Source organism: uncultured Endozoicomonas sp. (assembly GCF_947495845.1).
Classification (GTDB): Bacteria; Pseudomonadota; Gammaproteobacteria; order Pseudomonadales; family Endozoicomonadaceae; genus Endozoicomonas.
This window is the reverse complement of record NZ_CANMAO010000006.1, coordinates 115,344-163,666: the sequence shown is the minus strand read 5'-3', so window position 1 is coordinate 163,666 and position 48,323 is coordinate 115,344. Positions and strand designations below refer to the sequence as shown.

Genomic DNA, 48,323 nt, shown 5'->3' with positions numbered 1-48,323 from the left:
AATCTATCAGAAATTGATCGCTGGTGCTTTTTTCTTCAAATCAGTTCATTTTTACCCACAGATATCCCTGAAGAGCCTAAGTTTTAAATTCAGGAGAGACGACAACTATGCTGACACAGGGGGCTAAACAAGAAGCTCGGCAAGCTAAACGAGTTTTTTATGTTAAATGAGGCACTCGATAGTCTTGAACTGTCTCTGGCAACACCCGATAACTCTCTTAAAAACGCCACTCACCTGAGAAATTTGAGCGAAAGCAATCCAGAACAGGCTGAACAAGCATTGTATGCATGGATATATGCAAACTTTGATGAAAAAAACCAAGAACATCTAGCCATCGCAGAGCTGCTGAAAGACCACGATTATCTAGATGTGCGGGGAAAAATTGATGGCCTGCTACTCACAGATGCTCTGAATAAACAGAACGCCAGAGAAGAGTTAGAGGATAAGTTCGACGACATAGCACGTAAACTTCGAGTGCTTAGCAAAGCACTGAATATAAAATAATGCCACTGTTTGGCTACTCAATGAGCAGCCATTTTCCTCGGCTCCATCCAGCGACAGAATAAACCACACCTTCTTTGCGGTTTTCACATATAACCATTACTATGTGTCTCCTACCGGGAAACTGCATCGAAGTAATATGTATATCTACCGCCTCGTCCTGCTTCTGGTGATCGGCATCTACCTGTTTTCCCCGGCTATTATGGGCTGGTGGATTACCTTTGGTGAGCATTGGTATCAGCCTTGGGTTCTCTGGCTTATCCTGATTATTGCGGCTTTTGCTCTACAGATTCGGGGTAACAGTGATGAACTTTGAGCTGGAACATATCCTTCTCGTCAGCTTTCTCTACCTGCTCCTTCTCTTTTTATGCGCCTGGGCCACCGACAAAGGCTTTATTCCCAAACGCATTGTTAACCATCCAGCGACGTATGTTTTATCGCTGGGCGTCTATGCCAGCAGCTGGGCATATTATGGCAGTATTGGCGTTGCCCACGACGATGGCTATGTGTTCCTGAGTTTTTATTTTGGCCTAAGCGGCGCATTTCTTCTGGCACCGGTATTACTGATCCCCATTCTTAAAATCACCTCAACCTATCAACTCAGCTCACTGCCCGATCTATTCGCTTTTCGCTTCAGAAGTCCATTGGCTGGCACCCTGACCACACTACTTCTGTTGTGCATCACCTTCCCACTCCTTGCCTTACAGATTCAGGCAGTATCCGACAGTATCTCCTTGCTGACCAATGAACGCATGTCCGATCAGCTGGCCTTTGGTTTTTGCCTGCTGGTAGCCGTATTAACCATTCTTCTTGGTACTCGGCACCTTGCCGGCCGCCATCAGAATGATGGCCTTGTGGTGGCGATTGCCTTCGAATCACTGCTCAAACTGTTGATTATTGCGCTGCTGGGCGGGGTGGTGATCTATCAAATTTTTGGCGGATTTCCAGAACTGAATCAGTGGTTGGAGTCCAACTCTCAGGTCATTATTGGCATGAACTCCCATCTAGAAGATGGTCCATGGCGCACAACACTGTTGATGTTCTTTGCTTCTGCCGTGGTTATGCCTCATGTATTCCATATGACCTTTGCAGAAAACCGGGATATCCGACGACTATTCACTGCCAGTTGGGGGCTGCCATTTTTCCTGCTCTTACTGAGTATTTCAACGCCACTGATTCTCTGGGCAGGCTTGAAAATTAACAGTAACTACCCACCGGAATACTTCCCTCTGGCTATCGGTGCAGCGCTGGATAATCGATTACTGACCATGATCGCCTATATTGGCGGTCTCTCTGCTGCCAGTGGCTTGTTTATTGTGACCTCTTTAGCCCTGTCATCCATGCTGATGAATCATGTCATTCTTCCGGTTTACCAAAGCCGTGAACCCTCAGCGCCTGCTCATATCAACATCTATCGCTGGCTAACCAATGTAAAGCGCCTGGTGATTATCGGCCTTATCCTCTCGTCTTATGGCTTCTATCGCCTGCTTCACAACGAAGTGGATATGTACAGCCTGAGCATTGTCGCCTATGTCGGTGCTTTGCAGCTTCTACCCGGGACACTCGCAACCCTGTATTGGGGCAGTGCCAATCATAAAGGACTCATTGCCGGTCTTCTGACGGGTAGTGCCGTCTGGTTCTTTACCTTGATGATGCCGCTGACCATGGGGATGGAAGTGTTCCCGATTCGCAGTGTGCATTTTGGCACCATTACGAATGACGGGTGGTATTTGGCGGCCATGTCATCATTGGCAGTCAATCTACTGGTGTTTTTCCTGATGTCTAAATTAACCGGCATGTCTGATGAAGAACGCAGTGCCGCGGCAGCCTGCCTGGTTAAAGAAGTTGGTCAACAGCCCCATAAAATCCCCCAGGCTCGATCATCCTATGAGTTCCAGGAAATGCTCAGTGCCCCACTTGGCCCAGTTGCAGCACAAAAGGAAATCAGTAAAGCGCTGAGCGACCTGAACATGCGAGCAGACGACAATCGTCCACATTCTCTCAGGCGCTTAAGAGATCGCATTGAAACCAATCTTTCCGGCTTAATGGGCCCCACCATTGCCCATGATATTGTTGACTCCTTTCTACCACTGGATGCTGAAAGCAATTACGTGCCAAGGGATATTCATTTCATGGAATCCCGGATGGAGGATTACCATACCCGGCTCACAGGGCTTGCCGGTGAACTGGACAGCCTGCGCCGTTATCATCGAGACACATTGAACTCGTTGCCCATGGCCGTCTGTGCCATCGACTCTATCAGCAACACCAGTAATGGGCTGATCAGTGACCGTGATGTGATGTTCTGGAATCCAGCCATGGCTGAACTTACCGGCATCGAAACAGAAGCCGTGCTGGGTATGCCGTTGAGGGATATTCCAGAGCCATGGAAAACGGTACTCAATGAGTTTCTTCGCCTCGAAGGCAAACACCTGACCAAACACCGCATTGAGCTTGATGGTGGCGTTCGATACCTCAACCTGCATAAATCCACAATTCATGCACCCGCCTCCGGCACTGGCGGTAACCAGGTTATCCTGATGGAAGATCAAACAGAAACCCAGCTTCTGGAAGAACAGTTATTCCACAGCGAACGTTTGGCGTCTATTGGACAACTGGCGGCAGGTGTCGCTCATGAAATTGGTAACCCAATCACGGGGATTGATTGTCTCGCACAGGAGATGAGTGCGCTCTCCAGTGATCCGGATATTAAAGAAAGTTCCCAGCAAATTCTTGAACAGACAAAACGGGTCAGCCGCATTGTTCAAACTCTGGTCTCTTATGCACATTCAGGGCAGAAAGGAGCCAGACAACAACTGTCTAATGAATCAATCTCCTCAGAACCTGTTGAAATATGCAGCACGATTCAGGAAGCAGTTAGCTTGTTGCAATTAAGTCATAAGCACAGCAATATCGAGTTCCGTAATCTGTGCTCAGCGGGACTCTGCGTCTCTGGCAACAGCCAGAAACTGCAACAAGTGTTCATTAACCTGTTAAAAAATGCAGCGGACGCTTCTGATTCTGACCCAGAGATCACCAGCTTGATTTCAGTCACGACCAGCGCTAACCAGCATACGGTCACCATTCGAGTTGAAGACCAGGGACACGGTATTCCAAAAGAGATTCAGGAAAAGCTCTTTGAACCATTTTTTACCACCAAAGAAGCAGGAAAGGGCACGGGTCTTGGCCTTGCCCTTACCTGGAATATCATTGAAGAGCACTTCGGCAGCATTCAGGTGATAAGCCCATTAGATGCAAATACCGGACGAGGGACGTGTTTTATGATTTCCCTTCCACGCTACGAAGCAGAGCCAATTACAACAGAATCAGTCTATGAGCTGCAGGGGGAAACGGCATGAGTCAGAGCACTACGGTTCAGGGCAAGGTTCAAGACAAGGTCCAAGACAAAGCTCAGGGCAAGATTCTCATTGTCGAAGACGAAGAAATAATCCGTTCATCTCTGCGCAGACTTCTGGAGCGTCAGGGCTATAGCGTCACAGAAACTGGCTCCGTTTATGAGGCCGAAGATAGCCTGCTTAAAGATGATTCTTATGATTTGATCATCAGCGACTTACGTCTTCCGGGCAAACCGGGCACCGAGATGATTAATCTCGCGGGCAGCATCCCAGTGTTAATCATGACCAGCTATGCCAGTCTCAACTCTGCCGTTTCTACCATGAAACAAGGTGCGGTAGATTATATTGCCAAGCCCTTTGATCATGCCGAGATGCTGGAAAGAGTGGCTGAGGCCATCAAAAAGAAAGACACCCTCGCCCAGGACACCTCTGAAAATCAAAATGGTACAACAGATATTAAACAGGCCGCCCTGTCGTCTGATGCTGGCTTCAGCGGCATTCTAGGGCAGTGTGACGGCATGAATTTGCTCTTCCGACAGATTCAGAAAGTCGCACCTACCGATGCCACCGTTCTGATCCAGGGAGAATCAGGCACCGGCAAGGAACTGGTTGCCCGTGCCCTTCATGAAAACAGTCGTCGCGCCAAAGGTCCGATGATTTCGGTTAACTGCGCCGCCATTCCGGAAACACTGATTGAGTCCGAACTTTTTGGTCATGAAAAAGGGTCTTTTACTGGAGCAAACGCCGCCAGAACCGGTCTCATTGAAGCAGCGAATGGCGGCACTCTGTTTCTGGATGAGATTGGTGAACTACCTCTTGAAGCTCAAGCTCGATTGTTGCGGGTTCTACAGGAAGGAGAAATCCGTCGTGTAGGTTCGGTTCAGTCTCAATCCGTGGACGTACGACTAATCGCAGCTACTCATAGAAACTTGAAACAGTTGTCATCACAAAATGAGTTTCGGGAAGATCTCTATTACCGCCTTAAAGTGGTTGAGCTCCGCATTCCGCCGTTACGTGAGCGGGGCAGCGACATCTTAATGCTGGCGGAGCGGCTGCTGGAAAAGACCTGTGAAAAAATGGGCTTGGAGGTTTTCTCACTGGCGCCAGAAACCATGGCCGCCATGTCTCAGTACCAATGGCCGGGTAATGTCAGAGAAATGGAACACGCCATCGAGCGGGCAGTCATTCTTTCGGAAGACAATATTATCACCCCTGAACACTTGGATATTGAGGTGCGGGTTAAACAGGTGCTGTTCCGAGCCGACGCTGAAGAATCTCAGGATGGGCTGACCCTTGAAGATTATTTCCAACGCTTTGTTCTTGAGCATCAGGATCAGATGACAGAAACGGAGCTGGCACAAAAGCTCGGAATCAGTCGTAAGACGCTTTGGGAAAGACGACAAAGACTTGGCATACCCAGAAAGAAAACAACCACTTAGGAGCTTCCCCGAAACAAGATCCACATTTACTGAGGCCTTGAAGCATCGTTGAGACCGTTGACCGCTATCCGTAGGCCGTAGTCCGAAAAAGCGCGAGTGCCCCAGCTTTTTCAGAAACGGAAACGTGTAAATTATTTCATGTCAAATCCCTAATGTTTTGACATGATTAGCACACGACTATAACAGTCCATGGTGCACTCACCACAGCCTGTACAGCGTTCAAGATCAATCACTGGCTTTTTACTCGCATTAAATTCGATAGCCTGCTCATTGCAGGCTTCGGCACACAGATGACAGTACATCCCAAGCTCAGCCTGACAGCTCCCTGTTAATAAAGGGATAACCTGTCGTTTTTTCCCACGGTCCTTATCTAATGCACCGGACGGACAAGCATCAACACACTGACCACAGAAATCACAGCTGCCATAAGCAAGATCCAGAATCGGGCGACCGTGCAGAATTTCTTCTTTCTCATCCGATTTACCCAGCACTCGCATCGGGCATTGACTGATGCATGCATCGCATTGAGTGCAAAGCGCCAGAAACAAAGCATTTTCAACGGCCCAGGGAGGCCGGGGATAGTGGCTGTCGGGAACAACAGTCGGTTGCTCCGGCGCAAACCGACGAAACAACGCCCGTCGTGCAGGCGACTCTAGCTGTTCATCATCTGTTTTGTTGATATCTGACATTGCTTCACTGGGAAACCGGTAACAGGAAGACAGACTTTAGCCAAACACTGGCTGACTTTTAAGCAGTAGTTCTACCGTTTCCTGAACGCAATAACCACCAACAATAAAACGTCTCATCACGGTGCTGTACTTTATCCTAACTGGATATGCAGACCCAGAAAGAGGTCGTCATCAAAGCTCCACCCACGGAGCACTGAGAAAACCAACCATTTCTGGAAACCCTGCTAATGGAAGAGTGGCTCAGTGGATGATTGATAACCCGAGGCCTGATCTGACAATCGTCAGAGATATCATTAGTCATGACTGGCAAAGGTCTTCAGGCGCTGCATCGTAAAGAAGTGATTCATCAAGATCTCAGGCCTGCCAATATTATCTTTATGAGCCTGATCCGAATTACGTCATTAAACGGCATCAAACCCTTTTAGATAGAGATCCTGTTCGCTTCTGGCAGGTAACCTCTCTGGTGCTTGCCATTATTGCTCTGGCTCAGCACTTTTAATCCGCTGGGTTCTGGCTGATAACCAACTTTAGCCGTAAATAGCCAAACGTCTTATTTCTTATTAATCCCTGCTATGGGAATGTTTCCTCATTCGTTCAAAGTCTATTTTTTTGCGAGGGGCAAATACAAGGATTTATTATGTCTACTGCACTAGGATCAAAAACAATAGTACAACCAAAAATTTCTGCCTTTTATCAAAAGCCAGTAGAGCAAGGCAATGTCCAAGAAAAGGCGCGTATATTTGAAAGCCGAATCATTGCCAGTCAGCCAATCCGGCCTGTTCTTGCTCATGCTAAGAAAGTAATCGATAAAAGCAGGTTAAATGCTGAACCTAAAAAAAATGTATTCACCAAAACAACATGTGCTGAAAGATCAGTAAAAAATATCCCTATTATCTCTCTAAAACCCACTAATAATCCATATCAACCCAGCACAGATATAACAAAGGCTCATAACAATAACGCGCCCCAAAAATTAAGCGCTGAAGAATTAGTAGCAAACCTGAGAAAAAACAAACCTACTTATCAAAAGCAAGGTATTCAATCATTAATCAGTTTTCACGAATCAGCCATTAAGAAAGCAAGTGGAGAGCCTGCCGCCAGAAAAAGGCCTGCCTCACCCACCAAGCAGTCGATCTCAAACCAAACTTTACCGGCAAAAAAATCGCCACCACCGGTAAAACCAAGAACGATGTATGCAAACAGAATAGATAAAAAAACCAGTAAAAAAGCTTTCACTGAGATTATTATCAGAAATCAAAACGGGCAATATTCAGCAAAGGCAAAATTGCTTAATAGCTTACCCTACGAAGCACTGATTAAATTTGGCTGGACTGATGATGATATTTTAAGCCTCGTCACAAAGGAAGATAAAAAACCACTGACAGAGCTCGCAGCTACAAAGCTGGGCATCAATGCTTCGGATATCAAATCACCCAACATTGGCTACTACCTCGGTAGTGGAGCAGCTGGCATGGTTAAATTCGCTCTCATTACAGAACCAACCACCAATAAATCTCACCTGTGTGTCGCAAAAAAAATAAAACCCAAAAAACCCAATAATAAGGAAGAAATCGATAAGTTACGAACCGAACTCAAAAAAGAGGTTAGCCTACAAAAAGCATTAGGTGATAGTGCTCCTAAAATTCATGGCGTTTCTGAAACCAAGGACCAATCCGGGAATAAAGAATTTATTATTTTCATGGATAAAGCTGATGGCATTGACGGCTATACGTATACAGAAAAGTATATTCCAGACTCAAAAGCAAAGAAAAAAATAATTCAGAATATGATTAAAAATATTAAGGATATGCATAAACTTGATATAGGGCATAGGGACTTTAAGTTGGATAACCTGACAATCAACCCAGATACCTTTAGAACCCAAATACTCGATCTTGGGGATGCAGAACAAGGTGAAGATAAAGCATATGGAAAAACGGGTGTGCCGATCTATCGAGCTCCTGAACTGGTTATTCAGAAAACTCATAACCCAAAGACTTGTGACATTTTTTCTCTGGCCGTTGCGATCATCGATATGGTGATCGACCCGGAAGTCGAGGATAATCCATTCATGCTTGGACTTGATGACCCCGAAATCCTAGGCTGGGTTAACAAAATGACAGAAAGAAAAGTGTCGTCTATCATTTCCAGAAAACTAAATACCGTTAAATTCCAGAATAAAGAATTGAAGCAACTGGTAGAAGGAATGATGCAGGTAAATCCAGTGGAAAGACCAACACTTGATCAGGTATCACAAGTTATCGAAAATATTGATTTCGATAAGTAAGGGCAGATTATCGAAATATTAAAGTTTAATAAGAGCCGCTCAAGTCAAACAAGCATTAACATGAAACACATGTAGCCTGACTTGAAAGCTTTGCCGGAACTGAGCAAGTAATATTTCGTGAACTTCTACCAGCGGCCAAAAGCAGGCTGAAGGCAGTCATCCCCCAGAAATAAAACCAGGGGATGATGCCTTCATAAATCACATACCGCTGGCAAACATATGCAGGTCGTAAAAGAAAATACGACCACAGAGTTCAGCCATCAGCACCATAATTGTACTAAAGGCTGTCAGGCCAACCACGGCATTACTGCCACGGGTTGCAGAAATCACCCACAAACCCATGCCAACAAACAGCAGTGCCAATCGAGCCAACATTAAACTACCGTGGTATTCAAACAGTCCCAGAGGGTTGGCAGGCAAATCAACCTGCCCCAACCAGAACAGGTACAGTGGATAACCCACCAGCACCACCCCCATCACCAGAAAGCCCAAGGTTGCCAGTGCACGGTCAGCATTCTTTTGATATGCACCCAACAATACCGATTGAGTTCGCAGCATCAGCGCTGCTGCCGGAATGCCAACGACAAATGCCGTCATCACAAACTGGAAAACCGTCCAGCCGCTATTCCAGGCGGGCACTGTCGCCAGCGTATACACATTGGCAATGGCCAGCAGTAACAATACGCCCAGCCCCATGGCACCAGCCAGCACCAGCTTCTGCAATTTTGGCAGAATGCCGAAGTGGGTCATGGCCACGTAAGTGAAGACAGCACCACCAAACAGTGAGGTACTCATAATCTCCACACTCAGTGCAGACAAGTGTTCTAGACCAAACACCACATTGATAGCACGCAGCGGCTGACCAAGGTGTGTCATGGCTGCAGCACCGGAAATACCCAGCAGTACCAAAACCACCATCAGCATTTTGTTCAACAGCTGCTGACGACTGTTGTCACTATTTACCATTAACAGGCAGGCCAGTACCAGAAACAGACCCACGGTTCCCTGTGCCAGAACCGTAAAGAAAACCAGTGGCAACTCGTGCATGGTTACACCTCCCGTGTGTTGATAATGCGTCCGGTACGGTCACCGGAAGGCTTGGCATAACGACTGGCTTTCATCACCAGAGAAGGCAGAGTCAGAGATGAGTCTGGCAGCGGAGCAATGTCGGCTTCAGTGCCGTATTTCGCCCGCAGCTCATCAATCGGTCCGAATTCCAAAGCACGCAGTGGGCAGGATTCGATACAGATCGGCATCTTGCCTTGTTCAACACGGTCATAACAGCCATCACACTTGGTCATGACTTTCTTTTCTGCATCAAACTGCGGTGCGCCGTATGGGCATGCCATTTCGCAATAACGACAACCCACACAAACATCGCCGTCTACTACCACCAAACCATCTTTCTCACGCTTGTGCATGGCGCCGGTTGGACAAGCCTTTGTACAGGCTGGCTGTGCACAGTGGTTACAGCTGATGGAGGTATAATAGGCAAATACGTTTTGTTCGTAGGTGCCGTCTGCGTTTTGCATCCAGTCACCGCCGCCGTATTCATACACACGACGCCAGTTCACACCAACCTTCAGGTTGTTTTCGTCTTTGCACGACAATTGACAGGTTTTACAGCCTGTACACTTGGCCGTGTCTACATAGAATCCAAGTTGTGTCATTTGTTTCTACCTGTCATGCCTTGGCGATTTCAACAAGGTTGGTGTGCATTGGGTTGCCTTTGGACAGCGGCGTACTGCGATGTGTGGTCAACACGTTGAAAGAGCCACCACGGTCGACTCCGTCTTTACCCGGCGTGTACCAGGCACCTTCAGCGAGTGCGGCAACACCCGGCATAATACGCGGGCTGACTTTCGCAGGAATACGGGTTTCTCCACGGTCATTCCAGACTTTCAACATATCGCCATCTTTAATGCCACGAGCGTCTGCATCTGCCGGATTCATCCATACCGCATCCGTGACGGCTTCACGGAGAAGAGCCACGTTGTGATAAGTAGAGTGCACACGACCTTTGGTGTGGAAACCAATCAGCTGCAGCGGATACTTTTCTGTCAGTGGGTCCAGATGACTTTCCCACGTGGTGACGTACTGAGGAATCGGCGTAACCACATCACCTTCCGGTAATTCCCATTCAGCGGCAATCGTCGCCAACTTCTCGGAATAGATTTCAATTTTTCCAGAGGGTGTGCCCAACGGATGCTTATTCGGATTGCTGCGGAAATCTTTCAGAGCAATGCGAATACTTTCCGGTGCTGGTTGCGTATACGGCCCATCTCGACGCAGATCTTCCAGAGTCGGAACCTGAGGCTGCTCCTTGCGCATCAGCTCATACAGTTCTGCTACCCATTCTTCATGGGTTTTTCCTTCGGTGTACTGCTCTTCCAGACCAAAACGTTGGGCGATACCCGAACAGATGTCGTATGCACTGCGGCACTCATACATTGGCTCAATGGCAGGCACCAGCGGAATAACAGCACCAAGGCTTCCGGATGAATAACCGTTACTCGCCACTTCGTAATTTTCGATGGTGGTGATATCCGGCAACAGAATGTCAGCAAAACGTGCGGTAGGTGTCATGTGGTTTTCAAACACCAAAATAAACTCGCATTTGCTTTCATCCGAGAGAATTTCTTTCGTCCGGTTGATATCGGAATGCTGGTTAATGGTGATGTTGCCTGCATATTGCCAGATAAACTTAATCGGGTTCTTCAGGTGTGTTCCGCCCTGCAAACCATCCGTCTTATCCGTCATTTCATGGTGACGGTGAATGGCGTCGGTCCACTTAAAGAATGGAATCGCTGTTTTGATCGGGTTATTACCAACCGGCAGGGTTTTCACCGGGAAGCCATAGTTACCCGGCATTTCACCGGTATTGGTTCCAGCCAAACCGATATTGCCAGTCAGAATTGGCAACATGCAGATCGCACGACTGGCCTGCTCACCATTTGCCTGACGCTGAATGCCCGTACCCTGAATAATGTAAGCCGGTTTGGCACTGCCAATTTCACGGGCCAGCTGGATGATTTTCTTCGCTGGAATACCGGTGATGGTGGCAGCCCATTCGGGTGTTTTTTCGATGCCGTCCGGCCCCTGCCCTAGAATGTGCGCTTTGTAGTGACCATTCTTTGGTGCGCTGGCTGGCAGTGTTTTTTCATCGTAGCCAACGCAGAACCTCTCAAGGAAAGCCTCGTCCACCATATTCTCTTTGATCAGCACCCAAGCCATGGCTTCAACCATGGCAGCATCGGTACCCGGGCGAATAGGAATCCACTCAGACTCTTTGCCCAGCATGGTGTCGGTATAACGAGGATCAATAATGATGGTGCGAACATTTTTGCTGTTCACAGCATTGGTGTGTTCGTAAATTTCACCGCCACCACTCATACGAGTTTCAGCAGGGTTGTAACCAAACATCACCAGCAGTTCTGCATTGGCAATTTCACTGGTGAAACTGCCATAAGCCGCTGGACGACCGCCGCCGTAAGTAAATGGCAGCGCAAACTGAATTTGTCCCCAACTGTAGTTGCCGTAGTAAGGCAGATAACCACCGATCAGGTTCAATAAACGTTTACCAGCAAAAGGTCCATCGGTCTTATAGCCTTGGGTGCCAGAGCCATACTGGTAATAAATCGCATCATTTCCGTAGGTGTCGATAGTGTATTTCAGCTGTTTGGCAATGGTATCCAGCGCTTCATCCCAGCTAATGCGCTCAAAGCGACCTTCGCCACGCTTGCCTACCCGCTTCATCGGGTATTTCAGACGATCAGGGTTGTATACACGCTGTTTGATGGAGCGGCCACGGAGACAGGCGCGGATTTGATGATCGCCATACACGTCATCGCCACGGTTATCGGATTCAACATGGGTAATCACACCATCTTTGGTGTGAACCTGAAGTGGGCATCGGCTGCCACAGTTCACCATACAGGCAGTCCAGGTCACCTTCTCTTCAGATTTTTTTTCAGAAGATGATTCAGCAGCAATGGCTTTCAGTGGAAGCGCATTACCTGCGACAACAGCAGCGCCGCCAGCGGCAGTACCCCATTTCATAAAGGTTCTTCGCTTGACGATGGACGACAGCGCACTATCAAGTAGTTTCTTCATTTATTTTACCGTTATCACTAAGCCAGTCCGTAAACCAGGTCGCCAAAGCATCCATGACAAGCAACACGGCAAGGGAGAGTGTACAAATAATGAACTGACAAAAGGGCGATGATGATAATCGGTGATCAAGAAACAACCGCTTGATCTAAATCAATTTTTTGCGCGTTTTGAGACAATTACACAAAGAGTGGTGGGATCACAAATTGTACTAATGATGATCCCTTAACAAACGTGTAATTACACCATATATGATCATTTATCCTGAATCTTTAGCCAGGCGCTTCAAAGTCAAGTATGCGGGTATGATTAAAAATGAAGCATAATGGTTGCTGAAAAACTCCGGGCATGAGTTAGCATACCCGGAGTTGCTCATTTACATACCGCTGGCAAACATATGTAGATCGTAAAAGAAAATACGCCCGCACAGTTCAGCGATTAGCACCAGCACAGTGCTGATTGCTGTTAAACCAGCCGCAGTATTACTTCCACGGGTTGCAGAAATCACCCACAAGCCCATGCCAACAAACAACAGCGCCAATCGAGCAAGCATTAAACTACCGTGGTATTCAAACAGCCCCAGAGGGTTTACCGGCAGATCCACCTGCCCCAGCCAGAACAAGTACAGCGGATAACCCACCAGCACGATGCCCATCACTAGGAAACCCAGAGTTGCCAAAGCGCGATCAGCATTTTTCTGATAAGCACCCAACAGCGTGGACTGGCTTCTCAGCAACAGCGCAGCAGCTGGAATACCAACGACAAATGCCGTCATAACAAACTGGAAAATAGTCCAACCACTGTTCCAGGCTGGAACCGTTGCCAGTGTATACACATTGGCAATGGCCAGCAGTAACAGTACGCCCAGCGCCATAGCACCTGCCAAAACCAGCTTCTGCAGCTTAGGCAGGATGCCGAAGTGAACCATTGCTCCGAACGTGAATACTGCACCGCCAAACAAAGAGGTAGCCAGAATTTCAACACTCAGTGCAGAGAAATGCTCAAGGCCAAACACCACATTGATCGCACGCAGTGGGTGTCCGAGGTGAGTCATGGCTGCAACACCGGCGATACCAAGCATGACTAGAACAGCACCCAGCCCTCGACTCAAAATCCGCTGCCGGCTGACATCCTGATTAACCATTAACATGGCAGCCAGAATCAGAAACATTCCGACTGTGCTCTGAGCAAGTACCGTAAAGAAAACTAACGACAACTCATGCATGGTTACACCTCCCGTGTGTTGATGATGCGTCCGGTACGGTCACCGGAAGGTTTGGCATGACGACTCGCCTTCATCACCAGAGAAGGTTGAGTCAGGGAAGAATCCGGCAGTGGTGCGATATCCGCCTCCGTACCGTACTTCGCACGCAGCTCATCGATCGGTCCGAATTCCAACGCACGCAGTGGACAGGAGTCAATACAGATCGGCATCTTGCCCTGTTCAACCCGGTCATAACAGCCATCACACTTGGTCATGACTTTCTTTTCAGCATCAAACTGCGGTGCGCCGTATGGGCAGGCCATTTCACAATAGCGACAACCAACACAAACATCGCCGTCTACTACCACTAAACCATCCTGCTCACGTTTGTGCATCGCACCGGTTGGGCAAGCTTTAGTACAGGCTGGTTGGGCACAATGGTTACAGCTGATGGATGTGTAATAAGCAAATACGTTTTGCTCGTAGGTGCCGTCAGCATTCTGGAACCAGTCACCACCGCCGTATTCATATACCCGACGCCAGTTCACACCAACCTGTAGGTCGTTTTCATCTTTGCACGACAATTGACAGGTTTTACAGCCCGTACACTTAGACGTGTCTACATAAAATCCAAGTTGAGTCATTTACTTCTACCTGTTATGCCTTGGCAATTTCAACAAGGTTGGTGTGCTGTGGATTTGCTTTTGCCAGTGGCGATGGACGCAATGTCGTCAGCGTGTTCAAGCAGGCACCCATATCCACACCATTACGGTCCGGCGCATACCAGCTGCCCTGTCCCATGGCTGTGACACCCGGAATAATTCGTTCTGTAATCTTGGCGACCACACGAATTTCACCACGATCATTCCACACCTTCAGCATGTCACCGTCTTTGATATCACGCTTAGCAGCATCAATCGGGTTGACCCAGATTTCCTGACGACAGGCGTCTTTAATGACATCTACGTTGCCATAGGTAGAGTGAGTGCGGGATTTGTAATGGAAACCAAAAAGCTGCAGTGGATAATCTTCTACGGTTGGTGACTCGTGGCCTTCCCAAGAAGAAACGTATTCCGGCAGAGGGCGGATGGCCTCATCGTCTTTCAACGTCCAGGTCGCGGCAATTTGAGCAAGGCGCTCAGAATAAATTTCGATTTTACCGGAAGGCGTGTTCAAAGGATTGGCTTCTGGGTTCTCACGGAAGGCCTTGTAAGCGACAGATGGCTCACCTGGGTTCTTCTGCTTCACGATACCCTGTTGACGGAAGGTATCGAAATCCGGCAAACCGGCGTTCTTTTTCTGAGCCTGTGCGTAGATATGTCGTAACCAGGCTTCCTGATCACGCCCTTCTGTGAAGGCTTCTTCAACGCCCAGTCGTTTAGCCACTTCAGAACACATGTCGTATACAGAACGGCACTCATACAGCGGTTCTACGGCTGTATCACAGAAAATGGCATACCCCATATTTCCGCAGCTGCCGTTTGGTGCAAAGTCCGGCTGCTCTGCAGCAGTCAAGTCTGGCAGAAGAATATCCGCATAACGGGCACTGGACGTCATGTGGTTTTCAATGACCACAATCATTTCGCACCGGGATTCGTCCTGAAGAATTTCATGAGTACGATTGATATCGGAGTGCTGGTTGATAATGCAGTTGCCCGCATAGTTCCAGATAAACTTGATAGGCTGACTCAGTCGTTCAGCGCCACGAATACCATCGGTTTTATCCGTCATTTCAGAATGGCGATAAATCGCATCCGTCCACAGGAACATCGGGATTGCCGTTTTGATTGGGTTTGTCAGCGTTGGGAAAGCTGCGAATGGCATAGAATAGCTGCCTTCACGGGCACCACTACCTCCACCAGCGACACCTACGTTTCCGGTCATAACCGCCAGCATCGCAACAGCACGACAGGCTTGTTCACCATTGGCTGTACGCTGAAGCCCCCAGCCCTGCATTACATTACACGGCTTTGTCATGGCAATTTCACGAGCCAGACGAATAATGGTTTTGGCAGGGACAGACGTAATTTTTGCTGCCCAATCCGGTGTTTTTACAACACCGTCCGGACCTTCACCCAGAATGTAAGATTTCCAGGAAGAGCCTTTTGGTGCACTTTCTGGCAAAGAATCTTCGTCATAACCCACGGTATAACGACTGAGGAAATCATTATCCACCAGATTTTCAGTCATCATTACCCACGCCATACCCGCCACAAGCGCAGCGTCGGTTCCCGGGCGTAATGGCACCCATTCATCATTTGGCCCAAGCGCGGTATCCGTCAAGCGAGGATCAAACATGATCATTCGTGCATTACTGCGCTTTCTGGCTTCCGACAGATGATAAATAACACCACCACCGCTCATGCGGGTTTCTGCAGGGTTATTACCGAAGTTAACGATCAGTTTGGTGTTGACCAGATCAGAAATACAGTTGTTGCTGTTGGCTCCAAACAGGTATGGCATACCAATGGCAATCTGAGCCGTACTGTACGTGCCGTAGTGATTCAGGTAACCGCCCCAGCAGTTCATCAGACGGGCAATCGGGCTGGAAGCTGGCGGCCAGGATTTGGCAATGGTGCCACCCAGGGTACCTGTCGCATAGTTGAGGTAGATCGCCTCGTTGCCGTACTCTTTCTTAATGCGCTTCAGGTTGTCAGCAACAATATCAAACGCTTCTTCCCAACTGATGCGTTCAAAACGACCTTCACCCCGTTTGCCTACCCGCTTCATTGGGTATTTCAAACGATCCGGGTTGTATACGCGCTTGCGGAATGAACGACCACGCAGACAAGCACGAACCTGGTGATCGCCATAAACGTCATCGCCCGTATTATCGGTTTCAGTGTGAATAATCACGCCGTTTTTTACCTGATGGCGCAAGGCACAACGAGAACCGCAGTTGACTGTGCAGGAAGACCAAACTGATTTAACATCATCATTGGATGCCGCTTTCTTTTCAGAAGCCACTGCCTTCATTGGCAGAGGACTGCCGCCTACCATCGCAGCACTGCTTGCTGCTGCGCCCCACTTCATGAACGTTCTCCGCTTCACATTGGAAGCTAACGCCTGATCAACTATTTCTTTCATCAACTACGCCGTCGCAAAATCATCATCGTAAATTTCATACTTCTGCAAAAAACGACCATGATGATTCGTTAGCTTGCAGGGTCATAAAATCGAAGGGGATAGTAATTGCACAGCGGTATATCGGTGTATGATCCAGAGCAAATTTTAAACAGATTGTATAATCGAGCGCTAAGACTCAATTGCCATCCTTATCAGATCGAGAACATGACCTGATGCTCCTTTGGTCTATATTTGGCTCACCGATGTTCCAATACGGGATGCACGATGGAGTTCAAAGACTACTACAAGATTTTGGGTGTCGATCCTGATGCGGATAAAAAAACGATCAAAGCCGCCTATCGCAAGCTCGCCAGAAAGTATCACCCGGATGTCAGTGAGCATCATGATGCTGAAAACCAGTTCAAGGCGGTTGCCGAAGCCTATGAAGTGCTCAAAGACGATGCCCGACGGGCGGAGTACGATGAACTTCGACAGTATGGCGGCTCTCAACAGAGCTTTCGTCCACCACCGGGTTGGCAATCGTCAGGCTCGCAGGATGGGAATGACGATTATTTTCAGGGCGATTTTTCAGATTTTTTCTCATCCATTTTTGGCTCTTCCGGTGGTTCGCGATCCAGAGGTTTTGAAGGACGTCCATCATTTAGTCAACGCGGGCAAGATCTGGAAAAAGAGATGCCAGTATTTCTTGAAGATACGATGTCCCAAGAATCGAAAACGATCTCTTACAGCATTCCCCAATACGATGATAACGGTCGTATAACGGAGAAGAACAAAACCCTGAAGGTCAAAATTCCAGCCGGTGTTACTGATGGAGAGCATATCCGTTTGAAAGGACAGGGGGCACCAGGGGTCGGAGGAGGAGAAAATGGCGATTTGTATTTGCGTATCCGGTTAGTCCCTCATCCTCTGTTTGACGTCGAGGGGCATAATTTGATCATCACGCTTCCTATCGCTCCGTGGGAAGCCGCTTTAGGTGCAAAAATCACGGTACCTACACTCTCCGGAAAAATCAGTTTAACCATTCCGGAAAACAGTCAGAGTGGCCAACGATTGAGAGTGAAAGGCAAAGGCCTTCCAGGAAAAAAAGTGCACGGTGATTTTTATGCATTACTGAAAGTGGTCATGCCAGAGAACAATGAACCCATAAAGGAGCATTGGCAGAAAATAGCTGGGCTGGCGCCGTTCAATCCAAGAGCCGAGTGGAGTGAAGCATCATGAGTGAGACACAAACAACCCACTTCAGCTTCACCGAAGTCTGCCTGCGAACCGGTGCAACCAAAGAAACCGTTATTGAAATTATTGAGCAGGGCATTGTAGAGCCGTCAGGCACTTCCGCCGAGGAATGGCAGTTCAGCCCGACTATGCTGCTGATAACCAATAAGGCTGTGCGCTTACACCGCGAACTTGATGTGGACTGGCCAGGCATTGCTCTGGCGATGGATTTGTTGAGGAAGCTCGATCAACTGAAACACGAAAATCGTCATCTGAAACGACGGCTTAGTCGCTTCACTCCGGGTATTCTGCCCCCGTAACTAAACAGTTCAAGAGGTTGTTGCGAAACCCTCCAACCCTGATGTTTGGGGTATGCATTCCCACGCGGAGCATGGGAACGAGGTGTTTTGAGTTTTGCAACAACCTCGGAGCATGGGAACAAGGTGCCGAAGAAAGCCCCATTTTTTAATGGGGCCGATCCATCATCATTAAGCCGACAATTGACGTACTTCTTCCGCCAGAGACAGAGTCAGTGCTTCACGGGCAATGTGCTGGCACTGTTCATAGTTCAGGCTGCGAACACGGGCTTTGACCACCGGAATGGCCGGCACACTCACCGACAATTCCTGAACACCCAGACCTACCAGCACAGGAACCGCTGCCGGATCACTGGCCAGGCTACCGCAGATACCCGTCCACTTGCCTTCTTTGTTGGCCGCTTTTACGGTCATATCAATCAGGCGCAGAACCGCAGGATGCAGACCATCCACACGAGCCGCCAGTTTTGGATGACCACGGTCAACTGCCAGGGTGTACTGGGTCAGGTCGTTGGTACCGATTGAGAAGAAATCCACTTCCTTGGCAAAGTGATCCGCCAACAGTGCAGCAGAAGGCACTTCGATCATAATGCCTACTTCTACCTTCACGCCGGAGTTTTCCTGCTCTTCCAAAACCAGCTTTTTCACCGCCCGGAATTCATCAATGGAGCTCACCATTGGGAACATGATGCGAGCATAGCCGGCATGTGCCGCCTGAAGGATCGCACGAACCTGTTTGCGCAACATGGTCGGACGATTGATACCGATACGCACGCCACGCTCACCCAGGAATGGGTTTTCTTCTCTTGGCAGTGGCAGATAAGCCAAAGGCTTATCACCGCCTACGTCGAGGGTACGAATAATCACCGGACGATCTTTGCCCATCGTCGTCAAAATGGCTTCATAGGCTTTCACCTGCTCATCCATCGACGGCTCAACCGCACGCTCCATATAAAGAAATTCTGAACGCAACAGACCCACCGCTTCAGCGCCCATTTTCACTGCTTTTTCTGCATCATCGTTGTTAGCGATGTTGGCAGCAATCTCAACATGATGTCCATCCTGAGTCACCGCAGGCTGATCCGCGACTTTCAGAGCTTCTTCATGTTCCGTCGCAGCACGTTCCTGACGGGCAACGGTTCTCCCGATTTCTTCCTGCGTCGGGTTAACCAGAACATAACCCTTGTTGGTATTCAGGATAACGTCGGTGCCATTGTCGTAGTCACGTACGCTGGCAGGCACGTTCACCAGGTATGGAATACCCAGAGAACCGGCCAAAATGGCTGCGTGGGAAGTCGCGCCACCATGCAGAGTGACGATACCAATCACACGACTGCGGTCCAGCGTGACCACTTCAGACGGCGTAATGTCTTCCAGACACAGAATGGTATTTTCCGGCATTTGTTCGTTGGCATCGTCAATGCCCATGAGCACACGCAGCACTCGAAGACCAACGTCTTCTACATCGATAGCGCGAGCCGCCAGCATAGGGTTATCCAGCTTGCGCATATCGTCGGCTTCTGCCAGAAAGCTTTTGTGCCAGGCCCACATGGCGCTTTTGCCGCTCTCAATCAGCTTGTGAGCGCGCTCACTGATGGCTGGGTCGTCAAGTAGCTGCTGATGGGCAACAAACACTTCAGCATGACCGCCAACGTGTTCAGCTTCCATTTTGGAAACCAGCTTTTGCAATGCTTCGCGGGCTTGCTGGATACCGTAATCTAACTGCCCGAGCTCATCTGCAACGCCAACACCTGCTTCCGGGTAGCTTGGCAGTTCGTGCTCCAGATGACGCAGTTTACCAATCGCCATGCCCGGCGCTGCTTTAACGCCCGGTAAACGACCATCCTCGCCTTCTACTGGCCCCAGCAGTGGTGCTTCTTCTGGCTCGGCTTCTGCCGCCGTTGGTGCAACAAAGCCGGAAACATCTTCTCCCAGACCGCTCTCGAACCCTTCAAGCACCGCAGCCATGGCATCTTGTGCATCAGGGCCTGTCACTGTGATTTCGAGATTAGAGCCCATCACCGTCGACAAGCCCATCATGGCTGTCAGACTGTTGGCTTTACACTCTTTACTGTTATCCCGGTTCAGAATGGTTACATCAGAGTTAAAACGCTTGATAATCTGAATGAGTGTGGCTGACGGGCGAGCGTGCAGACCAACCGGATTTTTCAGTACAAAAGGCTCCACCAAAGTGATGGATTCCTGCTGAACTGCCGGGACGGCTTCAGATACCAAACTCGCCGCTTCTTGCTCAGCGTTATCACCGATGGCAAATACTTTGCTCTGGCCAGCGGTCACTTTGCTGCCCTGGTTAATGACGACACCGGTTTCACCGGTGGTGATCATGATAGCGGTCTGAAGACTGGCAGCTTTGGCACCCACCACCTCGGCGTCGAAAGACAGCAACTTCTGACCAACAGTGACTTTGTCGCCTATGCTGACAAAGGCTTCGAAACCTTCACCCTTCAAAACAACCGTATCAACACCAACGTGAATCAGTATCTCCAAGCCCGCGTCGGTTTTAATAGCGACCGCATGCTTAGCGTCGTGTAACTGGCTGATCGTGCCTTCACAGGGTGCAAGGACTACAGAATCTTCGGGATCAATGGCAACACCATCACCAATCAGTCGACCAGCAAAAACCGGATCAACAGACTCATCAATGGAACGTAACGTACCTGAGAGAGGAGCCACCAGAGAGAGAGTTACAGTAGAAGTCATGCAGGAACCTCAATTTTGGACAGATCCTCCGTAACAGGGATCTTTTTCATTTCTTCAGCGATGTCCTGAGCCATTGGTCCAACCACTACCTGCAGATTTTTATCACCTACACGCACGACAGCTGCCGCACCGATGGCTTTCAGCTGGGCGTCGGTGACTACAGTGTTGTCTTTCAGGGTCAGACGTATACGGGTGACACAGGCGTCAATCCGGGTAGCATTACCATACCCACCCACCAGTTTCAGACACTGCTTTGCAAACAGTGAAGCATTGATTTCAACCGCTTTTCTGGTTTCAGAAGCGGTTGTGACAGGAGTGCTGGCGGACACGGGTGGTTCGCTGACAGGCGCTGATGGTTTTGATGAAACGGCATCATCACCGGATAAATTCAGGGCTTTTTTCAGCCGCTGGAAGAAACCTAAACTACTCATGATTCATCAACCACCAGTTACTACTCATACATTCGCAGAAATGCTCCAATAAAAATGCCGCAAACGCGGCACTCTTATCACAGTCCTTCTGTGACCTGCCCGAGAAATTAGAAAGTGCTTCACTCCACATGCACAGAGTTTGGCAATCTCACTAAACATGAATGCCAGCCAGTTAAGTAGTATTCACTATTATGGCCGGCACATCATTCCTGGCAGGTCAGGACTTTGAACTAATTACCCTTTTTAAGGGAGGCGTATACTACCCAGATCTTCATCTGCAGCAATCTTTTTCATCTCTCCGGCAATAATTTCTGCCTTTGGACCAAGAATAATCTGCAGATTTTTCTCACCGACTCGGATCATGCCACTGGCGCCCAGCGCCTTAACTACACGCTCGTCTGCCACTGCTGGATCGTTCAGCGACAATCTCAGGCGGGTAATACAGGCATCAATACTGGTGACGTTACCAAGACCACCAATAGCTTTTAAATACTGGCGTGCCTCGTAAGCATTATCACTCATGCCCTGCTTGTCTTCTGTTGATACTGCAGCGCCAGCAGTTTCATCTTCATCTTCACGACCCGGCGTTTTCAGGTTGAAGATTTTAATGGCGAAGTAGAAAACACAGAAGTAGATAACCGCAAATACAAGACCAATGACGACCAGTGTCCATGGATTAGTTGCCAATCCCCAGTTTAGCACCATGTCAAACAGACCGGCGGAGAAACCGAAGCCATGCAGGGTGCCCATGGCGTTAGTCACGACCAGAGAGAGACCGGTTAATACGGCGTGTGCCGCATAAAGCGCTGGCGCCATAAACATGAACAGGAATTCCAGAGGCTCAGTAATACCGGTCAGAAACGCCGTCAGGCCTACTGAGAACAGCACACCGCCAACCTGCGCACGACGACTTTTATCAGCAGTCAGATACATAGCCAATGCAGCAGAAGGAAGACCAAACATCATTACCGGGAAGAAGCCGGTCATGAAGACACCTGCGGTTGGATCGCCAGCAAAGAAGCGATGCAGGTCACCGTTAACAATATCGCCGGCAACGTTAGTGAAATCACCCAGACCAAACCAGAAGTAGGAGTTCAGTACGTGATGCAAACCGAAAGGAATCAAACCGCGGTTCAGCGTGCCGTACACGAACTGGCCGATGGCACCCGAATCGGCAACTGCGTGACCAAAGGCATCGATACCACTTTGAATGCCAGGCCATACATACCCACTGATCCAGCCAATCAACAGCATGAACAGACCGGTCATGATCGGCACCAGTCGTTTACCGCCAAAGAAAGCAAGGTAGTCTGGTAAAGAAGCCGCATGGAAACGATTATAAGAATGTCCGGCGACAATACCGCTGATGATGCCGCCAAAGAACGACATATCAATATCCGGATTAATGGTAGCGGTGGTTGCTTTTAAAATGAAAAAGCCAACAGCACCAGCGATGGCAGCAGCACCTGCGCCATCAATAGACAGACCAACGGCAATACCCATGGCAAACAGTAATGCAAGATTACTGAATACGGCGTTACCCGCCTCTGCCATAAATGGAATGCCAAGCAAGTCTGGCTGCCCCAGGCGAAGCAAGAGCGCCGCCACGGGTAAAACGGCAATGGGCAGCATCAGCGCCTTGCCGAGTTTCTGTAAGTAACCCAAAACGTTCATGATTGATCAACCGTTATATAGTTTTAGTGAGAAGGTACATTTGTGCGTATGACCACTACAGCTTACCTATTTATTTTTCGGAAAAAAATATAAACCCTCAAAACTTTGATAGAGATCAACAAAAACCAGCTGTTTTACACTTTTTCAGACAAATTTAATGCCATTTATTTTCCATCGAAAAATAAATAATCTATGATGAAACTAACTAGACAACTTTCCACCAGATATAAAATTCGAGTACTGATACATGCGATTCATCCCTCTCAAGAACAAACCTTCTGTTGGTCAATGGGCTGCCCGCTACATTGTTCAGCGCATCAACGCTTTTAACCCAACAGCGGAACGCCCGTTTGTACTCGGCCTCCCTACGGGCGGCACCCCAATTCCAACTTATCAGGAACTGGTTCGCCTCCATCAGGCGGGTGAGGTTAGCTTTGCTCATGTTGTCACGTTCAATATGGATGAATATGTTGGACTTCCGGCGGATCACCCTGAGTGTTACCGGGTATTCATGCATCGAAACTTCTTTGATCATGTGGACATCCCGGCTGCCAACATCAACTTTCTGGATGGCAACACCAGTGATCTGGAAGCAGAATGTCAGCGTTACGAAGAAGTCATCAAAAGCTATGGCGGTATTGAACTGTTCATGGGCGGCGTGGGACATGATGGTCACATTGCTTTTAACGAACCGGGCTCTTCACTGGCATCCCGTACTCGCATCAAAACCCTGACTACTGAAACCCGTCAGGCAAACGCCCGTTTTTTTGATCAAGACATCAGCCTGGTACCCAAGCTGGCCCTGACTGTCGGCGTCGGTACGGTTCTGGATGCCCGTGAATTAATGATCCTGGCCACTGGTGCTGATAAATCACGCGCCGTACAGGCGACAGTGGAAGGTTCTGTCAACCATATGTGGACCATCTCTGCCCTGCAGCTGCACCCAAAATCCATCATGGTTTGTGACGATCCTGCCACGCTGGATCTGAAAGTTCGTACCCTGCGTTATTTCCAGGATATTGAACACGACAACATCAAAGATTTTGCCTGAACGGAGTGATTCAACATGCCTGCAGAGTCGCCTTTCAGCCCGGAGCAAACTTATGCACTGGTTAATTTCAAACCATTGACCGGTCAACCGGAGCAGCCTGACTTCAACGCTATCATTATAGATAATGGTCGTATTTCAGCCACTTGCTCCGTTCAGGATATCCCTGAAAACGTTGAGAAGATCGATCTTCACGGCCTTACCGTTAGCCCGGGATTCATTGATCTCCAATTAAACGGCTGCGGTGGTGTGTTGTTTAATGCCGATATATCCGCCGACACTCTGGATACCATGCACGAAGCAAACCTTCGATCCGGTTGCACAGCGTTTCTTCCCACACTGATCACCAGCGTGGATGAGGACATGCGCCGTGCTATTCAGGTCACCCGTGAGTACATGGCAAAGCACCCGGATCGTATTCCCGGTGCTCACCTTGAAGGCCCATACCTGAATAAAGAGCGCAAAGGCATTCACGACCCGGAGATTATCCGCACGCCCTCTGCCGAAATGATCGATTACATCTGCGACAATGCCGATGTGGTTGCCATGATGACACTGGCACCGGAATCCTGTCCGGAAGGCACCATTGAAAAGCTCAGCAAGGCGGGCATTGTCGTTTCTCTTGGTCATACCAATGCGACCTGTGCTCAGGCCAAAATAGCAGAACAGGCCGGCGCCTCCTTTGCCACGCATCTACACAATGCGATGAGTCCGTTAGGCAGTCGTGAACCCGGCGTTGTCGGTGCTGTTTTTGATAGCCAGCGTCTTGGTGCCGGCATTATTGCGGACGGCCATCATCTGGCCTTTGAAAACCTGCGCATTGCTCATCGCATAATGGGCGATCGTCTGGTATTGGTCACTGATGCTACAACGCCTGCCGGCACTGAAATGGAAACGTTCCTCTTCGCTGGTCAGACCATTTACCACAAAGATGGAAAGTGCACTAACGCCGATGGTACGCTTGCCGGCTCAGCGCTGACCATGATTGAAGCGGTTGCCAATAGCATTGACGCCGGAATCGATGCGAATGCAGTGATTCGTATGGCAACCATCAATGCAGCAAGAGCCATCCATCAAGCGAAAAATATGGGAAGCATCGCTATTGGGCAGTATGCCAATCTGGCGATCTTTAACGACAGTTTCCAGATGCGTGGAACGGTCAGTGGCGGAACATTAAAGTTGAATCAACAGTGATAGGGATATCATGACATCTGTAATTGCCAATCTGGATTTTGTCAAAGAGCGCAATGTTTCAGCCGTCTATAAGGCGATTGTTGAACATGGCTCTATATCCAGAATTCAGATTGCCAGACAGTGTCGTCTGGCTGCCGGCAGTGTCACCCGCATCACCCGGCAGTTAATGGATGCAGGCCTGATTGTTGAACAGGAACAGCAAACCTCCGAGCGCGGGCGCCGTGCTACCTCTCTGGCGCCAGCTCCAGGGCAGTTGCAGATTCTTGCAGCCCGAGCCGGTAGAACACGGCTTCATATTGGTCTTTGTGATATCTCCGGTAAGCTGCTTGCTAAATATTCAGAACCACTGCACCCCCACAGTGAAAATGAATTTACCGAACAGCTATTATCCGCTCTGAAAACTTTTCTCCGGAAAAAGAAAAAACATATCCGTTGTCTGGCGGGCGTTGGTATTACGACGCCCGGTCTGGTGAACTCTGCCACCGGCATCGTGACCTTTATGCCACACCTGTCGGTGCATAACCTGCCACTGGCTGAGCACGTTTCCAATGCCCTTGGCATTCCCTGCTATATCAACAACTTTATAGCCTCCATGGCGTTGGCTGAACATCACTTTGGAGTGACCCGTGATGTGAAAAACAGCCTGCTGGTCAGCGTCCACAATGGTGTTGGTGCCGGCATGATTCTGGATGGCAAACTCTATGAAGGCAGCACGTTAGCCGTCGGTGAAATCGGCCATATCCAGATCGAACCACTGGGCGCCCGCTGTTATTGTGGAAATTTTGGTTGCCTGGAAACACTGGTCAGCAATTCAGCCATTGAAGAGCGGTGCCATAAACTACTGGCGTCTGGTGTTCCCAGCACGCTTAAAGCCAGAGCGGACATGACTGCCATCTGTAAAGCGGCCAATAAAGGTGACAAATTAGCCACCGATCTGTTGAAAGAGGCTGCTGGCAATCTTGGTAGAGCCATTGCCATGGGAGTAAATCTATTACGCCCAGACAAGGTCGTTTTGGCTGGAGAAATGTGTCAGGCATTCGATGTAATTCATCCAGTCATCAAACACTGCCTTAATACCCAGACCGTATCAGTAAACCCAAATCTTGAGACCAAAGTCGTATACTCTTCCCTCTATGACAGCCCGTGGTATGGTGGTTTTACTCTGGTTAGAAGAGCGCTATTGGAAAAGGGCCTGATTCTTCAGCACATTAAGTAGTCGTGCCACATATTCTGACATTTAAAGATTTGTGTAAGATTTCTTTACTCTTGCATGACAATCACGTACAGATTATCCGAGCTAATAATTTCCCCGGTGTTATCAGAAAACACCTGACCAATATAATAAGATATTGATACGGACTGTTACCGTGGCAAAAAAATTCGTACCTCGTCAGTTAACCTTATCCGTTGGCATTCTGGTTATCTGCATTCTCATTGCCGTTGCCCTTTCCAGCTGGAAGGAAACACCTGAAAAAGAGCGTGAGCCTGATCCGGTTCCTCTGGTCGATATCATGATACTGGAACCCCAATCACTTCAGTTGACCATCAACAGTCAAGGTGTCGTGTCCCCATCCATAGAAACGACAATGGTTTCTGAAGTATCTGGTGTTGTTAAATCAGTTTCTCCCACGTTTGTCAGTGGTGGAGTCTTCAAGCAAGGCGATGTGCTGGCGCGCATTGACGACAGTGACTATCAAGTTTCGCTAAGCCAGGCTGAAGCCTCATTAGCTGCCAGTACCGCACGTTTACAGGAAGAAAGCGCCCGCGCCGAAGCGGAAAAGAAAAGTTGGCTGAAAAGCGGTAAAAAACTGGATGCGGCTCCAGCACTCTTGTTAAGAACACCGTACGTTGCCGAAGCTCGCGCCAATGTAAAGGCGGCAGAAGCTCAATTGCGCAAAGCTCAAAGAGATCTCGAGCGCACCCAGATTAAAGCCCCTTATGATGGCATGGTCAAAGAGCGCACCCTCAACCTTGGGCAATTTGTTATGGCTGGCAGTCAGGCTGGTTCCATTTTCTCTGTAGATAAAGCTGAAATTCGTTTACCGGTTAAATCGTCGGATCTGGCTTTTATTGCTATGCCGGCACCGGTGAAACTCACCCAGCGCTTTGGTCTTCAGGAGGTAAAATGGAACGCCGAACTGACGAGAGCGGAAGGTGTCGTCGACGATCGAAGTCGGATGCACTATGTGGTGGCAGAAGTTACCGACCCTTATGATTTGAACGCGACAATACCACAAACACCCTTAAAATCTGGCAGTTTTGTACAAGCAGACATCACCGGTAAATCCCTTGATGGTTTATTCCGTTTACCCAGAAATGCGATCTACGGTGATGGTAAAGTGTTGATCATTGATGAAAACAGCACTGTTCAGTTCCGCTCTATCAACCTGATCTACAGCGATAATACGGCGGTTTTCGTAAATGGCGGCCTGAAATCGGGCGACAGAGTTTGTTTAACTCCGCTTTCACTTCCTATTGAGGGCATGAAAGTACGCATCAAAGGCGAAGCCCAAACTACAGACACCGTCGACCGCTCTGACGCGGCTTAAAGGAGGAAATTTATGAGCACTTCGTCCTCCGATAGCACGCAAAGCAATAAGGGCATTGTCGCCTGGTTTGCCAACAACCCGGTGGCTGCAAACCTGCTGATGATTCTGATCATTGCAGCGGGTCTGATGTCTGCCTTCACCATTAAAAAACGGATGTTTCCCGACTTTGCCACCAATACGGTACAGGTTGCTGTTGTCTATCCTGGTGCAGGCACGCTGGATATTGAACAAAGTGTTCTTCTGAAGATTGAAGAGTCTTTGCGGGATATTCAGGGTATTAAAGAAGTAAAGTCTCTAGCCTGGGAAGGTTATGGACAAGTTCAGGCTGAATTGGACTCTGGCTACGATATTGACCAGCTGTACGACGATGTCAAAACAGCAGTGGATGGTATTACCAATCTCCCCGGCGATGCAGAAGACCCGGTAGTTTCCAAGCTGGAGCCCAATGAGCAGGTTTTGTTTGTAGGCCTATACGGTGATATAGACAAACTCTCCCTGCAAAGAACGGCGCAAAACCTTCAGGATCAACTGTTAACGCTCCCGGAAGTATTGAACACTAATCTGATCGGCGATGATGAGCTGGAAATCTCCATTCAAATCTCTGAATCCTCATTGCGAGAGTATGGTTTAACCTTTGATGAAGTGGCTAACGCCCTGAGAAGAGGTTCCGTTGATGTTGCCGGCGGATCCATCAAAACCAGCGAGGGCGATATTGCGGTTAAAACCCGAGGGCAGGCGTATAAAGGCATCGACTTTTCTGATTTTGTCATTCGAACCAACCCAGACGGCAGTCGACTTTTACTGTCGGACATTGCGTCCATTTATGATGGCTTTGAAGAAGAAAGCGGATTGTTCCGGTTTAATGGTCAAAATACTATTTCCATTGAAATCGTTTCCGAGACTCAAAGTAATGACCTGAAAACGTCAGCAGCCGTCAAAGAGTTCCTCAAAGAGTACGAGAATAAGCTGCCTCAGGGCGTTTCTGTAAAGATCTGGGGGGATATCTCTTACTACCTGGAGGGCCGCATCGATATGATGATGGAGAACATGTTCTTCGGGGCGATTCTGGTTTTCCTGCTGCTCAGTTTGTTTTTGCGTATACGGGTGGCGATCTGGGTTATTGTGGGTATTCCGGTCTGTTTTTTAGGCGCTATCTGGTTGATGCCTAATGGACTGTTACCCGTCTCCATCAACATGCTCAGCCTGTTTGCTTTTATATTGGTGCTGGGGATTGTGGTGGATGACGCCATTATCATTGGCGAGAGTGTTTACACACGGATTTCCCGTCATGGACACACTACGGATAACGTCATCATCGGCGTTAACAAAGTTATTGTGCCTGCCACCTTTGGCGTATTAACGACCATGGCTGCCTTCATGCCTTTATTGTTTATTGAAGGCCGGGGAGCGCCCTTTTTTGAATCCATAACCATCGTTGTTATTTTCTGCCTGTTCTTTTCTCTGGTGGAATCAAAAATCATTCTGCCAGCTCATCTGGCTCACATGAAAAAGCTGGATCAGAATCAGGGGCCAAAAAGCAGAATCACCAAGCTTCAGGATCGATTCGCTCTCTGGTTTGAAGGGGTGATTGAACGCTATTATCTGCCGTTGATTCAATGGGTCACTATTAACCGCTACATCACTATTTTTGGTTTTGTTGGGTTGATGATTGTTCTGGGTGGCGTTATTAACAGTCCGCTGGTTCGCTTCTCCTTTTTCCCGGAAGTGCCCAGTGAATACGTCAGGGTTAATCTATCGATGACGTCTGGCAGCACCATCGAGCAACGAAATAACGCATTGACCCGTCTTGAGCAGGCGATGCTGGAGCTGGATCAGGAGTACCGCGACACACATCCTGACAGTAAAGGTGTGTACGAAAGCATCAATATCTGGTCCATGGGTGATAATGAAGGCTCAGCATTTGTTGAGCTGATTAAAAATGAATCCCGTAGCCTCAGCCCTCAAGAAGTGGAAGAGCAATGGCGGGAGAAAACCGGTGAGATTCCAGGTATTCAACAGCTGACGTTTTCTGCTGCACAGAATGCCGGTGGCAGTAAGCCCGTATTCTTCAAGCTACTGGGCAAAAACAGCGAACATTTGAATCAAGCCGCGGATGAGCTGGAAGCCTATCTAAACAGTTATGAAGGTCTGTTCGATGTAGAAAACTCGGCGGAAAGCGCCTCTGAAGAAGTGATTCTGGACATTCTGCCCAGCGGGCAAGCATTAGGCCTCACACTTGCAGAACTAGGCAACCAAGTCAGGCAGGGTTTCTACGGCGAAGAGGTTCAGCGCATTCAACGTGGTCGTGAAGAAGTTAAGGTTATGCTTCGTTATCCAACAGAGGAACGTAACGATCTGAAAGATTTGGAAAGCGTCCGAATCCGAACGGCTGATGGCAGTCAGGTGCCGTTTTTTGAGGTTGCCAGCGTAGAAGCTTCTGAAGGTACGCCATTCATTCGCCGTACTGATGGTAAACGTTCACTGTCGGTCAGTGCGGATTTGGATACCAGCAAACTGGAAGCCAGCACGGTAGTCAAAGAAGTCATGAAGGAGTTGGTGCCAGAGCTTAAAGGAAAATATCCGACAGTGGATATTCAAACCGGTGGTGCAACTCAAGAAGAGCAAAGCTCAATGCAGCAGCTGGCACTATTAACAATGGTGGCCTTGCTGGGTATTTATGCACTGATTGCTATTCCGCTGAAGTCCTATCTGCAGCCAATCATCATCATGGGTATCATTCCTTTTGGTTTGGTGGGTGCAGTGATTGGTCATATGCTTTTGGATCTGCAATTAAGCATGATGTCGATCTTTGGTTTGATTGCCCTCGCCGGTGTATTGGTAAACGACAGTTTAATTTTGGTGGATTTTATCAACAAAGCCAGAGAGCAGGGCATGCAGTTAACCGATGCGGTGATGAATGCTGGCCGTGAGCGTTTCCGGGCGATTGTACTGACGTCATTGACCACGTTCCTCGGCCTTGTGCCCATCACGTTGGAACAAAGCCTTCAGGCACAGTTTGTCATTCCCATGGCGGTATCACTGGGTTTCGGCATTCTGTTTGGTACAGTCATTACTCTGATGCTGACGCCAGCGCTTTACCTGATGGTGGAAGATATCAAACAATTTTTCCGTTCTCTGTTTGGTAACCAAAATCTAGCATCCCCTTAAATCAAATAATGCGGGTTATGGTTGATAGCGATCATATAGCCTTAGCCCGTGTTGCTCTTTAAGTTGGCTCAGCACTTTTGGATATCGAAGGCTGCCAGGGGGGTAGCAGGTACTGAACCCGATAGGGGGCTTGGAGTGATAGGAAACAAATCTTCAGCCTGAAGCTTTAGAAGGTCGAGCGCATACAAAATTATCGTTTCCAGAGCAGCATCGTTTATAGCGTCTGGCATATGGCGGTAGTGCCTCATTTTAGCAACTTCTAAAGCAATTTTTTCAATTATGTTTTCAGCACTCAGTAACTCCTTTTGCAAGTAGAGCTGATACATAACAATAGCGGCAGGGCTTCTGTTTTTTCCTTCTTCACAGTGAATCTGTACATTCCCACAGTCCAACCTATTCACTATTTGTTTAGAAAACTCAGGCTTCAACGAACCTGCATCATCCCAACCATAAATCTGATCAACGTATACATTGTACTCGTCAGCTACAGACTTATTTATGTCTGAGACTTTTAGTTCAACAATCACTTCCCTTGCATTTGTGGTTGATGAAGGCAATTCCCGCAATGTTTCAAGAGAGTTAATTTCCTTGACTGTTACCTCTACATCCTCATCAAAAGACCGACTGTCTCCAACATTGAGATCATCTGGAACAAATATACAACCACCTTTGTTGCTTGCAGGCGGCATGTACTTTGGCTTGAACGGTGGATCTGCCAGAGCCACGATTCTCTGTACTTTGCTATCAGCTATCTGAAGCCAAAAATCCTTACCGAACTGATCATAATCGTCATTTAGTCTTTTAACCTCAGAGCGCAATGAATGTACATATATATTCTGCTCATCATGCCCCTTTACTCGATAAAATTTAATTTCTTCATGTCTGGATACAACCGTGTTTGTGCACTTTTCATTAAACCCATAACTTAAAGCCTTTATCTTAATGGCGTTAATGATACGACCCAGAGCTAAAGACGATTTATTTCCCACTGAATGCAACTCTGGTAAAGAAATACCCGTTGCTATTCTTCGCCTTTCAAATAGCGATAACTTGTTTGGACGACGACTAGCATCCGAATTCACCCTACCACGGTTGCTTTGACCCTCTATTTGAGCCTCTAAATGCATAGACTGCTCAGGTTTTTTTCTTGCTACTGCAGCAAGTCCAGCAGCGCTTCCAACGTGCATGCCATTTTCCTACCCAAAAACATTTAATTTAGTCTCGTGGATGCAACACAAGTTCAACATAAATATTTTTTTCTCCCCACAACCATGTTAGAAATAGCCTCATAACAATAAAAAAAACAGGCTCAGTTTCATGAATCCCATTGTTTATGCCATCCCGGTTTTCTTTTTGATGATTCTTATCGAAATCATCACCACGGTGGTTAGAAAGAAAGATTATTACCGGGTTAACGATGCCCTCAGTAGCCTGAGCACCGGCATGTTGAGCATAACCACCGGCGTTATCCTCAAACTGGGTATGTATACCCTGATCTATAATCACACTGCATTTATTTCATTTACTGGCGATGCTCTTTGGGTATGGGTACTGAGCTTTATACTGCAGGACTTTTTTTATTACTGGCATCATCGAAAAGGGCATGAGATGAACATTCTCTGGGCAGCCCATTCGGTTCATCATCAAAGTGAAGAGTACAATTTGACCACTGCCCTACGGCAAACCAGTACCAGTTTTTTCTCCGGCTGGGTCTTTTACGTGCCAATGGCAGTGCTGGGCATTCCTCCTCATATCTTCTTAACGGTCAGCTTGATTAACCTACTTTACCAATACTGGGTACACACCCGTCATATTCCAAAACTTGGATGGTTTGAATGGTTCTTTGTCACCCCCTCAAACCATCGGGTTCATCATGCAAAAAACCGGAAGTATCTGGATAAAAACTACGGTGGCGTTTTTATTCTCTGGGATCGCCTGTTCGGCACGTTTATGGAAGAAGATGAGAACTACGAGCCCATTCGCTACGGCACTCTGAAACCCCTGCGCAGCTGGAACCCCTTATGGGCCAACGTGCACCTCTATATCGACATGGGTAAAGACGCATGGCAAACCAAAAACTGGAAAGATAAGTTCACGCTCTGGTTTAGAAGAACCGGGTACCGCCCATCAGACGTCGCCAGCCCAATGAAAATGCCAGACATTCACGCTTATCAGGATTACAACCCTACAGCGAGCCTTACTCTGCAGATTTATGCTATTGCTCAGTTTTCTATACTGGTGCTGGCAACCATCGCCCTGATGGCTATCAATCACACGACACCTTATGGCTTCAACATACTCTGGACAGGAATACTGACACTGAACCTGATCAGTGTTGGCTGGTTACTGGAAAAGCCCTCCGGGTTACTCTGGGTGGAAATCACCAGATTCACTTTGTCGAGCGCTTCAGTATTCCTATCTAACCACTTTTGGCCCGGCTATCTTGATGCATGGACATGGCAGTTTATTTTAGCCTCAGGATCGCTATCCATTCTCTTGTTGAGCAAAATTTCTAAAGCTGAGAATTCCCTTAATCAAAAAACAGCAGGCAATACGACATAACTACTTAGAATCTGCTGCAACCATCTGGTTGAAATAACACTTTTCAATCAGGCGACACATCTCTAAGCTTTTTAATACCAATGGCGTTTTTTAATTTTGGAACGAGCAAGTTATTTTGGGCGACTGGGCAAGGCGAAGAGACGAGTCATAGCCGTAGCTATGGCGAGGAACTTCAACGCAGATCCAGTCGGTCAAAATAGCTGCGCAGCCCATAATTTAAAAACAGAATTGGTATAACACCCTCCAGACCCTACAATAATCATAAACAGGTGGCACTCTTGGGATTTCTTAAACGTTGTTGTTTGGCAGTTATCATTACTTTGCCCGTTGCTTACTTTGTCGCATGGATGACCTACCCATCGCTGCCTGATTTATTGCCTTTTCAAACAGCTGCAAAGAAATACGATGTTGAGATTTTGCGCGATGAATACGGCGTTCCCCATATCTACGGAAAAAACGACACCGATACTGTATTTGGCCTTGCCTACGCCCATGCTGAAGATGACTTTGCCACTATTCAGGATGTGATTCTGGCAACCCGTGGCAACATTGCTGCTGAAAAAGGGTTTGATGCGGCAAAAACCGACTTCCTTATCAACTTTATGGGTGTCAGTGAGGCCATTACCGCAAAGTACAGCTCTCTGCCTGAAGATACCCGACAGATTGCAGAAGCCTATGCTGACGGGCTTAACCTTTATGCAGCAAAGCATCCGGATGTTATTTCTCCATGGCTACTGCCGGTGAAAGGGCAGGATATTATTGCGGGTTTCACTTTTAAAACCCCTTTGTTTTATGGCTTTGATCAAGTAATGGGTGAGCTATTTTCTGGTGAGCTAGTCAAAGAGCACCGGGAGCAAATGAGCAACTCCGGTCAAACGGCATTTTTATGGGGGCAGGAAGATGCGCTGCCTACCGGCAGTCAGGGAATTGCGGTTGCCCCCCATCGCAGCGATGACGGGCACACGCGACTTTTGGTGAATTCTCATCAACCACTAACTGGCCCGGTCGCCTGGTATGAAGCTCGTTTAAAATCGGAGAATGGCCTGGATATTGCCGGCTCTACATTCCCCGGCGCGCCGTTGATTATCCATGGTCATAACCAAAACGTTGGCTGGTCAAACACCGTCAACAAACCCGACCTTGTGGATGTTTATGAGCTGGCGGTTGATGACTTGGAAAATCCAACGAAGTACCTGCTGGACGGAGAATGGCTGGATTTTGATATCCGCACTGCACCCATTGTCGTGAAAGTCTTTGGCCACTTCAGGCTGTCAGTCAATAAAGAAATACTGATATCCAAACATGGTCCAGCACTGCAAACAGACGACGGGGTATTTGCGGTGCGCTGGGCGGGTATGGGCGAAGTGCGAACGCTGGATTTTCTGTATCGAATCAATCAAGCAGAGAACTTGGATGAATTCATTTCAGCCTTCGACATAATGGCCATGCCATCGATCAACTACGTCTATGCTGACTCCAAAGGCAATATTGGCCATTTGTACAATGCCATGATGCCAAAACGAGAAGTAACGACAGACTGGCAAGGTATTCTACCTGGTGATGACAGCACTCTGATTTGGAGCGATTACTGGCCAGTCAGTAAGATTCCTCACACACAAAACCCGCCTTCTGGCATGGTGTACAACGCCAACAACTCACCTTTCAACGCCTCCGAAGGGGATGGTGAGCCTGATATCAAAAACTTTCCCGCTTCAATGGGATTGGAAATGCAATGGACTAACAGAGCACGTCGTATAGAAGAACTCTTTAAAAGTGATCCGAGCATCAGTGCTCAGGATTTTCATCAGTATAAATTCGATACTCGATACAGCGAGCATTCTGACGTGATCGTCAAACTTAAGCAGTTCTTAGAACAGGGTTTACCTGAAGGTTTACAACAAGAGCCTTATATCTCTGCCTTTGACCACCTTCAACAATGGAATCTGGATACTGATAAAAACAACCGGCAGGCAGCACTAGCCATTCTGACGTTGCAGGAGTCTCTAAAGTACGGAAAAAAAGGCAATGAGGCTGTCAATATTGCCACCGAATTTGTAAAAGCTGTCGACCTACTGCTTGAAACACACGCAACTGTTGATATTCCATACGGGCAGATTAACCGTCATGTACGCGGCAACAAAAGCCTGCCGATTTCCGGAGGGCCTGACGTGCTTCGTGCTGTTTACGGGGATTTACAAGAAGACAGTGGCATTCTGAAAAATCGCGCTGGAGACAGTTATGTCATGTTTGTGGAGTGGGATGAGCATGGGAAAGTCAATTCATCTTCTGTTCATAATTTTGGCAGTGCCACACTGGATCAGGCGTCAGCTCACTATGATGATCAGATGGAGCTATTTACCGACCACGATCTAAAGCCGGTAAGGCTGTCAAAAGCAGACATTGAGAACCACCTATCCCGTCGTTATCGCCCTCAGGATTAGTAGCAAATATTGATTATGGCGTCGTCTTTGAACTGCATTCTCCAAAGCTGTCGCCATAACAAATAATTATCAAAATAAGAAAAAATGATAATTATTTAATGCCTCGCCAAATCTTTATTATTGTCTCATTTTCTGGCTGCAGAATCGTTTTTTCTTATCGCGTTCTACCACATTGAATAACAGGCAATATCGCAATGACCAATACATTATTTCAGCCTTTGCAGCTGGGTCGCCATACTCTGAACAACCGAATTGTCATGCCTCCGATGACTCGCTCCCGTGCCACACAGCCAGGTAATGAAGCGAATGAGATAATGGCAACTTACTATGCTCAGCGAGCATCGGCCGGATTGATTGTTGCCGAAGGCACTCAGATCTCGCCAATGGGTCAGGGTTACGCCTGGACACCGGGTATTTATACACAAGCGCAGATTGATGGCTGGAGAAAAACGACAGCGGCTGTTCATGAAAAAGGCGGTGTGATTTTTGCCCAGCTTTGGCACGTTGGTCGAGTCACGCATCCAGACAATATTGGTGGTGAGCAACCGATCTCTTCTTCAGCGCTTAAAGCTGAAGGCGTGAAAGTTTTTATCGACAATGGCACCCAGGAGCCTGGCTTTGTGGACGTAGTCGAACCCCGTGAAATGACCAAAGCAGATATCCAAATGGTGATTGCTCAGTACCGTCAGGCGTCTTTGAACGCAATTGACGCTGGCTTTGATGGCATCGAGCTTCATGCTGCCAATGGATATCTGGTCAATCAGTTTATTGATTCTGAAGCTAACAACCGTACTGATGAATATGGCGGCAGCATTGAAAACCGTCTGCGCTTTCTGAATGAAGTCGTTTCTGCTCTGGTTGAAGCTATTGGCGAAGATCGAGTTGGCGTACGTCTTGCGCCGTTTACTTCTCTGAACGGTACTGTGGATGCAACGCCTGCAGAGACCTATACCGCTGCGGCGGCATTGTTGAATAAGCACAATATTGTGTACTTGCACATTGCCGAAGTGGATTGGGATGATGCTCCGGAAACTCCGAATTCATTTAAACACGCGGTGCGTAAAGCATTTTCTGGCGTTTTGATTTATGCGGGTAAGTATGACGCAGAAAAAGCACAAAAAACTGTTGCTGATGGTCTTGCGGATATGATTGGTTTTGGGCGCCCCTATGTAGCAAACCCTGATCTGCCAGAGCGCATCAGACATGGCTACGCTTTAGCGGATCACGATCCTGCAACGTTGTTTGGTGGAGCTGAGCAAGGGTTGACGGATTATTGTGAATATCAGGCAGCCATGTAAAGGTTGCATGAACTGATTAGCGATATTGCCCTTATCTTAAAGGGTGGTGTCGCTATTTTTATTTGTCAGCAGTTGACTACTGCAACATATTTCACTTTAGACTAAGGTCACCATTCTATTTTCAGCACCGGTAACACTCCTACTATTTGTTAAGCATTTTGGGCATGCCGGAGGGTTACTTTGCAAATATTTTATTACACCCTTCTGATGCAAGCAGTCTCTATATAGCTCATTGATATAATCTGAAGCACTTTCAAGTAGGTTGACTTGAAAACTATTTTCGCTTTTTTGACTTTCGACGATTTCAGAAAGTTGTCGATTCCTATCTTTAAGTCTAAGGTTATCAATTTTAAGCGAGTCAATTTTAAATAATAGACGACTATGATCACATAAGGTGTAAAACCGGAAATCCTCCTCAGGTGTTGACTGCTCATCACGTAAAGATTCGTCTTTTTTTGAATCATGAGCACCCATGAAACCGATCCCTGAATCAACAGAGTTTCTTTTCGAAGATGAAGTATCAATTTCTGATTCGGAAATTTTTCCCGACACACTGAATATGTTCACCGGCCCTCTCAAAACTGATTGCTCAGATGTCTTACGACTATAAATTCCATTTTTTGCTTTGTCTTCAGGAGGATGCCTATCCTGATTACCACGGATCAGTTTCAGGCCTCTATTTGAATGCATTGAGACACCCCTATCCTTATGGCGATGCTCTGCCTCTCTACTGGCTTCAGTCTGAGCTTCTTTTTTATTGTCTGCGCCATCAGAAAAAATTGATCGGAAAAATGATGTAATTACACTGAATGGCATATGACCCCTATAGAAAAACCAATGATCGGCGTAGATCATTATTACAGCAGTATTCGACAGAGCATGTATCGATTAGACATAACAATCACATGACTACAAACTCTATTCAATTATCTGATTTTAAGTTCATCTATAGACTATTTTGACCCATAACGACGATAAGCTTCGAGTGCCGACGCCTCATCAATTAACATTTTCTCGAACTCTTTCAATTCATCATCAGAAGCTGCTTTCATGGCCTGCAATTCACCTTTAAGGTCGGTTTCATGAGCGGTCGATATTTTCATTTCATGCACCGCCTGATGAAAAGCGACATCAGCCTGCTGAAATTCATCGTCTGTTTCGGCCAACACGCAGGCTTTCAGGTTTTCCACAACCTGCGAACGATCTGCGGTTACCTGTGAAGCACCTCTTCCTTCCAAGAGATCCAGCCAGAGCTGTGTCTGTTCACATTCCAGCTGCAAACTGCGCAGGCTCTTTTCGCCAACACCTTCGGCACGAGCCTCACCTAATTTCTGCCAGGCTGCCTGATTTTTCTCCTCAAAAAGCGCAATCATGGAACCCAGCTTTTTCTGGTCATGAATCGGTTTCTGTCGGCTAAAAAACTTATATAGCGAAAGAGGGAGAAGGCTTCTGATCTTTGTTCGAAGGGTATGATTACTTGATTGAACGCTCTCTTTTAATGTTGCAGAGCTGCTGTCCAGAATACCGTGACAGCTTTTCAGGATATCCTTTAATTCTGCGAGTATTTTCTTCTCGTCGTCATGGTTTGAATCATTATAGACGGAAGGTTTAAGGGCAGGTTTTTGTTCTGAAGATTGCTCGATTATCGAACCGTTGCCTGACGGGTCGGGGTCGTTCATTCAACATCCCTTTGCTGATATAGACCCCTTAAGCTTAGGCATTGCTGGCCGGTATCGCCAGCAACTGCTTCACACTTTTCAGCGCCGCATCCAGCGGTGATATTTCCCCACCCATTCCAGCACCTTTTCAGGGGCATGAGCCCTCTTCCATTCACCGGCAGCAAACTTGTTCGCTTCGCTGAGTGTTGGGTAAATATGGATGGTTCCAAGGATTTTGTTCATGCCCAGGCCATGTTTCATAGCGCTGATGTATTCTGTGATCAGCTCTCCGGCATGATAACCAACAATGGTGACACCAAGAATTTTATCCTTACCTGGCACGGTGAGAACTTTCACAAACCCTCGAGCTTCTTCATCAGCAATGGCACGATCAAGGTCATCAATTCCATATTTGGTCACTTCGTAGGCAATGCCCTGCTCTTGCGCTTCCTGTTCATTTAAGCCGACTCTCGCCACTTCAGGGTCAGTAAAGGTGCACCATGGGATCACCGAATAATCCACTTTGAATTTTTTAAAGCGCCCAAATAGCGCATTAACAGCACAGAACCAGGCTTGGTGAGCGGCGGTGTGGGTAAACTGATAAGGCCCTGCAACGTCACCACAGGCGTATATATTGGGGAAGCGGGTTTGCAGATAATCGTTCACCGCGATGGTGCCACGGGCAGTTAGCTCTATGCCCAGATTCTCAAGCCCAAGGTTGCTGGTATTGGCTTGCCGCCCGGTGGCAAATAGCACAACATCGAAATCAATTTCTACGATTTGTCCTTGAACACTGGCTTCCAGATACTGTCGGCCATTGTCATTTCTGAAGGCCTGCGCTTCATGACCGAGCCGTAAATCCACACCATCATGGATGAACTGCTCCATCACCAGCTCGGAAACATCTTCATCTTCACGGTGTAACAGGCGACTGCCGTGGTCAACCTGAGTAACCTGAACCCCTAAACGGTTGAACGCTTGAGCCAACTCACAGCCAATAGGACCACCACCCACCACCAGCATACGACCGGGGTTTTCACGGAGTTCCCAGATGGTATCCGACGTGTAGTAGTGAATATGCTCAAGACCCTCTAACTGAGGAACAAAAGGCCTGCCGCCACTGGCAATAATAATATTTTTGGTTCGAACCCGTTGACCATCGACTTCTACCTCCCAAGGGCTAATAACCTTGGCAGTACCAGTAACACAATCAACACCCAAACCTGAATAACGCTCGATGGAGTCGTGGGGCTCTACCTGTTTAATAACATCCTGAACCCGTTCCATAACTTTTCGAAAATTCACATCACCAGCAACCTGTTCGAGACCGAACTCGTCGGCACGCTTAAGGTAGTGAGCCATTTTGGCCGATCGAATCAACGCTTTGCTGGGTACACAACCGGTGTTGAGGCAGTCGCCGCCCATTTTGTGTTTTTCAATCAGAGAAACTTTGGCTTTTACGGCAGCCGCAATGTAACTGCTGACCAGCCCGGCGGAACCAGCGCCAATCACCGTCAGATTATTATCAAAGGTTTTGGGTTTCTGGAAAGCGCTGTAAACACGACGACGGCGCAAAGTTTCCATCACGGCTTTGGCTATCCAGGGGAAAATACCCAGCAGTACAAAAGAGGCAATCAAACCCGGCGTTAAAATGCCTTTGAACGATAACTCTTCAACCAAACCAAGCTGAACGCCAGCATTCACGAAAACCGCAGTGCCTGGCAACATCCCTAATTGACTGACCCAGGCAAAAGTCCAGGCTCGCATAGCGGTCAGTCCCATAACGAGATTGATCACGAAAAAGGGAACGGCGGGAATCAGTCTTAGCGTCGCCAGATAAAAGGCGCCGTCTTTCTCGACACCTTTATTAATGGTGCCAAGGTAGCCAGAAAACTTGCTCTCTACCCAGTCTCTCAGCAAGGTTCTCGAGAAGATGAATGCCAACGTAGCGCCCAACGTGCTGGCGAACGACACCAGCAGCAGCCCTGGCAGCAAGCCAAAAATAGCACCGCCAACCAGCGTAAGAATGGCTGCACCGGGCAAAGAAAGCCCTGTCACCGCCACATAGAGCGCAAAGAAAATTCCGGCGGTCAGTGCTGGGTTATCCTGATACAACCCCTGAAAGAAATCTCGATTCAGATACTGCTGGCCATCCAGCCCATAAAATGCAGCAATGGCAATCACCAGCACTGCAAGCAGGATCCATTTTTTCTGATTCATAGTGCTTTCCAATTCGAGGGAATTTGTACGTTATTTCACTTATAATGCCAGCGATCTTGATGAATGAAAAACCGCCGCTATACCAAAGCGGTATAAAAGGATAACGAACATGATTCACCGTCCATTCCCTTCTGCACGTCCTCGTCGGATGAGATATAACGATTTCTCCCGCCGGCTGATGCGGGAAAATCAATTGTCTGTGGATAATTTGATTTACCCCATGTTCATTGTCGAAGGTTCTGGGCAACGTCAGGCCGTCGCATCTATGCCCGGCGTTGAGCGCCTGAGCATCGATTTGCTGTTGGAAGAAGCAGCAGAGTTGGTTGAACTGGACATTCCAGCCATTGCTCTTTTTCCGGTAACACCGGCAGACAAAAAATCAGACCTTGCCGAAGAAGCCTGGAATCCGGAAGGCCTCGCTCAACGTGCCGTTCGCGCATTAAAAGCGAATTTTCCTGAGCTGGGTGTGATTACTGATGTGGCGTTAGACCCGTTTACCTCTCATGGTCTCGATGGCCTGACCAATGAGCAAGGCTACGTGGTGAATGACGAAACCGTTGAAGTGCTGGTTAAACAGGCGCTGTCTCACGCGGAAGCTGGTGCGGATATTGTTGCCCCTTCCGACATGATGGACGGTCGTATTGGCGCTATTCGCCAAAAGCTAGAGGCAGAAGGTTATATCAACACTCAGATCCTCGCCTACTCCGCCAAGTACGCATCCAGCTATTACGGTCCTTTCCGTGATGCGGTGGATTCTGCCAGCAACCTGGGCAAGAGTAACAAGTTCAGCTTCCAGATGGATTTTGCCAACAGCGATGAAGCCCTGCACGAAGTGGCAGCAGATTTGGCAGAAGGCGCTGATATGGTGATGGTAAAACCGGGCATGCCTTATCTGGATGTGGTTCGTCGGGTGAAAGATGAGTTTAAAGTGCCCGTGTTTGCTTATCAGGTCAGTGGTGAGTATGCGATGCACAAAGCAGCAGCCGCCAATGGCTGGTTGAATGAAGAGGCTGTGATGATGGAGTCGCTGATGTGCTTTAGAAGAGCTGGCGCTGATGCGATTTTGACGTATTACGCGAAAGAAGCTGCGAAATTCCTGAAACAGAAATAGTGATAGCGGTGATCAGGTCAAAGGGCTCCCGCTGTGCTCAAACTTCTGCTTTCTGTCATTGATCACCGCAGTAGCCACACCTTTAAGTTCTTTCCAGAGAGGATTCACATCGACTCTGAAACCTGCATTTTCCATCGTTAAATAGAATTTTTTTAGCTCCTCTTTGGTTTTAATAAGCAAAGGGGACTGCTGGTAAATGCCCATGGCACTTTGCCACTGTTTTGCAATAAAAATGGTCGCGGGTAAATCAGCATCCAGCTCAGTTGCCGGGTTTTCCGTATCGGCGCCATGATGGAACATATTTTTCCCTTCCCCTCGATCCAATTTCTGATTCAATGCCTGAATAACTCTTTTCTTCCTTAGAGACACAACGCCCATTTCATCATCCGCTGCCAGTACTTTATCTTCTTTAGAGAAATCCACGTCATCATAATGGGCATGAATGAACAGAATATCGAAATCTGCTATCACATTAATGACGTCGAGTTTGTGCCGAGATTCTCCGCTACCGGAATAGACAACCCAGTTTCCCTCACTGTTCTGAAACGCCTCAAAGGTAACCTGCTCTCCAGCGGGAGAACGTGAATTAAATTTCAGTCCTTTCTTGAAATTTGGAATCGCATCAATCTCAACAATATCTATTAAGAAACCAAGACGACTTAACTCTTCTCGCCGCTGATCGGATATTTCCAACTGCTCTACTTTAACAATACCTGAGTTGACTAGCTGCTTACTGAGTGCATTAAATGCTGTAACTTTTGTAACATTACCTGCCAACTTGCTGAAGTTCTGATCAACGGGAATAAGTCCAGCCATAGGCCCCCAATTGGAGCTTTTAGTTTTTATGTTTAAACCCTTGGAGGCAAACCCCTCAAAAAGAAGTGGCTTGCATATGCTTTCGAAGGGGCGAAGACCCAGGATAATGTTCAGTTCATCAACTTCTTCCTGTATTTTTTCCAGATAGTTTCTTGGAATGCCCTGATTTTCATACCTTGCTACTGCATCCAGACCAAACAGAATGTGTTTAACAAGAAGGGATGATTCGTGCTTCAACAGTTTGATGAAATGGTTAGCGCTCACAACTGTTGTAACGGCTTTCTTAAAAAAATGATGGCCTGTCACAACCGGAGGAGAGGGTACATGATGCATATGTCTTTCATCTTGTACTACAAACACATTACTGTCCAAATCAGGAAGTTCGCGCAGACTGGGTCGCCTTGGTTTTGTTTCGGGTGGTTTTTTAATATTGCGTTTCTTGTCATCCTGTCTAGCTGACTTATATGAAGACAAGTCAAGTTCAAATTCTTCCTTCACTGTAGGTAGTGAAGAGCCAGACTTACTAACTGATCGAAACAAATATTTTGGTAGCTTCTTTGGAGGAAGCAACAGAGAGTGGCTTGTATTGGCACAATCAGAAAATACAGAAACGTTATTCATGTTACGATCACCTCATTTAAGTCTCTGAGTCAGGTTTAATCATCAAGAGCCTATTGGGCTTAATCAATATCGTATTGAAATACTCCGTTTTTTGCCAAGCAACAGAAGTATAGAGCAAAGCCCTCTGCCATCTGGATGAATTCTAACTAGAGCCTCAAGACCACCAAACTATTCGATCTTTACGTCAGTAATCAGCCACTAGAGAAAATGTCGTCATTAAAGGTTCACATTGAAATATTCTCAACAGAAATCTGTTAGAATAAAATAGATAGTACGCGATCAGCATATTGTCCCGTTTGTTTTGTCACAAGCAGTGTTTGTTACAACATAGGGTTTGTGCTCAGAGGTTTCTTGCTCAGTAAATCGCTTGTTAACCGGACAAGGCTGCATTCACTGAAAGCCCGGTTTCACCATCTTGCTATCGGCTTTTTTCGTTACACAGAGGTCACATGGATAATCCCCAACAATCGGATGTTCAGGACAACCAGACCCAGCCATCGGGCCTGACAGAACCCGTAGCCACCAAAACACCCGCTCCAAAACTCACTGACTATCAAAACCCGGATTACTACATTAACCGTGAACTCAGCCATCTGGCTTTTAACTTCCGGGTTCTGCAACAGGCACTGAATGATGACTACCCGCTGCTTGAGCGATTCCGCTTTCTGCTGATTTTCAGTTCCAATATTGATGAATTCTTTGAGATCCGGGTTGCCGGACTGATGCAGCAGGTTGACTTCTCCCGTGAACAGGTTGGTCTGGACGGTATGGGGCCACAGCAGGTTCTCAAAGAAATCAGCAAGAAAGCCAAAGAATATGTCGAGCTGCAATACCAGATTCTAAATGAAAGTCTTCTGCCAAGCCTAAGAGAGGAAGGCATCCGCTTTCTGCGCCGGAATGAACTTTCTGAAAAACAGCAAGCATGGATCAAGCGCTTCTTCTATCACGAAGTCATGCCCATCATCAGCCCAATCGGACTGGATCCTGCTCATCCATTTCCACGACTCACCAACAAGCTGCTTTGCTTCATTGTTTCTCTGGAAGGAAAGGATGCCTTTGGCCGTAATACCGGTATGGCGATCATCCCTGCTCCTCGCTCACTGCCGCGTATTGTTAAAATGCCAGCGGACGTTTGTGAGGGCCGCGAGAATGAATACGTTTTCCTCTCTTCCATCATTCACCGTCATGCGGCAGATCTGTTTCCGGGCATGGATATCAAAGGCTGCTACCAGTTTCGTCTGACCCGAAACAGTGACCTTGATCTGGAAGATGAAGTGGAAGATCTTGCTAAAGCGCTGCAGGGTGAATTGCTATCGCGCCGTTATGGTAAAGCCGTACGTCTCGAAGTGGTGGATAACTGTCCACAGCCTCTGGTGGATTTTCTGCTGGATGAGTTCGGTCTGAAGGAAGAAGAACTGTATCGAGTGAATGGGCCGGTAAACCTGACTCGAATGATGTCCATCTGTGATACCAACGATAAACCAGAGCTGACGTTTCCTCCATTCACGCCGGGTTATCCAAAAGGTCTGCACAGCAAACGCAAACATGGCAACAACGTAATGGATTTGGTGGGCAAGCAAGATATTCTGCTGCATCACCCTTTTGAGTCGTTTACGCCGGTTGTGGATATGTTGCGTCAAGCCGCCAAAGATCCGGATGTCTTGGCTATTCGCCAGACGCTGTATCGTACCGGCGCTCATTCCGAAATGGTGGACGCTCTCGTAGAAGCTGCCCGCCAGGGTAAAGAAGTGACGGTTGTCGTAGAAATCCGTGCCCGCTTTGACGAAGAAGAAAACCTGGCGCTGGCCCGTCGTTTACAGGAAGCAGGCGCCGTTGTCGTGTACGGTGTGGTTGGTTATAAAACCCACGCTAAAATGATGTTGATTGTTCGCCGGGAAGGACGACAGATACAACGTTACGCCCACCTTGGTACCGGAAACTATCACGCCGGTAACGCTCGACTTTACACCGATTACAGCTTGCTCACCTGTGACAAGATCCTGACCAACGACGTTCATAAGATCTTCCACCAGTTGACGGGAATGGGCCGTGCGGTTCGTGTTCGCAAGCTGTTCCATGCGCCATTTACCTTGAAGAAAAACCTGATCGATCTGATCAATCAGGAAACCAATAGAGCGAAAGAAGGCAAAGCGGCTCGTATCATCATCAAAATCAATTCGCTGACGGAATCCAATATTATCCGAGCCCTCTACAAAGCCTCTCAGGCCGGAGTTGAGGTGGATATGATCGTGCGCGGTATTTGTTGTCTCCGGCCCGGCATTGAAGGGCTGTCGGATAATATTCGTGTCAGATCCATTGTTGGGCGGTTCCTTGAGCACACCCGCATCTACTACTTTGAAAATGGTGAAGACGATGCGTTGGTTTATTGCTCCAGTGCTGACGCCATGATCCGTAATCTGGATATGCGGATTGAAACCTGCTTCCCGGTTGAAGATCCAAAACTGGCGGCACGGGTAAAAAAAGAGCTGGACTATTATCTCACCGACAATACCCGCAGCTGGCAATTACAAAGCGATGGCGAGTATGAAAAGAACAAACCGGTACGCAACCAGCGTCGCCGGAATGCTCAGGAGCGCTTGATGGAAACGCTCGCTATCATCGCCAACAAACCTGCCGCTACCGAGTAATATTGAGTTGCTGATGGCTGAGACACGGCATCTGTTGCCTGATATCAGCCAGCCTTTCTAAATCCAACTCAGCCGTTATTACAGCGACGCCTTCTTCAGGTGCTTCTGCCAAGATCTCTCCCCAAGGTGAAATAATCATACTGCGACCATAAGTTTGCCGGCCATCCGGGTGCGTGCCAGCCTGGTTAGCTGCCAACACATAACATTGATTTTCAATGGCTCTGGCTCTTAATAGAGCTTCCCAGTGGGCTTTACCGGTCACTTTGGTAAACGCAGAAGGCACCGTGAGGATGGATGCACCCTGATTAACCAGATAACGGTATAACTCTGGAAATCGCAGGTCATAACAAATAGACAGGCCAATCCTGGCTTTCCCTATATCCACCAAAACAGGCTCTTTACCCGGTTCAAAATCATCAGACTCCCGATACCTTCCTTTATTATCCGATACGTCGACATCGAACAGATGCATCTTGTTATACACTGCGACTTCTTTTCCTTCCGGGCTGTATACACGACAGGACGCATAAGATTTGTCACTGCCCTGAACGGGAACAGGCAAAGCCCCACCAATCAACCAACACCTCATTCTTTTGGCCGTTTGTGACATCCACTCCATGACTGCAAATAAATGCTTTGAAAATACTCTCTGGGAAGATCCCATCATTGCAAAACATTCTGGCAACAAAACGACTTCAAACTGCTGTTCCTTATCACTTAGCTGCTCCCTAATAACGCTCAGATTTTCCTGTACGTTTATTCCAGAACAGACCTGAACAACCGCTACATTCAAGGTGTCAGGCATTATTATCTATCCTGTTTTCTCAGTTATTGTCATTTTCCTGCCCGCCGGTATCACTTTAGGAATTGATAAACTATCCAGCCTCCAGCACAGATCATACACACTGCTTGCCGGAAGAGTTCTGTGTTTATTTGCTCTATTTTCTTTTATGTGGGCTCCCATAGCAATAATTCTTATTTGTTGATTTTCATTATAAAAAAACAGAGTACATGTATTTGCCCCTCCTTTCTCCCCTTTTGAAATCTTAAATACTGGTATTTCTTTACCACTTACAACCAATGTAATTTTAGTTTGATAATGAAACAGTCCGCTCCCCGACCAATGGAATTTATCTTCAAGCTCAGACAGACATTTATTCAAGGCTGAAGTCGCTGCCGATAGACGTTCAGTCATGATCTGCTGAAAATAAGCACGCCCTCCGAATATTTGATTCATTTTCCGAGCCTCAGAATGAACGTCCGCTGTCTTTTTTGACTTGGATAAATTCTTAAACTGAGAAGCCGGTGGATAATTCACATTGTTCAACCAGTTTGTAAAAAAATTCTGGCACAGAATTTCTTCCTGACCAGCGGTTTGTTTTTTATTGAATTGCGTTGATGAAGAGGGTGGCTTTGTAGTTTTCTCGTCAACCTCATAAGAGTTAGCTAGTAATTCATCAAGGGATAGAGCTGCCATTTTTCCGGATAATTGTAATGCCCAGATTTTAATCTGCACCCTTTCTACACCTAAATCTTTGATAGCATAACCAAGTTTTTTTGATATGGAACTTGCCGCCTTTCTGTAGGGCTCTTTTTTATCTTCCTCTGGAATATTTTTAAAGGCATCTACAATCATCTGGTCACTGACAAACTGCTGATCACTTATCGAGCTAAAGTCTTCTATAAGCATGTTTACTGCTTTAACAAAGCTATTTGACAATCTCATATTATCAACAACAATCTGACTAAAGTTATCAATATGCTTTACCTGCTTTTTTTGTTTTCGCCACTCAGAAAGTGTTAACTGATTATTAATAAGAGCATCAAGGGATACTGACAATTTAGTCAGTTCCGAAATACTGACATCGGAAGAAGGCTGACGTTCTGATAGATAGAGAGAATCATTGCAAGAACTGGGGGGTGATTTCAATGATGTATCATTAGATGGAATGGGCTCAAGC

General features: G+C 47.6%; 35 protein-coding genes (1 of these 35 only partly in view). 18 read left to right on the top strand and 17 right to left on the bottom strand.

Features of this window, described 5'->3' with window-relative positions:
* The first annotated feature begins 159 nt into the window (after positions 1–159).
* The 4 genes from Q1B11_RS06980 to Q1B11_RS06965 all read left to right on the top strand — a co-directional run bounded on the left by Q1B11_RS06980 (position 160) and on the right by Q1B11_RS06965 (position 5,296).
* The gene (locus tag Q1B11_RS06980; RefSeq protein ID WP_299729685.1) at positions 160–504 is read left to right on the top strand and encodes a hypothetical protein; all 345 of its coding nucleotides are present in this window, start codon (positions 160–162) and stop codon (positions 502–504) included.
* A 136-nt stretch (positions 505–640) separates the two neighbouring features.
* The gene (locus Q1B11_RS06975; protein ID WP_299729682.1) at positions 641–817 is read left to right on the top strand and encodes a hypothetical protein; all 177 of its coding nucleotides are present in this window, start codon (positions 641–643) and stop codon (positions 815–817) included.
* Positions 807–3,860, top strand: a complete 3,054-nt coding sequence (locus Q1B11_RS06970) for an ATP-binding protein (protein ID WP_299729679.1) — start codon at positions 807–809, stop codon at positions 3,858–3,860. Before Q1B11_RS06975 ends, Q1B11_RS06970 begins: the two co-directional genes overlap by 11 nt.
* The gene (locus Q1B11_RS06965) at positions 3,857–5,296 is read left to right on the top strand and encodes a sigma-54 dependent transcriptional regulator (RefSeq protein ID WP_299729676.1); all 1,440 of its coding nucleotides are present in this window, start codon (positions 3,857–3,859) and stop codon (positions 5,294–5,296) included. The genes Q1B11_RS06970 and Q1B11_RS06965 overlap by 4 nt, the downstream gene beginning before the upstream one ends.
* A gap of 149 nt (positions 5,297–5,445) precedes the next feature.
* Here Q1B11_RS06965 and Q1B11_RS06960 read toward each other — a convergent pair whose 3' ends face one another.
* Positions 5,446–5,985: a ferredoxin-type protein NapF gene (locus Q1B11_RS06960; protein ID WP_299729673.1), complete on the bottom strand. Its 540-nt coding sequence runs from the start codon at positions 5,983–5,985 to the stop codon at positions 5,446–5,448.
* Between the two features lie 299 nt (positions 5,986–6,284).
* On the opposite strand from Q1B11_RS06960, the gene Q1B11_RS06955 reads away from it, so the two are divergent.
* Both Q1B11_RS06955 and Q1B11_RS06950 read left to right on the top strand, forming a co-directional pair.
* On the top strand, positions 6,285–6,410 hold the full coding sequence (locus Q1B11_RS06955; RefSeq protein WP_299729670.1) for a hypothetical protein: 126 nt from the start codon (positions 6,285–6,287) through the stop codon (positions 6,408–6,410).
* A 212-nt stretch (positions 6,411–6,622) separates the two neighbouring features.
* Positions 6,623–8,272: a protein kinase gene (locus Q1B11_RS06950; RefSeq protein WP_299729667.1), complete on the top strand. Its 1,650-nt coding sequence runs from the start codon at positions 6,623–6,625 to the stop codon at positions 8,270–8,272.
* A 198-nt stretch (positions 8,273–8,470) separates the two neighbouring features.
* Here Q1B11_RS06950 and Q1B11_RS06945 read toward each other — a convergent pair whose 3' ends face one another.
* From Q1B11_RS06945 to Q1B11_RS06920, 6 genes are all read right to left on the bottom strand, one after another.
* On the bottom strand, positions 8,471–9,319 hold the full coding sequence (locus tag Q1B11_RS06945) for a DmsC/YnfH family molybdoenzyme membrane anchor subunit (RefSeq protein WP_299729664.1): 849 nt from the start codon (positions 9,317–9,319) through the stop codon (positions 8,471–8,473).
* Positions 9,320–9,321: 2 nt separating this feature from the next.
* Entirely contained in the window at positions 9,322–9,942 is a 621-nt protein-coding gene (locus tag Q1B11_RS06940; protein ID WP_299729661.1) for a DMSO/selenate family reductase complex B subunit, read from the bottom strand.
* 13 nt (positions 9,943–9,955) lie between these two features.
* Positions 9,956–12,385: a DMSO/selenate family reductase complex A subunit gene (locus Q1B11_RS06935; RefSeq protein WP_299729658.1), complete on the bottom strand. Its 2,430-nt coding sequence runs from the start codon at positions 12,383–12,385 to the stop codon at positions 9,956–9,958.
* Positions 12,386–12,758: 373 nt separating this feature from the next.
* Positions 12,759–13,607 carry a DmsC/YnfH family molybdoenzyme membrane anchor subunit gene (locus Q1B11_RS06930; protein ID WP_299729656.1) on the bottom strand — a complete coding sequence of 283 codons (849 nt, stop codon included), beginning with the start codon at positions 13,605–13,607 and terminating at the stop codon, positions 12,759–12,761.
* 2 nt (positions 13,608–13,609) lie between these two features.
* Positions 13,610–14,230 carry a DMSO/selenate family reductase complex B subunit gene (locus Q1B11_RS06925; protein ID WP_299729654.1) on the bottom strand — a complete coding sequence of 207 codons (621 nt, stop codon included), beginning with the start codon at positions 14,228–14,230 and terminating at the stop codon, positions 13,610–13,612.
* A gap of 13 nt (positions 14,231–14,243) precedes the next feature.
* Entirely contained in the window at positions 14,244–16,673 is a 2,430-nt protein-coding gene (locus Q1B11_RS06920; protein ID WP_299729651.1) for a DMSO/selenate family reductase complex A subunit, read from the bottom strand.
* Between the two features lie 264 nt (positions 16,674–16,937).
* Between Q1B11_RS06920 and cbpA the strand changes: the two genes are divergently transcribed.
* Both cbpA and Q1B11_RS06910 read left to right on the top strand, forming a co-directional pair.
* On the top strand, positions 16,938–17,891 hold the full coding sequence (cbpA, locus tag Q1B11_RS06915; RefSeq protein WP_299729648.1) for a curved DNA-binding protein: 954 nt from the start codon (positions 16,938–16,940) through the stop codon (positions 17,889–17,891).
* Complete coding sequence (locus tag Q1B11_RS06910; RefSeq protein WP_299729645.1) at positions 17,888–18,205, top strand: chaperone modulator CbpM; 318 nt, start codon at positions 17,888–17,890, stop codon at positions 18,203–18,205. The genes cbpA and Q1B11_RS06910 overlap by 4 nt, the downstream gene beginning before the upstream one ends.
* 168 nt (positions 18,206–18,373) lie before the next feature.
* Here Q1B11_RS06910 and ptsP read toward each other — a convergent pair whose 3' ends face one another.
* The 3 genes from ptsP to nagE form a co-directional block, all read right to left on the bottom strand.
* A complete protein-coding gene (gene ptsP, locus Q1B11_RS06905) occupies positions 18,374–20,923 on the bottom strand; it encodes a phosphoenolpyruvate--protein phosphotransferase (protein WP_299729642.1) in 2,550 nt (849 codons plus the stop codon).
* Complete coding sequence (locus Q1B11_RS06900; protein WP_299729639.1) at positions 20,920–21,354, bottom strand: PTS glucose/sucrose transporter subunit IIB; 435 nt, start codon at positions 21,352–21,354, stop codon at positions 20,920–20,922. Before Q1B11_RS06900 ends, ptsP begins: the two co-directional genes overlap by 4 nt.
* 243 nt (positions 21,355–21,597) lie before the next feature.
* A complete protein-coding gene (gene nagE, locus Q1B11_RS06895; protein WP_299729636.1) occupies positions 21,598–23,028 on the bottom strand; it encodes an N-acetylglucosamine-specific PTS transporter subunit IIBC in 1,431 nt (476 codons plus the stop codon).
* A 247-nt stretch (positions 23,029–23,275) separates the two neighbouring features.
* Here nagE and nagB point away from each other — a divergent pair, with 247 nt between their 5' ends.
* The 5 genes from nagB (at position 23,276) to Q1B11_RS06870 (ending at position 30,987) form a co-directional block, all read left to right on the top strand.
* Positions 23,276–24,079 carry a glucosamine-6-phosphate deaminase gene (nagB, locus tag Q1B11_RS06890; RefSeq protein ID WP_299729633.1) on the top strand — a complete coding sequence of 268 codons (804 nt, stop codon included), beginning with the start codon at positions 23,276–23,278 and terminating at the stop codon, positions 24,077–24,079.
* A 15-nt stretch (positions 24,080–24,094) separates the two neighbouring features.
* On the top strand, positions 24,095–25,270 hold the full coding sequence (nagA, locus tag Q1B11_RS06885; RefSeq protein ID WP_299729631.1) for an N-acetylglucosamine-6-phosphate deacetylase: 1,176 nt from the start codon (positions 24,095–24,097) through the stop codon (positions 25,268–25,270).
* A gap of 10 nt (positions 25,271–25,280) precedes the next feature.
* Positions 25,281–26,486 (top strand): ROK family transcriptional regulator, encoded by a 1,206-nt coding sequence (locus Q1B11_RS06880; protein WP_299729629.1) that lies wholly within the window; start codon positions 25,281–25,283, stop codon positions 26,484–26,486.
* A 151-nt stretch (positions 26,487–26,637) separates the two neighbouring features.
* Entirely contained in the window at positions 26,638–27,819 is a 1,182-nt protein-coding gene (locus tag Q1B11_RS06875) for an efflux RND transporter periplasmic adaptor subunit (protein ID WP_299729627.1), read from the top strand.
* Between the two features lie 12 nt (positions 27,820–27,831).
* Entirely contained in the window at positions 27,832–30,987 is a 3,156-nt protein-coding gene (locus tag Q1B11_RS06870; RefSeq protein ID WP_299729625.1) for an efflux RND transporter permease subunit, read from the top strand.
* Between the two features lie 68 nt (positions 30,988–31,055).
* Here Q1B11_RS06870 and Q1B11_RS06865 read toward each other — a convergent pair whose 3' ends face one another.
* Complete coding sequence (locus Q1B11_RS06865) at positions 31,056–32,174, bottom strand: hypothetical protein (RefSeq protein ID WP_299729623.1); 1,119 nt, start codon at positions 32,172–32,174, stop codon at positions 31,056–31,058.
* Between the two features lie 130 nt (positions 32,175–32,304).
* Between Q1B11_RS06865 and Q1B11_RS06860 the strand changes: the two genes are divergently transcribed.
* The 3 genes from Q1B11_RS06860 (at position 32,305) to Q1B11_RS06850 (ending at position 37,288) form a co-directional block, all read left to right on the top strand.
* Positions 32,305–33,549 carry a sterol desaturase family protein gene (locus Q1B11_RS06860; RefSeq protein WP_299729621.1) on the top strand — a complete coding sequence of 415 codons (1,245 nt, stop codon included), beginning with the start codon at positions 32,305–32,307 and terminating at the stop codon, positions 33,547–33,549.
* Between the two features lie 278 nt (positions 33,550–33,827).
* Positions 33,828–35,990, top strand: coding sequence for a penicillin acylase family protein (locus Q1B11_RS06855; protein ID WP_299729619.1), 2,163 nt, complete (start codon positions 33,828–33,830; stop codon positions 35,988–35,990).
* Between the two features lie 194 nt (positions 35,991–36,184).
* Positions 36,185–37,288, top strand: a complete 1,104-nt coding sequence (locus Q1B11_RS06850; RefSeq protein ID WP_299729617.1) for an alkene reductase — start codon at positions 36,185–36,187, stop codon at positions 37,286–37,288.
* Positions 37,289–37,384: 96 nt separating this feature from the next.
* Here the strand turns inward: Q1B11_RS06850 and Q1B11_RS06845 are convergent, their stop codons facing one another.
* The 3 genes from Q1B11_RS06845 to Q1B11_RS06835 form a co-directional block, all read right to left on the bottom strand.
* Positions 37,385–38,104 (bottom strand): hypothetical protein, encoded by a 720-nt coding sequence (locus Q1B11_RS06845; RefSeq protein ID WP_299729615.1) that lies wholly within the window; start codon positions 38,102–38,104, stop codon positions 37,385–37,387.
* A 137-nt stretch (positions 38,105–38,241) separates the two neighbouring features.
* Positions 38,242–38,967, bottom strand: a complete 726-nt coding sequence (locus Q1B11_RS06840; RefSeq protein ID WP_299729613.1) for a hypothetical protein — start codon at positions 38,965–38,967, stop codon at positions 38,242–38,244.
* A gap of 78 nt (positions 38,968–39,045) precedes the next feature.
* A complete protein-coding gene (locus tag Q1B11_RS06835) occupies positions 39,046–41,166 on the bottom strand; it encodes an FAD-dependent oxidoreductase (RefSeq protein ID WP_299729611.1) in 2,121 nt (706 codons plus the stop codon).
* Between the two features lie 109 nt (positions 41,167–41,275).
* On the opposite strand from Q1B11_RS06835, the gene hemB reads away from it, so the two are divergent.
* Positions 41,276–42,277: a porphobilinogen synthase gene (gene hemB / locus Q1B11_RS06830; protein WP_299729609.1), complete on the top strand. Its 1,002-nt coding sequence runs from the start codon at positions 41,276–41,278 to the stop codon at positions 42,275–42,277.
* Between the two features lie 12 nt (positions 42,278–42,289).
* Here the strand turns inward: hemB and Q1B11_RS06825 are convergent, their stop codons facing one another.
* Complete coding sequence (locus Q1B11_RS06825) at positions 42,290–43,714, bottom strand: anthrax toxin-like adenylyl cyclase domain-containing protein (RefSeq protein ID WP_299729607.1); 1,425 nt, start codon at positions 43,712–43,714, stop codon at positions 42,290–42,292.
* A 449-nt stretch (positions 43,715–44,163) separates the two neighbouring features.
* On the opposite strand from Q1B11_RS06825, the gene ppk1 reads away from it, so the two are divergent.
* Positions 44,164–46,362 (top strand): polyphosphate kinase 1, encoded by a 2,199-nt coding sequence (gene ppk1, locus Q1B11_RS06820; RefSeq protein WP_299729604.1) that lies wholly within the window; start codon positions 44,164–44,166, stop codon positions 46,360–46,362.
* Here ppk1 and Q1B11_RS06815 read toward each other — a convergent pair.
* Positions 46,352–47,167, bottom strand: a complete 816-nt coding sequence (locus tag Q1B11_RS06815; RefSeq protein ID WP_299729602.1) for a carbon-nitrogen hydrolase family protein — start codon at positions 47,165–47,167, stop codon at positions 46,352–46,354. The two genes, ppk1 and Q1B11_RS06815, sit on opposite strands and share 11 nt — an antisense overlap.
* Positions 47,168–47,173: 6 nt before the next feature.
* Positions 47,174–48,323: the end of a hypothetical protein gene (locus tag Q1B11_RS06810; RefSeq protein WP_299729600.1), read on the bottom strand. 1,382 nt of this gene lie beyond the right edge of the window; the window shows 1,150 of its 2,532 coding nt (coding positions 1,383–2,532); the start codon falls outside the window, past its right edge — the gene reads right to left on this strand; the stop codon is at positions 47,174–47,176.

What these genes read in the sequence shown, in the direction of transcription:
- Q1B11_RS06945 (WP_299729664.1), bottom strand. Translation starts at nt 9,319, where the DNA reads ATGCACGAGTTGCCACTGGTTTTCTTTACGGTTCTGGCACAGGGAACC.
- Q1B11_RS06870 (WP_299729625.1), top strand. Translation starts at nt 27,832, where the DNA reads ATGAGCACTTCGTCCTCCGATAGCACGCAAAGCAATAAGGGCATTGTC.
- cbpA (WP_299729648.1), top strand. Translation starts at nt 16,938, where the DNA reads ATGGAGTTCAAAGACTACTACAAGATTTTGGGTGTCGATCCTGATGCG.
- ppk1 (WP_299729604.1), top strand. Translation starts at nt 44,164, where the DNA reads ATGGATAATCCCCAACAATCGGATGTTCAGGACAACCAGACCCAGCCA.
- hemB (WP_299729609.1), top strand. Translation starts at nt 41,276, where the DNA reads ATGATTCACCGTCCATTCCCTTCTGCACGTCCTCGTCGGATGAGATAT.
- Q1B11_RS06850 (WP_299729617.1), top strand. Translation starts at nt 36,185, where the DNA reads ATGACCAATACATTATTTCAGCCTTTGCAGCTGGGTCGCCATACTCTG.
- Q1B11_RS06965 (WP_299729676.1), top strand. Translation starts at nt 3,857, where the DNA reads ATGAGTCAGAGCACTACGGTTCAGGGCAAGGTTCAAGACAAGGTCCAA.
- ptsP (WP_299729642.1), bottom strand. Translation starts at nt 20,923, where the DNA reads ATGACTTCTACTGTAACTCTCTCTCTGGTGGCTCCTCTCTCAGGTACG.
- Q1B11_RS06975 (WP_299729682.1), top strand. Translation starts at nt 641, where the DNA reads ATGTATATCTACCGCCTCGTCCTGCTTCTGGTGATCGGCATCTACCTG.
- Q1B11_RS06950 (WP_299729667.1), top strand. Translation starts at nt 6,623, where the DNA reads ATGTCTACTGCACTAGGATCAAAAACAATAGTACAACCAAAAATTTCT.
- Q1B11_RS06815 (WP_299729602.1), bottom strand. Translation starts at nt 47,167, where the DNA reads ATGCCTGACACCTTGAATGTAGCGGTTGTTCAGGTCTGTTCTGGAATA.
- nagE (WP_299729636.1), bottom strand. Translation starts at nt 23,028, where the DNA reads ATGAACGTTTTGGGTTACTTACAGAAACTCGGCAAGGCGCTGATGCTG.
- Q1B11_RS06930 (WP_299729656.1), bottom strand. Translation starts at nt 13,607, where the DNA reads ATGCATGAGTTGTCGTTAGTTTTCTTTACGGTACTTGCTCAGAGCACA.
- Q1B11_RS06935 (WP_299729658.1), bottom strand. Translation starts at nt 12,385, where the DNA reads ATGAAGAAACTACTTGATAGTGCGCTGTCGTCCATCGTCAAGCGAAGA.
- Q1B11_RS06900 (WP_299729639.1), bottom strand. Translation starts at nt 21,354, where the DNA reads ATGAGTAGTTTAGGTTTCTTCCAGCGGCTGAAAAAAGCCCTGAATTTA.
- Q1B11_RS06825 (WP_299729607.1), bottom strand. Translation starts at nt 43,714, where the DNA reads ATGAATAACGTTTCTGTATTTTCTGATTGTGCCAATACAAGCCACTCT.
- Q1B11_RS06840 (WP_299729613.1), bottom strand. Translation starts at nt 38,967, where the DNA reads ATGAACGACCCCGACCCGTCAGGCAACGGTTCGATAATCGAGCAATCT.
- Q1B11_RS06920 (WP_299729651.1), bottom strand. Translation starts at nt 16,673, where the DNA reads ATGAAAGAAATAGTTGATCAGGCGTTAGCTTCCAATGTGAAGCGGAGA.
- Q1B11_RS06925 (WP_299729654.1), bottom strand. Translation starts at nt 14,230, where the DNA reads ATGACTCAACTTGGATTTTATGTAGACACGTCTAAGTGTACGGGCTGT.
- Q1B11_RS06940 (WP_299729661.1), bottom strand. Translation starts at nt 9,942, where the DNA reads ATGACACAACTTGGATTCTATGTAGACACGGCCAAGTGTACAGGCTGT.
- Q1B11_RS06880 (WP_299729629.1), top strand. Translation starts at nt 25,281, where the DNA reads ATGACATCTGTAATTGCCAATCTGGATTTTGTCAAAGAGCGCAATGTT.
- Q1B11_RS06860 (WP_299729621.1), top strand. Translation starts at nt 32,305, where the DNA reads ATGAATCCCATTGTTTATGCCATCCCGGTTTTCTTTTTGATGATTCTT.
- Q1B11_RS06980 (WP_299729685.1), top strand. Translation starts at nt 160, where the DNA reads ATGTTAAATGAGGCACTCGATAGTCTTGAACTGTCTCTGGCAACACCC.
- Q1B11_RS06960 (WP_299729673.1), bottom strand. Translation starts at nt 5,985, where the DNA reads ATGTCAGATATCAACAAAACAGATGATGAACAGCTAGAGTCGCCTGCA.
- Q1B11_RS06910 (WP_299729645.1), top strand. Translation starts at nt 17,888, where the DNA reads ATGAGTGAGACACAAACAACCCACTTCAGCTTCACCGAAGTCTGCCTG.
- nagB (WP_299729633.1), top strand. Translation starts at nt 23,276, where the DNA reads ATGCGATTCATCCCTCTCAAGAACAAACCTTCTGTTGGTCAATGGGCT.
- Q1B11_RS06835 (WP_299729611.1), bottom strand. Translation starts at nt 41,166, where the DNA reads ATGAATCAGAAAAAATGGATCCTGCTTGCAGTGCTGGTGATTGCCATT.
- nagA (WP_299729631.1), top strand. Translation starts at nt 24,095, where the DNA reads ATGCCTGCAGAGTCGCCTTTCAGCCCGGAGCAAACTTATGCACTGGTT.
- Q1B11_RS06865 (WP_299729623.1), bottom strand. Translation starts at nt 32,174, where the DNA reads ATGCACGTTGGAAGCGCTGCTGGACTTGCTGCAGTAGCAAGAAAAAAA.
- Q1B11_RS06970 (WP_299729679.1), top strand. Translation starts at nt 807, where the DNA reads ATGAACTTTGAGCTGGAACATATCCTTCTCGTCAGCTTTCTCTACCTG.
- Q1B11_RS06845 (WP_299729615.1), bottom strand. Translation starts at nt 38,104, where the DNA reads ATGCCATTCAGTGTAATTACATCATTTTTCCGATCAATTTTTTCTGAT.
- Q1B11_RS06955 (WP_299729670.1), top strand. Translation starts at nt 6,285, where the DNA reads ATGACTGGCAAAGGTCTTCAGGCGCTGCATCGTAAAGAAGTGATTCAT.